This window comes from Pacificimonas aurantium (assembly GCF_020092905.1).
GTDB lineage: Bacteria > Pseudomonadota > Alphaproteobacteria > Sphingomonadales > Sphingomonadaceae > Pacificimonas > Pacificimonas aurantium.
The window spans coordinates 284,078-341,027 of sequence record NZ_JAGSGB010000002.1 but is presented as its reverse complement, the minus strand read 5'-3'; the positions used below and the strand labels follow the sequence as shown (position 1 = coordinate 341,027).

52 protein-coding genes and 1 tRNA gene (2 of these 53 cut by a window edge) are annotated in these 56,950 nt (G+C 63.1%); 31 read left to right on the top strand and 22 right to left on the bottom strand.

The window, feature by feature from the left end; all coding sequences use genetic code 11:
* Positions 1-1,599: the 3' portion of a trigger factor gene (gene tig / locus KCN53_RS08430; protein WP_088712770.1), read on the top strand. Its footprint begins 39 nt before the window's first position; 1,599 of the gene's 1,638 nt are visible here — the last part of the coding sequence; its start codon lies off the left edge, out of view; it ends in the stop codon at positions 1,597-1,599.
* 94 nt (positions 1,600-1,693) lie between these two features.
* Positions 1,694-2,335: an ATP-dependent Clp endopeptidase proteolytic subunit ClpP gene (clpP, locus tag KCN53_RS08425; protein ID WP_088712771.1), complete on the top strand. Its 642-nt coding sequence runs from the start codon at positions 1,694-1,696 to the stop codon at positions 2,333-2,335.
* Here clpP and KCN53_RS08420 read toward each other — a convergent pair.
* Complete coding sequence (locus KCN53_RS08420) at positions 2,332-3,129, bottom strand: DUF815 domain-containing protein (RefSeq protein WP_088712772.1); 798 nt, start codon at positions 3,127-3,129, stop codon at positions 2,332-2,334. The two genes, clpP and KCN53_RS08420, sit on opposite strands and share 4 nt — an antisense overlap.
* A 59-nt stretch (positions 3,130-3,188) precedes the next feature.
* Here KCN53_RS08420 and yajC point away from each other — a divergent pair, with 59 nt between their 5' ends.
* The 4 genes from yajC to KCN53_RS08400 are packed head-to-tail and all read left to right on the top strand — an operon-like array spanning position 3,189 to position 6,481.
* A complete protein-coding gene (yajC, locus tag KCN53_RS08415) occupies positions 3,189-3,521 on the top strand; it encodes a preprotein translocase subunit YajC (RefSeq protein WP_088712773.1) in 333 nt (110 codons plus the stop codon).
* A gap of 18 nt (positions 3,522-3,539) precedes the next feature.
* On the top strand, positions 3,540-5,132 hold the full coding sequence (gene secD, locus KCN53_RS08410; RefSeq protein WP_088712774.1) for a protein translocase subunit SecD: 1,593 nt from the start codon (positions 3,540-3,542) through the stop codon (positions 5,130-5,132).
* On the top strand, positions 5,129-6,085 hold the full coding sequence (gene secF / locus KCN53_RS08405) for a protein translocase subunit SecF (protein ID WP_088712775.1): 957 nt from the start codon (positions 5,129-5,131) through the stop codon (positions 6,083-6,085). The genes secD and secF overlap by 4 nt, the downstream gene beginning before the upstream one ends.
* A gap of 9 nt (positions 6,086-6,094) precedes the next feature.
* Positions 6,095-6,481, top strand: coding sequence for an Mth938-like domain-containing protein (locus tag KCN53_RS08400; RefSeq protein ID WP_088712776.1), 387 nt, complete (start codon positions 6,095-6,097; stop codon positions 6,479-6,481).
* Here the strand turns inward: KCN53_RS08400 and KCN53_RS08395 are convergent.
* Positions 6,468-7,619 (bottom strand): glycosyltransferase, encoded by a 1,152-nt coding sequence (locus KCN53_RS08395; RefSeq protein WP_088712777.1) that lies wholly within the window; start codon positions 7,617-7,619, stop codon positions 6,468-6,470. The two genes, KCN53_RS08400 and KCN53_RS08395, sit on opposite strands and share 14 nt — an antisense overlap.
* A 94-nt stretch (positions 7,620-7,713) precedes the next feature.
* Here KCN53_RS08395 and KCN53_RS08390 point away from each other — a divergent pair, with 94 nt between their 5' ends.
* The 4 genes from KCN53_RS08390 to KCN53_RS08375 are packed head-to-tail and all read left to right on the top strand — an operon-like array spanning position 7,714 to position 13,995.
* Positions 7,714-8,484 (top strand): outer membrane protein assembly factor BamD, encoded by a 771-nt coding sequence (locus tag KCN53_RS08390; RefSeq protein WP_088712778.1) that lies wholly within the window; start codon positions 7,714-7,716, stop codon positions 8,482-8,484.
* 50 nt (positions 8,485-8,534) lie between these two features.
* The gene (recN, locus tag KCN53_RS08385) at positions 8,535-10,190 is read left to right on the top strand and encodes a DNA repair protein RecN (protein WP_088712779.1); all 1,656 of its coding nucleotides are present in this window, start codon (positions 8,535-8,537) and stop codon (positions 10,188-10,190) included.
* Positions 10,191-10,198: 8 nt separating this feature from the next.
* Entirely contained in the window at positions 10,199-12,304 is a 2,106-nt protein-coding gene (gene ligA, locus KCN53_RS08380) for an NAD-dependent DNA ligase LigA (protein WP_172406240.1), read from the top strand.
* A 38-nt stretch (positions 12,305-12,342) separates the two neighbouring features.
* The gene (locus KCN53_RS08375) at positions 12,343-13,995 is read left to right on the top strand and encodes an FMN-binding glutamate synthase family protein (protein WP_397333627.1); all 1,653 of its coding nucleotides are present in this window, start codon (positions 12,343-12,345) and stop codon (positions 13,993-13,995) included.
* 3 nt (positions 13,996-13,998) lie between these two features.
* Here the strand turns inward: KCN53_RS08375 and KCN53_RS08370 are convergent, their stop codons facing one another.
* Positions 13,999-15,006: a zinc transporter ZntB gene (locus KCN53_RS08370; protein ID WP_172406241.1), complete on the bottom strand. Its 1,008-nt coding sequence runs from the start codon at positions 15,004-15,006 to the stop codon at positions 13,999-14,001.
* 89 nt (positions 15,007-15,095) lie between these two features.
* Here KCN53_RS08370 and KCN53_RS08365 point away from each other — a divergent pair, with 89 nt between their 5' ends.
* Both KCN53_RS08365 and KCN53_RS08360 read left to right on the top strand, forming a co-directional pair.
* Positions 15,096-16,343, top strand: coding sequence for a cytochrome P450 (locus KCN53_RS08365; protein WP_088712782.1), 1,248 nt, complete (start codon positions 15,096-15,098; stop codon positions 16,341-16,343).
* A 136-nt stretch (positions 16,344-16,479) separates the two neighbouring features.
* Entirely contained in the window at positions 16,480-16,620 is a 141-nt protein-coding gene (locus tag KCN53_RS08360) for a hypothetical protein (protein WP_172406242.1), read from the top strand.
* Here the strand turns inward: KCN53_RS08360 and KCN53_RS08355 are convergent.
* From KCN53_RS08355 to KCN53_RS08335, 5 genes are all read right to left on the bottom strand, one after another.
* Positions 16,617-17,522, bottom strand: coding sequence for a 50S ribosomal protein L11 methyltransferase (locus tag KCN53_RS08355; protein WP_088712783.1), 906 nt, complete (start codon positions 17,520-17,522; stop codon positions 16,617-16,619). The two genes, KCN53_RS08360 and KCN53_RS08355, sit on opposite strands and share 4 nt — an antisense overlap.
* A 50-nt stretch (positions 17,523-17,572) precedes the next feature.
* Positions 17,573-18,301, bottom strand: a complete 729-nt coding sequence (locus tag KCN53_RS08350) for a Crp/Fnr family transcriptional regulator (protein ID WP_172406243.1) — start codon at positions 18,299-18,301, stop codon at positions 17,573-17,575.
* A 205-nt stretch (positions 18,302-18,506) separates the two neighbouring features.
* Complete coding sequence (locus KCN53_RS08345) at positions 18,507-19,277, bottom strand: Crp/Fnr family transcriptional regulator (protein WP_088712785.1); 771 nt, start codon at positions 19,275-19,277, stop codon at positions 18,507-18,509.
* A gap of 86 nt (positions 19,278-19,363) precedes the next feature.
* Entirely contained in the window at positions 19,364-21,646 is a 2,283-nt protein-coding gene (locus KCN53_RS08340; protein WP_088712786.1) for an ATP-dependent helicase, read from the bottom strand.
* A 134-nt stretch (positions 21,647-21,780) separates the two neighbouring features.
* Entirely contained in the window at positions 21,781-22,056 is a 276-nt protein-coding gene (locus tag KCN53_RS08335; RefSeq protein WP_172406117.1) for a hypothetical protein, read from the bottom strand.
* A gap of 36 nt (positions 22,057-22,092) precedes the next feature.
* Here KCN53_RS08335 and KCN53_RS08330 point away from each other — a divergent pair, with 36 nt between their 5' ends.
* On the top strand, positions 22,093-23,412 hold the full coding sequence (locus KCN53_RS08330) for a putative bifunctional diguanylate cyclase/phosphodiesterase (RefSeq protein ID WP_243444633.1): 1,320 nt from the start codon (positions 22,093-22,095) through the stop codon (positions 23,410-23,412).
* Here KCN53_RS08330 and rsmD read toward each other — a convergent pair.
* Together rsmD and KCN53_RS08320 are read right to left on the bottom strand one after the other, a co-directional pair.
* Positions 23,390-23,896, bottom strand: coding sequence for a 16S rRNA (guanine(966)-N(2))-methyltransferase RsmD (gene rsmD / locus KCN53_RS08325; RefSeq protein ID WP_317988426.1), 507 nt, complete (start codon positions 23,894-23,896; stop codon positions 23,390-23,392). The two genes, KCN53_RS08330 and rsmD, sit on opposite strands and share 23 nt — an antisense overlap.
* A gap of 55 nt (positions 23,897-23,951) precedes the next feature.
* Positions 23,952-24,695: a pseudouridine synthase gene (locus KCN53_RS08320; protein ID WP_088712789.1), complete on the bottom strand. Its 744-nt coding sequence runs from the start codon at positions 24,693-24,695 to the stop codon at positions 23,952-23,954.
* 80 nt (positions 24,696-24,775) lie between these two features.
* Here KCN53_RS08320 and KCN53_RS08315 point away from each other — a divergent pair.
* Positions 24,776-24,860: transfer RNA gene (locus tag KCN53_RS08315), tRNA-Leu, on the top strand.
* 721 nt (positions 24,861-25,581) lie between these two features.
* Positions 25,582-26,061, top strand: a complete 480-nt coding sequence (locus KCN53_RS08310) for a hypothetical protein (RefSeq protein WP_143712239.1) — start codon at positions 25,582-25,584, stop codon at positions 26,059-26,061.
* 169 nt (positions 26,062-26,230) lie between these two features.
* Here KCN53_RS08310 and KCN53_RS08305 read toward each other — a convergent pair whose 3' ends face one another.
* Complete coding sequence (locus tag KCN53_RS08305; RefSeq protein WP_224199529.1) at positions 26,231-27,568, bottom strand: methyl-accepting chemotaxis protein; 1,338 nt, start codon at positions 27,566-27,568, stop codon at positions 26,231-26,233.
* 92 nt (positions 27,569-27,660) lie between these two features.
* Between KCN53_RS08305 and KCN53_RS08300 the strand changes: the two genes are divergently transcribed.
* The 6 genes from KCN53_RS08300 to sdhA all read left to right on the top strand — a co-directional run bounded on the left by KCN53_RS08300 (position 27,661) and on the right by sdhA (position 32,111).
* Positions 27,661-28,662: a phosphotransferase family protein gene (locus KCN53_RS08300; RefSeq protein WP_088712791.1), complete on the top strand. Its 1,002-nt coding sequence runs from the start codon at positions 27,661-27,663 to the stop codon at positions 28,660-28,662.
* Positions 28,662-29,027 carry a DUF6285 domain-containing protein gene (locus KCN53_RS08295; RefSeq protein ID WP_088712792.1) on the top strand — a complete coding sequence of 122 codons (366 nt, stop codon included), beginning with the start codon at positions 28,662-28,664 and terminating at the stop codon, positions 29,025-29,027. The genes KCN53_RS08300 and KCN53_RS08295 overlap by 1 nt, the downstream gene beginning before the upstream one ends.
* Entirely contained in the window at positions 29,024-29,434 is a 411-nt protein-coding gene (locus tag KCN53_RS08290) for a DUF1330 domain-containing protein (RefSeq protein ID WP_088712793.1), read from the top strand. The genes KCN53_RS08295 and KCN53_RS08290 overlap by 4 nt, the downstream gene beginning before the upstream one ends.
* 90 nt (positions 29,435-29,524) lie before the next feature.
* A complete protein-coding gene (gene sdhC / locus KCN53_RS08285; RefSeq protein WP_088712794.1) occupies positions 29,525-29,914 on the top strand; it encodes a succinate dehydrogenase, cytochrome b556 subunit in 390 nt (129 codons plus the stop codon).
* A gap of 19 nt (positions 29,915-29,933) precedes the next feature.
* The gene (gene sdhD, locus KCN53_RS08280; RefSeq protein WP_263435057.1) at positions 29,934-30,317 is read left to right on the top strand and encodes a succinate dehydrogenase, hydrophobic membrane anchor protein; all 384 of its coding nucleotides are present in this window, start codon (positions 29,934-29,936) and stop codon (positions 30,315-30,317) included.
* Positions 30,318-30,320: 3 nt separating this feature from the next.
* Complete coding sequence (sdhA, locus tag KCN53_RS08275) at positions 30,321-32,111, top strand: succinate dehydrogenase flavoprotein subunit (protein WP_088712795.1); 1,791 nt, start codon at positions 30,321-30,323, stop codon at positions 32,109-32,111.
* A 74-nt stretch (positions 32,112-32,185) separates the two neighbouring features.
* Here sdhA and KCN53_RS08270 read toward each other — a convergent pair whose 3' ends face one another.
* From KCN53_RS08270 to gltX, 3 genes are all read right to left on the bottom strand, one after another.
* Positions 32,186-32,764, bottom strand: a complete 579-nt coding sequence (locus KCN53_RS08270; protein WP_143712240.1) for a hypothetical protein — start codon at positions 32,762-32,764, stop codon at positions 32,186-32,188.
* 70 nt (positions 32,765-32,834) lie between these two features.
* Positions 32,835-34,121, bottom strand: a complete 1,287-nt coding sequence (locus KCN53_RS08265; RefSeq protein ID WP_224199528.1) for a citrate synthase — start codon at positions 34,119-34,121, stop codon at positions 32,835-32,837.
* A gap of 34 nt (positions 34,122-34,155) precedes the next feature.
* A complete protein-coding gene (gltX, locus tag KCN53_RS08260) occupies positions 34,156-35,577 on the bottom strand; it encodes a glutamate--tRNA ligase (RefSeq protein WP_088712798.1) in 1,422 nt (473 codons plus the stop codon).
* Positions 35,578-35,618: 41 nt separating this feature from the next.
* On the opposite strand from gltX, the gene KCN53_RS08255 reads away from it, so the two are divergent.
* Positions 35,619-37,787 (top strand): ComEC/Rec2 family competence protein, encoded by a 2,169-nt coding sequence (locus KCN53_RS08255; protein WP_172406245.1) that lies wholly within the window; start codon positions 35,619-35,621, stop codon positions 37,785-37,787.
* A gap of 42 nt (positions 37,788-37,829) precedes the next feature.
* On the opposite strand, the gene lexA is transcribed toward KCN53_RS08255, so the two are convergent.
* From lexA to KCN53_RS08215, 8 genes are read right to left on the bottom strand one after another with little or no spacing between them, the layout of a single operon-like run.
* A complete protein-coding gene (gene lexA / locus KCN53_RS08250; protein WP_088712800.1) occupies positions 37,830-38,486 on the bottom strand; it encodes a transcriptional repressor LexA in 657 nt (218 codons plus the stop codon).
* Between the two features lie 35 nt (positions 38,487-38,521).
* Positions 38,522-39,715 carry a molybdopterin molybdotransferase MoeA gene (locus tag KCN53_RS08245; RefSeq protein WP_088712801.1) on the bottom strand — a complete coding sequence of 398 codons (1,194 nt, stop codon included), beginning with the start codon at positions 39,713-39,715 and terminating at the stop codon, positions 38,522-38,524.
* Between the two features lie 7 nt (positions 39,716-39,722).
* Positions 39,723-40,202: a cyclic pyranopterin monophosphate synthase MoaC gene (moaC, locus tag KCN53_RS08240; RefSeq protein WP_088712802.1), complete on the bottom strand. Its 480-nt coding sequence runs from the start codon at positions 40,200-40,202 to the stop codon at positions 39,723-39,725.
* 7 nt (positions 40,203-40,209) lie between these two features.
* Entirely contained in the window at positions 40,210-40,992 is a 783-nt protein-coding gene (gene trpC, locus KCN53_RS08235; RefSeq protein ID WP_088713467.1) for an indole-3-glycerol phosphate synthase TrpC, read from the bottom strand.
* Positions 40,989-41,972: an anthranilate phosphoribosyltransferase gene (gene trpD / locus KCN53_RS08230; protein WP_088712803.1), complete on the bottom strand. Its 984-nt coding sequence runs from the start codon at positions 41,970-41,972 to the stop codon at positions 40,989-40,991. Before trpD ends, trpC begins: the two co-directional genes overlap by 4 nt.
* Positions 41,969-42,538, bottom strand: a complete 570-nt coding sequence (locus tag KCN53_RS08225) for an anthranilate synthase component II (protein ID WP_088712804.1) — start codon at positions 42,536-42,538, stop codon at positions 41,969-41,971. Before KCN53_RS08225 ends, trpD begins: the two co-directional genes overlap by 4 nt.
* A complete protein-coding gene (locus KCN53_RS08220) occupies positions 42,535-44,052 on the bottom strand; it encodes an anthranilate synthase component I family protein (protein ID WP_088712805.1) in 1,518 nt (505 codons plus the stop codon). The genes KCN53_RS08225 and KCN53_RS08220 overlap by 4 nt, the downstream gene beginning before the upstream one ends.
* An 8-nt stretch (positions 44,053-44,060) precedes the next feature.
* Positions 44,061-45,998 (bottom strand): peptidylprolyl isomerase, encoded by a 1,938-nt coding sequence (locus KCN53_RS08215; protein WP_172406246.1) that lies wholly within the window; start codon positions 45,996-45,998, stop codon positions 44,061-44,063.
* Positions 45,999-46,115: 117 nt separating this feature from the next.
* Between KCN53_RS08215 and tpiA the strand changes: the two genes are divergently transcribed.
* The 9 genes from tpiA to KCN53_RS08170 all read left to right on the top strand — a co-directional run.
* Entirely contained in the window at positions 46,116-46,865 is a 750-nt protein-coding gene (tpiA, locus tag KCN53_RS08210) for a triose-phosphate isomerase (RefSeq protein ID WP_088712807.1), read from the top strand.
* Positions 46,866-46,969: 104 nt separating this feature from the next.
* A complete protein-coding gene (secG, locus tag KCN53_RS08205; protein WP_088712808.1) occupies positions 46,970-47,407 on the top strand; it encodes a preprotein translocase subunit SecG in 438 nt (145 codons plus the stop codon).
* Between the two features lie 61 nt (positions 47,408-47,468).
* Positions 47,469-49,100 (top strand): CTP synthase, encoded by a 1,632-nt coding sequence (locus KCN53_RS08200; protein WP_088712809.1) that lies wholly within the window; start codon positions 47,469-47,471, stop codon positions 49,098-49,100.
* Between the two features lie 75 nt (positions 49,101-49,175).
* Positions 49,176-50,465, top strand: a complete 1,290-nt coding sequence (gene proS / locus KCN53_RS08195; protein WP_088712810.1) for a proline--tRNA ligase — start codon at positions 49,176-49,178, stop codon at positions 50,463-50,465.
* A gap of 45 nt (positions 50,466-50,510) precedes the next feature.
* Entirely contained in the window at positions 50,511-51,758 is a 1,248-nt protein-coding gene (locus tag KCN53_RS08190) for a lipoprotein-releasing ABC transporter permease subunit (protein WP_088712811.1), read from the top strand.
* Entirely contained in the window at positions 51,751-52,431 is a 681-nt protein-coding gene (locus tag KCN53_RS08185) for an ABC transporter ATP-binding protein (protein WP_088712812.1), read from the top strand. Before KCN53_RS08190 ends, KCN53_RS08185 begins: the two co-directional genes overlap by 8 nt.
* Before the next feature lie 101 nt (positions 52,432-52,532).
* Positions 52,533-56,015, top strand: coding sequence for a DNA polymerase III subunit alpha (gene dnaE / locus KCN53_RS08180; RefSeq protein ID WP_088712813.1), 3,483 nt, complete (start codon positions 52,533-52,535; stop codon positions 56,013-56,015).
* Between the two features lie 221 nt (positions 56,016-56,236).
* Complete coding sequence (locus KCN53_RS08175) at positions 56,237-56,527, top strand: hypothetical protein (protein ID WP_088712814.1); 291 nt, start codon at positions 56,237-56,239, stop codon at positions 56,525-56,527.
* 97 nt (positions 56,528-56,624) lie between these two features.
* Positions 56,625-56,950, top strand: the start of a protein-coding gene (locus KCN53_RS08170; RefSeq protein WP_088712815.1) for an N-formylglutamate amidohydrolase. The gene runs 385 nt beyond the window's last position; only the first 326 of its 711 coding nucleotides appear in the window; the start codon lies at positions 56,625-56,627; its stop codon lies beyond the right edge, outside the window.

Genomic DNA, 56,950 nt, shown 5'->3' with positions numbered 1-56,950 from the left:
GCCTATACCGTGACGATCCCGGCCGACGCCATCGAGGCGAAGGTCGACGCTCAGCTGACGAATGTATCGAAGAACATTCGCATGCCGGGTTTCCGCCCCGGCAAGGTGCCGAAGAACCTCGTTCGCAAGATGCATGGTGAGGCTTTGTACGGCGAAGCGTTGCAGACGTACGTCCAGGAAGGCGTTCAGCAGGTTCTGTCCGAAAAGCAGCTGCGCCCGGCGGGGCAGCCCTCCGTCGACCTGAAGGAAAGCGGTGAGGGCAAGGACGTCGTCTTTGCCATGGAGCTGGAAGTTCTTCCCCAGGTCGAGGTCGGCGAGATGGAGCCGATCAAGCTTGAAAAGCTGACTGTCGAAGCAGGCGATGAAGAGCTGAACGAGGCACTCGAGAAGTTTGCCGAGCAGCAGAAGTCGACCGAGGCAGCCGCTAAGACCTACAAGGCGAAAGAGGGCGATACGGTCGTCATGGATTTCGTCGGAAAGGTCGATGGCGAGGAATTCGAGGGCGGAACCGGCGAAGGTCTCCCGGTAGAGCTCGGCTCCGGCCGTCTCATTCCAGGCTTCGAGGACCAGCTGGAAGGCGCAAAGGCGAACGATCAGAAGACCGTGAAGGTTACGTTCCCCGAAGACTATCCCACCGCTTATCTGCGCGGCCGCGAGGCCGAGTTCGACGTCACCGTGACCGAGATTCGCAAGCCCGTCACGCCGAAGGTGGATGATGATCTCGCCAAGAATCTCGGGCTCGAAGGCCTGGATCAGCTGAAGGACATACTCGGCCAGAACCTGAACCAAGAGCTGGAGAACCTTTCGCGCACCTATATGAAGCGGAAACTGCTCGATACGCTGTCCGCGCGCTATGATTTCGACGTTCCGCCGAGCATGGTCGATCAGGAATTCGATACGATCTGGCAGCAGCTCGAACATGAAGCGGGCCACGCGGAAGACCCAGAGGCCGCGAAAGAGGAAATCGAAGCGGACCGCGACGATTATCGCCGCATTGCGGAGCGCCGCGTGCGTCTCGGCCTGTTGCTGTCGGAAATCGGCCGTGAAAAGGGTGTCGAAGTCACTCAGCAGGAAATGCAGCAGCTGGTCCTGCAGGAAGCTCAGAAATATCCGGGCCAGCAGCAGCAGGTCATGGAATATTTTCAGAAAAACCCGATGGCCGCCGCTCAGCTTCGTGCGCCACTGTTCGAGGACAAGGTCGTCGACGCGCTGCTCGCCGATGCCGAGACGACCGAGCGGAAGGTGACACGCGCCGACCTCGAAGCCGCCATCGAGGACGAGGACGAAAGCCCCGAAGCGAAACCGGCGCCCGCCAAAAAGCCGGCCGCGAAAAAGGCCCCGGCCAAGAAAACCACCGCCAAAAAGCCTGCGGCGAAGAAGCCCGCTGCCAAGACTGGTGACGAGGACACGGCAGCTGCCAAGAAGGCTCCAGCCAAGAAGGCGGCTGCGAAGAAGCCCGCTGCCAAGACTGGTGACGAGGACACGGCAGCTGCCAAGAAGTCTACCGCCAAGAAGCCGGCGGCCAAGAAGGCTGCGGCAAAAAAACCGGCTGCAAAGAAGGCTCTGGCCAAAAAATCCGCTGCAAAGAGCGAGGACTGATTTCAGAAGGACGCGGGTCGGCGCGGCGCTATTGACAGGCGCCGGTGCCGCCCCGACCTAATCCCGTTCCAGCGAATATAGAAAAAGGCCCGTCATGCAGGATCCGCTTTCCGCCCTCGTTCCTATCGTTATCGAGCAGTCGAACCGCGGGGAGCGGTCCTTCGACATTTATTCCCGCCTGCTCCGGGAGCGGATCGTTTTCGTTACCGGTCCGATCGAGGACCACATGGCGACGCTCGTGACAGCGCAGCTGCTCTATCTCGAGAGCGAAAATCCGAAAAAAGACATATACATGTACATCAACTCGCCGGGCGGAGTTGTCACGGCGGGCATGGCGATCCACGACACGATGCAGTATATTCGTCCGCGCGTCGGAACGGTCTGCATCGGCCAGGCCGCCTCCATGGGCAGCTTCCTTCTCTCGGCCGGCGAGCCCGGCATGCGGGTTGCCCTCACCAATTCTCGCATCATGATCCACCAGCCATCCGGCGGCGCACAGGGTCAGGCCACGGACATCGAGATCCAGGCCAAGGAAATCCTGCGGATCCGTCACCGGATGAATGAACTGATGGCGAAATATACCGGCCAGGACGTCGAGGTGATCGAGAATGCCGTCGAGCGCGACAAGTTCATGTCGTCCGACGAAGCGAAGGAGTTCGGCCTTGTGGACGAGGTGTTCGACAAGCGCCCCGTCCCGAAAGACGACGACGAGAGCAGCGAGGCGTCCTCCTCCTAGTCTCGTCCGGCAAGATCAGTGACATAATGCGCGGCGATGCGTCCCGAACGCGCGCCGCGCATATGCGCGAACGCCAGCGCGTCGGCCTTCTCGACCGGCCCCACCCCTCGCGCCGCGGCGAGGCTATGGCAGATGGCGAGATAGTCCGCTTCGCTGGCCTCGTGAAACCCGATGGAAAGGCCGAAGCGCTCTGCCAGCGCAAGTTCGTCATGCTGGGCATCGCGTTCATGAACGTCTGCTGCGCCTGAGCCCGCAGCTCTGGGAACAAGATGCCGGCGGTTGGACGTGACGTAGATCAGGGCATTAGCAGCGCGGGCCTCGATGCTTCCGTCCAGCAGCGAGCGAAGGCGGTGCACGCTAACGGTGGCATCGACTCCGAAATCGTCGATCAGAACGATGAATCTCCTGTCGCCAGCCTTCGCGAGCTGTGAAAGAAGCACTTCCAGATCGCCGATCCGTTCCGGCTCGACTTGCACGACGGCAAGACCTGCCTCGGCGGCTGCGGACCGGCACAGCGCGCTCTTACCCATACCGCGAGCTCCCCAGAGCAAGGCGTCGTGCGCAGGCCTTCCCTCGGCGAAGCGCTGCGAATTGCCGTGCAGGAGCTCTTTCTGCCGATCCATCGCGGCAAACGCCGACATCGGCAGTGCGCGTAGCCGCTCGACCGCTTCCAGCCCACGCAGCGACCAGCGATACGCCGGGAAACCGTACAGGTCGGCCTGGAGTTCAGGCGGGAAGCGGCGCTCCAGCGCGTCGGCGATACGGGCGATTTGGGATTCGAGCTGCTGTGACATTGCGCCTCCGCTACTACCGGCCTAAGTAGCGGTGCAACGAATTCAGCCAAGAGATATCCATGTTCTCCTTTCCAGCCTACGCCCAGGCGGGCGCGCCGGGAGGAGCAGGCGGCATCCTCAGCGCCATTATGCCGCTCCTCCTCATCATTCCGATCTTCTATTTCCTTCTCATCCGTCCGCAGCAAAAGCGCATGAAGGCGCATCGCGACATGATCGAGGCGGTTCAGAGGAATGATACCGTTGTCACGGCCGGAGGGCTCGTCGGTAAGGTCAAGAAAGTGACAGAGACCGAAGTCGAGGTCGAAATCGCCGCCGGTACGACCGTGCAGGTCGTGAAGGGAACGCTGTCAGAAGTTCGTCCGCGCGCCAAGGCAGCCGCGGCGAACGACTGACGCAGCGGACCCAAGTCAGTGCTCGACCTTTCTCGCACTCAGATCATCGGCATCTGGGCGGTTCTTCTTCTCGGGGTGCTCTTCGCGCTCCCCAACGCGCTGCCGCAACGTACCCTCCAGTCCTTTCCCGGTTTCCTTCCGACTGCGCAGGTCAATCTGGGGCTCGACCTTCAGGGGGGGAGCCGCATCCTCTTGGAAGCCAACCGAGAAAGCCTGTTCGAATCGCGTCTGGAAGGGCTGGAGAACAACCTTCGCTCTGAGCTGCGGCGCGCGGACGGGGGTGCTGTATCTATCGGCGATGTCAGCCTGCGTGGCGGAACGCTCAGCTACATGGTGCGGGACGCTGAACGAGTCGATCAGGCGGTCGACATTTCCCGGCAGCTGACGACGGCGGTCGGCGTTACCGGCGCCCGCGACTATGATGTCACCGTTCGTGACGGCAACCGAATCCTGTTCACACCGACCGATGCCGGCAACGAGCAGGCGGTCGACGCGGCCATGGTGCAGGCGGTCGAAGTCATTCGCCGGCGCATCGACGAACTCGGTACGCGTGAGCCGAACATCATTCGCCAAGGTGCAGATCGCATCATTGTCGAGGTTCCCGGCCTCGAGGACCCTCAGGCGCTGAAGGATCTGCTCGGTCAGACCGCCCAGCTCGAATTCAAGATGGTCGATGTCGATGCAGATCCCGAAGATGTCTCGCGCGGCCGGGCGCCGATCGGCAGCGAGATTCTTGCGGACATGGAAACCGGCGCACCCATCGTGGTCGAGCGTCGCACGCTCATCTCCGGCGACCAGCTTGTCGATGCGCAGCAGACCTTTCAGGACGGCCAGGCCGTCGTGCAGTTCCGCTTCGACAGCATTGCCAGCCGACGCTTCGCCCGCGCGACGCAGGAAAATGTGGGGCGGCCCTTCGCCATCATTCTCGACGATGCCGTCATCTCGGCGCCGCGAATCAACGAGCCCATTCTCGGTGGCTCAGGCGTGATTTCGGGCAATTTCACGGTCGAAAGCGCCAATGAACTGGCCATTCTGCTGAGGTCGGGCAAGCTGCCTGTCGAGCTGCAGGTGATCGAAGAGCGTACCGTTCAGGCGTCGCTGGGGCAGGATTCGATTGAGGCGGGAACGATAGCCTCGATCATCGCCGTTCTGGCCGTGATGGTATTCATGTTCATCACCTATGGCCGCTTCGGCTGGTATGCGAACGTCGCGCTCGCCTTCAACCTGATCCTCATTATCGGCATCATGTCGCTTCTGGGGGCGACCCTGACGCTTCCGGGCATCGCAGGCTTCGTGCTGACCGTCGGTGCCGCCGTGGACGCGAATGTCCTTATCAACGAGCGTATCCGCGAGGAACTGCGCAAGGGACGCCGGGTCATCGACGCGGTCGATAGCGGCTACAGGCTCGCCAGAGGCACGATTTTCGATGCGAACATCACCAATATCATTGCGGCGATCATCATGTTCTGGCTCGGCAGCGGCCCCATCAAGGGATTTGCCGTCGTGCTGTCCATCGGCATCCTGACGAGTGTCTTCACCGCCGTCACATTTACCCGGATGCTCGTCGCGCTGTGGTTCCGGCGCAGCCGGCCGAAGGCGATCACGATATGAAACTCCTGAAGCTAGTACCCGACGACACCCAGATCGGCTTCGTTCGCTGGCGCTTCGTGGGCGTTGGCGTCACCGCTCTCCTTGTCATCCTGTCCGTTGTTGGGGTGATGACGAAAGGCCTGAGCTACGGCGTCGATTTCGCCGGTGGCCTGGAAATGCAGGTCGAGTTTCAGAACGAGTTCGAGATCGACGAGGTGCGCGGCCTGATCGACGGCCTCGACCGCGGCGCCTCGAACATCAGTGAGTTCGGCGAGGGCAATGCGATTTCGATTCGCCTGCCGGTCCCGGAATCGGAGGATGATGAAGCGGTGCAGCGAACGGTCAGCGCCGTGCTTGCCGCGCTCGAGACGCGTTATCCGAATGCGGAGCTGCTGGCGCAGGACGTGGTGTCGGGAAAGGTGTCCGACGAGCTGATCCGGGACGGTATTCTGGCAGCAGTGATCGCGATGATCGGCGTTGCAGCTTATATCTGGCTGCGCTTCGAGTGGCAGTTCGGCGTGGGGGCTCTGATTGCGCTTGTGCACGATGTCCTCATCGCACTTGGTCTCTTTGCCTGGACCGGTCTCGAATTCGACCTGAACATCGTGGCGGCGCTGCTGACAATCATCGGCTATTCGCTGAACGACACCATCGTGAACTACGACCGCATCCGAGAGAATCTCCGCAAGTACCGGAAAATGAAGATGATCGATCTGCTCGACCTGTCGATCAACGAGATGCTGGCGCGCACAGTGATGACCAGCCTTACGATGGCGATCGCGCTCGGTGCCCTGCTGGCCTTCGGGGGGCCGGTGCTTTTCGGCTTTACGCTTGCCATGCTGCTGGGCGTCGTCGTCGGAACATATAGTTCGATCTATGTCGCCGGACCCGTCCTGCTCTGGCTGGGCGTCGGTCCGAACAGCTTCCTTCCGCCGGAAACGGGCAACGCCGAACGGGTCGAGGCAAGGAGCTAGCGGACCCAGATGGCTCTCGAACGCGATGAGCCTCCGCCCGGGGACTACAGGGTTGAGGGCTTTGCCGGGAAGGCGATCGTGGTTGGCGGCCAGCCTCGCATGTCCGCCTTTCTGATTTGCCGGGATATCTTCGTGGAAAGCAGCGCCGAGGTAGTCACGGACTTGGCGATGAGCGATTTCGATCCGGTACTGACCCGCGATGCTCCGCCCGAGGTCCTGCTGATCGGCAGCGGCGCAGCAATGGCTTGGCCGGACCGCGACTTGCTTGGGCAGCTGCGTGACCGGGGTGCGATGCCGGAAGTCATGGACAGCAGGGCGGCGGCGCGGACGTACAATTTGCTGCTGTCCGAAGCGCGCGACGTTGCCGCGCTTATCTTACCGCTCAGCGCGGATTGACGATCCGCGCGTAGATATCCTGTAGTTGGGCGAGGTTCCTTTCCCAGGAGAACGGGGCCGCCGCCTTCTGGAAGGGGGCCCCGCCGGGTACGAGTGCTGCGACCTCTTCGACCGCCTTCGCAACCCCGAAAGGGCTGGTGCTGACCGGCAGGAGCCGCCCCGTGCGGTCATCGACAAGCTCCGCCGCGCCACCGACCCGGGTCGTAACCACCGGCGTACCGCAGGCCAAAGCTTCGACCCAGACATTGGCGAGCCCTTCGCTGCTCGAAGTGTGCAAAAGTGCCCCGGCGGCCGCCAGCCGGGAGGGCAGTTCGGCATGCGCAATGCGGCCCAGAAATGACACGCGGTCGGCCACACCTTTTTTCTTCGCCAGCCGTTCCAGAGCGCTGCGTTCGGGACCGTCGCCCACAATCTCAAGCCGGTAAGCGGGCAGGTGGGCGAGGGCTTCGATCTGGAGGTGGTGCCGTTTCAGCGGCACCAGATTGCCGACGCTGATCAGAAGATGCGGATCGCGCCGCGCGCCAGCACGGGCGGTGAACGCCTCCAGGTCGATCCCGGTATAGTGGACGTCGATCCGCTCGCGCGCCAGTCCCATGGAGATGAGGTCTTCGCGCAGCGCCCTGCTGACGGCGAGGATCGCGGCCGCATGTCGCCCCGCTCCCACCATCTGGCGCCGCGGCGTCCGCTTCTTCGACCAGAATCGAATGTCCGATCCGCGCGCCTTCATGATGTGAGGGACATGAAGGGACTTTGCCGCCTGCAAAACCGCTTCGGCATCGGGAAAGAAGAATTCCCCGGCGATCAGATCGAATGGGTTCCCGCGGTGCAGGGACTTTGCCAGGGGCACGGCCGCTGCGGCTATGGCCGCTCCTGCGGTTCGCCAGCCGGTGGCGGGGACGGTGACGAACCGGGGGTGATATATCGACATGCCGCCCGCCTCCCGCTGGTCAGGGATCCGCCGCATGTCGGCATAGGGCATGCCCGGCCCCGGCAGAGGAAAACGCGGCACCGGCGCAATCACCGTCATCTCGATATCGGGAAGGGCGGAAACCCGTTCGAGCTGGCGCCAGACATTGTTGCCGAGCGCAGGCTGGACAGGGTTGGGAAATAACGTCGTAAGGGTTAAAATCCTGAGCACGCGCAGGCGTTAGCAAGGGACGCAACGGCCTGCCAGCGTAACGGTTGGCGATCCCGTCGAATCCCCCTAAACGAACGCCATGAAGGTTTCCCCCATGCGCCGTAGCGCTCTTATTCCCCTTGCCGCCGTCATGCTTCTTCCCGCCTGTGCCTCTTCGGGATCGGACAATGACGTTATCGACCGGTCCTATGTCGCGCAGGACGTCGCCACGCTGTACACCGTCGGGAAGGATTTCCTGGATCGTGGCAGTTACCGGCTGGCTGCTGGCGTCTTCGACGAAGTGGAACGTCAGCACCCCTATTCGGTTTGGGCCCGCCGCGCGCAGCTGATGAGCGCCTTCAGCTATTACGCAGCCGGCGAATATCCAGATGCGATCGGTGCGGCGCAGCGGTTCCTCTCGCTTCACCCGGGCAACCGCAATGCCGACTATGCCTATTATCTGATCGCGGTAAGCTATTACGAGCAGATCGAGGATGTCGAGCGCGACCAGCAGATTACACAGCAGGCCGTCGCCGCCCTGAACGAACTGGTCCGGCGCTATCCCGACAGCCGCTACGCAGCCGATGCGCGGCTGAAACTCGACCTCGCCCACGACCATCTGGCCGGCAAGGAGATGGCGATCGGGCGCTTTTACATGCAGCGGCGCGAATATATCGCCGCCATCAAGCGCTTTGAAAATGTCGTGAATACTTACGACACCACTAGTCACGCTCCTGAAGCGCTGCACCGCTTGGTGGAGTCCTATTTGCTTCTCGGTATTCCCGAGGAGGCCCGTCGTACCGCCGCGGTCCTTGGTCATAACTATCCCGGGTCGAAATGGTACAAGCGTACCTACGAGCTGATCCAGGAACACGCATCGGCCTGACCCGCTTTTCTCCCGTTCCGTTTCGCGGGAGAGCCAGATAGAGCAAGCCCATGCTGACCGCGCTTTCCGTCCGCGACGTCGTCCTGATCGAGCGCCTCGATATCGAGTTCGGTCGCGGTCTCGTGGTGCTGACGGGCGAAACGGGCGCTGGCAAATCCATCCTGCTCGATTCCCTCGGCCTTGCCCTTGGCATGCGCGCGCGAAGCGGCCTGGTCCGATCGGGTGCGGAAAAGGCGGAAGTGACGGCCGAGTTCAGCTTGCCCTCCGCGCACCCTATCCACAAATTGCTTGCCGAGCACGAAGTCGACGCCGACGGCGAATTCGTCGTGCGCCGTGTGCTGAAGGCGGATGGTGGCAGCCGTGCCTGGATCAATGGAAGCCCGGTCCCCGCGACCCTGCTTCGCGATACCGGCCTGATGCTGGTCGAAATTCACGGCCAGCATGATGAACGGGGACTGCTCGATGCACGCGGCCATCGCCGCCTGCTCGACCAGTTCGCAGGCAATGAGTCGCTTCTGGCGGCGGCCCGAAGCGCTTATGCCGGGCTGAAGCAAGCCAGCGCCGCGCTTGCCGAGGCGGAAGAGGCGGCGCGTGCCGCAGAGGCCGACCGGGAATTCGTGGAGCAGGCCGTGGACGAGCTTTCGGCCTTCGCCCCGCAAGAGGGCGAGGAAACCGAACTCGCCGAACGGCGCGCGGCGATGATGGCGGGTCAGCGCATTGCCGAGGATTTGACTGCGGTCGCCGAGGAATTCGGCGGCTCCGATGGGGCGCTTGCCCGGCTGCGCAGCGCCGCACGCATTCTCGGCAGGGTCGGCGAGCACCACGAAGCGCTGGAACGCTCGCTCGACGCTCTAGACCGCGCGCTCGTCGAACTGGACGATGCCGAAAATGCGGCGGCTGAAGCGATGGCGGCACTCTCCTTCGACCAGGAAGCGGTCGACGAGGTCGAGGCGAGGCTGTTTGCGCTGCGCGGCCTGGCAAGGAAGTACAGAGTGGCCGGAGAAGAACTTCCCGCCCTTCTTGCCGAGTTTGAAGCGAAGCGGGACGCTGCGGAAAGCGGCGCGTCACGCGTTGCCGAACTGCAGGACAGAAGAGATGAGGCGCGGCTGGCTTTCGGTGCGGCCTGCGACGAGTTGCGGAAGGCACGCGCAGACGCCGGAGAGCGGCTGGCGGTCGGCGTTGCTGCCGAGCTTGCCCCGTTGAAGCTCGAAGCCGCGCGCTTTCGCGTGGCTCTCGACCCGCTGCCGGAAGAGGCCTGGTCGGCCGAGGGGAGCGAGCGCGTCCGCTTCGAAATCTCCACCAATCCGGGAAGCGATTTCGGACCCCTGGCAGCGATCGCTTCAGGCGGCGAACTTTCGAGGTTCATGCTCGCTTTGAAAGCGGCGCTTGCGGCGCAAGGTGATGCCGGGACCATGATCTTCGACGAAATCGACCGCGGCGTGGGCGGCGCGACGGCCAGCGCAATTGGAGACCGTCTGTCTAAATTATCAAAGGAAACCCAAGTTCTTGTTGTCACGCATTCACCTCAGGTGGCAGCCGCGGGAGACCAGCACTTCCGGATCTCCAAGAGCGCGACTGGCGCGGTGGCCGTGACGAATGTGGAGCCCCTCAGTACGGCAGAGCGCACCGAGGAAATCGCACGCATGTTGTCAGGTGCGGACGTTACGGATGAGGCGCGCGCCCAGGCACAGCGCCTGCTGGCCTGATGGTTGAGATGCCGAAACAGCGCCGTGAGGCGAAGGAGCGACTGGCTGATCTCGACCGCCAGATCACCAGAGCGAACGAGGCCTATCACGGGCAGGATGCTCCGGAAATGTCGGATGCCGACTATGATGCGCTGGTCGCCGAAGCGCGGGCGATCGTGTCGGCCTATCCCGGTCTTGCCAGCGATGCCCCTTCGCTCGGCAAGGTGGGGGCCTCCCCGTCGGGCGGGTTCAGGAAGGTTTCGCACGAACAGCCGATGCTGTCGCTGGACAACGCTTTCAGCGCCGAGGACGTCGTGGATTTTGCCGATCGGGTGAGGCGGTTCCTGTCTCTTGGAGACGACGAGAATCTTGCGTTTGTGGCGGAACCGAAGATCGACGGTCTGGCGGTCGCGCTGCGCTACGAGGGCGGCCATCTGGTGCGCGGAGCGACGCGCGGCGATGGACAGACCGGAGAAGACGTCACCGCCAATCTTCGCTCGGTCGATTCGATACCGAAGAGTCTTAAGAATGCTCCCGATGTCCTTGAAGTTCGAGGAGAAGTGTACATGCGTAAGGAGGACTTCGCTGCGCTGAACGCCCGGCAGGAAGACGCTGGCGGCAAGGTCTTCGCAAATCCGCGCAACGCCGCTGCGGGGTCGCTTCGCCAGCTCGACGCGGCGGTGACCGCAGATCGTCCGCTTCGCTTCTTCGCCTATGGCTGGGGGGTGATCTCGGACCTGCCGCAAGACACCCAGTCGGGCATGATGAGCTGGATCGAGGGACTGGGATTCGAAACGACCGGCCCCGAACTGGGGTCGGTCACGGATGCCCTGACGGTTTACGAACGCACCGCCGAGCGGCGGGGCGAGCTTCCCTATGACATCGACGGCGTGGTCTACAAAGTCGACCGTCTGGACTGGCAGGCACGCCTCGGCATGGTGGGCCGGGCCCCCCGTTGGGCGATTGCGCATAAATTCCCCGCCGAGCGCGCCGTTACCCGGATCAATGCTATCGACGTGCAGGTGGGCCGGACCGGCAAACTGACCCCGGTCGCCCGGCTGGAACCCGTCACCGTCGGGGGCGTCGTCGTGACCAACGCCACGCTTCATAACGAGGACGAGATCGGACGCCTTGACGTCAGAGCGGGCGATCTCGTCGAGATCCAGCGCGCCGGCGATGTCATCCCGCAGGTCCTCTCGGTCAAGACGGCCCCCAAGGAGCATGCCGAGCTCCCCAAATTCGAACCCTGGACCGAATGCCCGGTCTGCGGCGCGCTTGCGGTGCGCGAGCCGGACGAAGTCGATCGCCGCTGTACGGGCGGGCTGACATGCCGCGCCCAACGCGTCGAACGACTGAAGCATTTTCAGCAGCGACGCGCGATCGACATCGATGGCCTCGGCGAGAAAACCATCGAGGCCTTTTTCGAGCGCGGCTGGCTGGAAAGCCCCGCGGACTTGTTCCGCCTTCCCGAAAGGGAAGAGGAGATCGCGTCACTGGAGGGGTTCGGCGCGACCTCGGCTGCCAATCTGGTGGCCTCGGTGGACGCCGCGCGCAGCCGCCCGCTCGGCCGGTTTCTGTTTGCGCTCGGCATTCGTCATATCGGCGAGATTACCGCGCGCGACCTCGCCCGCGCCTACGGAGACTGGCCGGCCTTCCGGGCGCTTTTGGACCGTCTCGCAGAGCTCAAGTCGGGACATGGGGCGGCCGTCGGCGAGACCGAGGACAAGACGGCGCAGCGCCTGAACGAGCGCCTGGCCGAGGAGATCGGGGTGTCGGGCATCGGCCCGGAGGTGGCCGCCGCGCTCGCGGACTTCTGGCTGGAAGAGCATAACCGGGAAACTGTATCTGACCTCGCATCCGAGATGAAGATAGAGGCGGAAGTCTTTGAAACGAAAGAGAGCGACGTCTCGGGCAAGAGCGTCGTCTTCACCGGCAAGCTGGAAGCGGTGTCGCGCGACGAGGCGAAGGCGCAGGCCGAGCGACTGGGGGCCCGTGTCTCGGGATCGGTCTCCTCGAAAACCGACCTTCTCGTCGCCGGTCCCGGTGCGGGCTCCAAACTGAAAAAGGCGGAGAGCCTGGGGATCGAGGTCATCGATGAAGCGGCCTGGTTGAGCATCGTCGAAGGCGCCGCGTAACTGGGGCCCGCGGACCCAAGCGCGGCCAGGCTCGTTGCATGGCCATGATCCGGAAGAATTTCCTGTCCGATACGGACGATGCCCTGTTTCGTGACGACCCGGTCAAGCGGAACGCCTTTCTCTGGGTACCGCTGGTTCTCCTGGCGCCGGCGATCTACGGCGCGTTGCACTGGTGGCCGCTGTGGATCCTGGTTGCCTTCCTGACGGTAAGTTTCGCTTTCGCGATCTTCGACTTCTTCCAGAAACGGCATTCGCTGCGCCGCAACTATCCGGTGGCCGCACGCATGCGCTGGTTCTTTGAAGACCTGCGACCGTTCCTGCGTGCCTATATCGTCGAGGGAGATCTGGAGGGGCGGCCCTTCAACCACGACCAGATGGCGCTCGTCTACGCGCGGGCGAAGGGGCAGGAGGATGCCCAGCCCTTCGGCACCGAACTGGACGTCTACGAGGAAGGCTATGAAATCCTATCCCATTCGATGGCGCCGGAGGTGGGCCCGCCGGCCGATCCGCGCGTCCGCGTGGGGAGCAGTCAGTGCAAACATCCCTATGAAGCGTCCTGTCTGAACATTTCGGCTATGAGCTATGGCTCGCTCGGCGCCCGTGCGATCGAAGCGCTGAACCGGGGAGCGCAGAAGGGCGGCTTTTACCACGATACCGGGGAAGGGGGACTGAGCCCCTATCATCGGCATGGCGGCGACCTGGTGTGGGAGCTGGGCACCGGCTATTTCGGCGCGCGGACGCCCGACGGAGACTTCGATCCCGCGGTTTTCGCGGAGAAAGCCGCGGACGATCAGGTCAAGATGGTCGAACTGAAGCTGAGCCAGGGTGCCAAGCCCGGAAAGGGCGGCATGCTTCCCGGGCCGAAGGTGACCAAGGAGATTGCGGAAATCCGCGGCGTTCCCGAAATGGAGGATGTCTATTCGCCCGCCGCGCACAAGGTGTTTCGCACCCCGATTGAACTGATGGAATTCATTGCCCGGATGCGCGATCTGTCGGGCGGAAAACCTGCCGGGTTCAAGCTATGCGTCGGCTATCCGCACGAACTGCTCGCGCTCGGCAAGGCGATGGTCGAGACCGGAATCCGCCCGGACTTCATAATCGTGGACGGCGGGGAAGGGGGCACGGGCGCCGCCCCTCAGGAGATGTCGGACCATGTCGGCCTGCCGCTGCGCGAGGGACTGATCATGACCAGGAACATGCTGGTCGGCTGCGGTCTGAAGGACGAAGTGAAGCTGGCGGCGGCGGGGAAGGTCCATTCGGGCGCCACACTGGCCATGAACTTCGCGCTGGGTGCCGACTGGTGTAACGCGGCGCGGGCCTTCATGTTCTCGCTCGGCTGCATCCAGTCGCAAAAGTGCCATACCGATGCCTGTCCAACGGGCGTTGCGACGACCTCCGAAGCGCGGCAGCGCGGGCTGGATATTCCCGACAAGGCGGCGCGCGTGGCGCGGTTTCACCAGCGAACCATCGGCTCCCTTCGCAACCTGATGACCGCTGCGGGCGTCGAACATCACACCGATTTCCGCCCCTTCCATCTTCGCCAGCGTGTCAGCGTTGCGAGGATGACCAACATCGAGCGGGTGTATGAATTCCTGGAGCCGGGGCAGCTGCTGCAGGAAGCGGAGGCGACCAGCTATGCACGCTGGTGGTCGATGGCGCAGGCGAAGAGTTTCCGGCCGGTGTGCGACTAAGCGCTAAAGCCAGCCCAGCCGGCGGAAGAGCGCGACCTCCGCAACGAGAACAATGGCAAGCACGCCGCAGGTGATCCAGAACGCCTCACCGCTCTCCACGCCGGGCATACCCCCTACATTGATACCCAGAAGCCCTGTGAGGAAACCGAGCGGGAGGAATACCGCCGCGACGATCGAGAGGATGTACATGTTCCTGTTCATCTTTTCGTCCATCAGGTTCTGGATGTCGTCTTTCACGACGAGCGCCCGCTCGCGATATTCGTCGAGTTCCTCGACGTAATGTTCGAACTGGTCGACGCTCTCGCGCAGGAGCAGCAACTGTTTTTCTTCCAGCCACACCGGGGGCGCGTCCAGCAGACGCTGCAGCGCGTGCCGCTGCGGAGACATATAGCGCCGAACCTGCGCGAGATCCTGTCTGATATCGGTCAGTTCCCTGCGCATGACGTCGACATCCGGGTCGTCGGCGACGTCGGTTTCCATGCGGTCGATACGTGCTTCATAATCCTCGATCGCCCCGCCGAAAAAGTCGATCAGGCGGTCGATCAGGCCCTCGTAAAGGGCCGGGGCGCTTGTCGGACCCTGTCCCGCGAGGATGCTGTCGAGAATGATACGGGGGGTGCGCAGATAGTCGTGCCGCAGGGTGATCACGCGGTCGCCATCGGACCAGATGCGCATCGCCACCATGTCTTCCCGTTCCGCGCCGGGGTTGAGGTTCACGCCGCGCAGGATGGTGGCGAACCCGTTGCGTCCCGCGAACACTCGCGGCCGGGCAGAAGGGTCAAGAAGGGCATCGATGGTAACGGGAGTGAGACCGCTTTCCTCGGTCAGCCACCGGCGGACTTCCGCCGACCCGGCGTCGACATGCGCCCATAGCGGCCCATGCGTGCGCTCCCACGACTGGATATCGTTCCACCCCACCAGTGAACCGCCCCCTTTGCCGTCCATCTGGACTGCGAAAAGCAGGCCGCGATCCTCGACGATCTCTTCGGCTCGGGAGCGGGTATGCGGCATATTCGGCGTCATTGCGCCATGTAAAAGCCGTTTGCATAGCTTGGCAATTTGAGTGATACTCTATTTCGTAGAATTTGGGAGGATTATCGATGGCAACCCAGTTGAAGTCCCAGTCGGCACAGTTCGACCCTTCGGCAACGGACCTGTGGCTAACGCGAAGCTGGCCGGAGCTGTTCGAGCAGATGCGGCGCGAGGACCCGCTGCACTTCACGTCCGACAGCAGGTACGGTCCCTTCTGGTCCGCCACCAAGTACAAGGACATCGTCGAGATCGAGGCCCTGCCGAAGATCTTCTCGTCCAGCTGGGAATATAGCGGCATCACGATTGCCGACCGCCCGGAGGATTCGGACGAGGAACCGATGCCGATGTTCATCGCCATGGACCCGCCCGAACATACGCCCCAGCGCCGGACCGTCTCTCCGAAGTTCACTCCGTCCGAAATCAACTTCATGGAGCCGGAAATTCGTGAGCGGACCGGCAAGGTGCTCGACAGCCTGCCGGTTGGCGAGGCGTTCGACTGGGTCGACCTCGTCTCGATCGAACTGACCACTGGTATGCTAGCGCTACTGTTCGATTTTCCCTGGGACGAACGCCGCAAACTGACGCGTTGGTCCGATTATGCCGGCGATCTCAACGCGGCGAACGATGAGGAATTCGCCAAGGAACGCATGAACGTCATGTACGAGATGGGCATGTATTTTGCCGGCCTGTGGGAAATGAAGAAGCAGCAGGAGCCCGGCCGCGACCTGATTTCCATGATGCAGGCCTCCGAGGCGATGAATCACATGCCGGAGCGCATGTTCATCGGCAATCTGATCCTCCTGATCGTCGGCGGCAACGACACGACCCGCAATTCGATGACTGCAGTGGCTCGTACGATGCATATGTGGCCCGAGGAGTGGGAGAAGGTCCGCGGCGCGAGCGAGGCCGAAGGTTCGAAGGAAGTGAAGAACGCCGTACAGGAGCTTATCCGCTGGCAGACGCCGCTTGCCCATATGCGCCGCACTGCACTGGAGGACTATGAACTTCGCGGGAAGACGATCCGCAAGGGCGACAAGGTCATCATGTGGTACGCCTCGGCAAACCGCGACGAAGAGATGTTCGAGGATGGCGACAGGTTCATCGCCGACCGGGACAACGCCCGCCGCCAGCTAGCCTTCGGCTATGGCATTCATCGCTGCGTCGGGGCTCGGCTCGCCGAACTTCAGCTCACGGTGCTTGTCGAGGAGATGATGAAGCGGAACATGCAGGTGACTTGTCAGGGCGAACCCGAGCGCGTGGATAGCTGCTTCGTCAATGGGTACCGGAAGCAGATGGTCACCGTGACCCGCGACTGACCCTCCGAAGAGATAACGCGCAGTCATGTTCTTTCTGCATGGCTGCGCGTAACTTTGTAACGCTACTCCGCAATATACCTTGGGCCCATATCGTTCATGCCCGCCAATGTTGGCGGGAACGTGAAGGAGATGGATCATGCTGAATGAGACCGATCTGAGCCAGTCGGCGGCGGCCACCACCGGCTCCCAGACGCTGAAGCGGCGCCCGAAGGGCATCCGCCGTCCCAGCGACACGCTGAAGTCCACCGGCGCGCTCTTCCACGCCTGGCGGGCCTAAGCCCCCCCTAAGCCGGCGCGGGTGAAGATCAGGATCGGCCAGCCCTCATTGGGGTCTGCTGCGACCGGGTCCAGTCCCGCGCCGCGGAAGGCGCCCGCGACAGCATCCGCCTGGTCGGTCAGGAGACCGGCAAGGATCAACGTCCCCCCGGGTGCCAGCGCCTCGGCGATATCCGAAGAAAGCTCTATGAGCGGCTGCGCCAGGATGTTGGCGACTATCAGGTCATAGGGCATGCGCAGCGCCAGTTCGGGTGCTTCGAACCCATCGGCGACGAGTAGGCGGATTTCGCCCGGAGCGTCGCCCTCGGTAACGCCATTCGCTTCGAGGGTTTCCCGTGCCACGTGGATCGAGGGGGCGTCGATATCGCTTGCCAGAATCTGGGCTGAAGGAAACGCCTTGGCGATGCCGATCGCCAGGAGCGCCGTGCCGGTGCCCAGATCAAGGACATTCTCCGGGGCCGCCGGTAACTGATCGATGGCTCTGAGACAGCCCGCCGTCGTGGGATGATGGCCGGTGCCGAAGGCGCGGCTGGCTTCGACCTGGATTCCGACCAGCTGCGAAGGCACGGTGCCTGCATCGCGAGCCGTATGAACGTAGAACCGTCCCGCCTCGATAGGGTCGAGGCCCTGCTGGCTCAGTGTGACCCAATCTTCTTCCGGCAGTTCCTCGACGACCGCCTCCGCTGACGGGCTGTTCGGTAGCAAGGTTTTCAGAAGCGTGATGAAATCCTCGTCCGGTCGGTCTTCGAGATAGACTGCAAGCTCCATTTCTTCGGGGCGCGAAGGGTCCGGCTCCGACGTCATGAGGGCGGGCGGCGGATCGAGTTCGGCGAGGGCGGGGATGTCTTCTGCCAACGCCTCCGCGTCAGCCTTCGAGCAGGGAAGGGTGAGTTTCCAAGTCATCGGCGTGCGCTACTCCGCGTTCGGGAAGCTGGCAAGCGGGCCGCGCAGGCCTAGGCGGGCGGACTGCCCGCTCCCGCGGCGGCCTCGCCCGCGGAGTTACCTTCGAGGCGGTCGAAATAGGTTTCCACCTCGACTGGCGGCGCACCGAAGTGAAGATAGTCCCGGTCGATGTCGGCAACTTCCTTGAGGGCTGAGATGTCGAGAAGAGTTACCGAATTTCGCCGTTTTTCGATCAGGCCTTCAGCCACCAGTTTTCGTAAGGTTCGATTCACGTGGACCGGCGTGAGGCCCAGCGCATCGGCAAGTTCGGACTGAGTGAGCGGCAGCGAAAAATGATGATCGGTGACGAGGTCGACGGCCTCGAAGCGCCAGTAGAGTTCGCAGAACAGGTAAGCGATCCGCTCTCGTGCCGAACGTCGGCCGAGAGCGACGATCCGCTCGCGCAGGATCGCTTCTTCCTGAAGCGTGCTCCACCAGAAGGCAGCCGCGATGCGGGGATGCTGGAAATTCATCGCCATCGCCCTGTCCCGCGTCAGCGCCCGGACCCGGGTATTGGTTACCGCGGCGATGCCATGGTCCATTTCCTTCAGAAGGAAGACGTGAAGATCGCAGAGGTCGCCGGGAATGAGGAAGGTCAGGATCTGGCGTCGCCCGTCTTTCAGGACCCGGTAGCGGGCGGCCATTCCGTCTTCGACAACGAACATGGAGCGCGGAACCTGGCCCTGCGAGACGATATCCGTTTCCGCCTGGAAGGTTTCCAGATGCGTCGTTGCGGACATGATCCGATCCCGGTCGTCCGCGCGAAGAGGCGAGAATAGGGCGAGCTTCCTGACAAGCGGACTTGGCATGGCATTGGACTTTCAGCAATGGTTCGCCGCTTCCACAGATCGGCCACCAACAACGGGCAAAGGATTCAGAAGAACGAGGTTTCTTCTCGATCGAAGCTATCAGATCGATCTGGCCTGATAAATGTTATTGCTCTTGTTAATTCGAGACGTCGGTCAGTCGTTCCAGATCGTGGAAGTAGCTTGCGATCTCGCGCGGAGGGGCGTCGAGATGCAGGTAATGGTCGTCGATGTCGGCGACTTTCTGCAGCGCTTCGGTATTCAGAAGCTGCACTTGGCCCCTCTGCTTGTCGATAAGGCCTTCCTCGACAAGTTCTTTCAGAACACGGTTGATGTGAACCGGAGTAAGACCGAGGGCATCGCCGATCTCCGCCTGAGTGAGCGGGAGATTGAGGACATTGTCCTCCGCAAGCCCCACGGCCTTCAGGCGCCAGTAGATGTCGAAGAACAGATAGGCGAGCCGGCTGCGGGCCCGTCGCCTGCCTAGCGCAACGATATGCTCGCGCGAGATTGCTTCGGCCTGGAGCGCGCTCCACCAGAGAGCCGCGGCGATACGCGGTCGCTTGAAATACGTTTTGAGGACATCGTCCCGCCGGATGCGGGACATCTCCAGCTCCTCCAGAGAGGCGACATTGTGGTCCATCTTCTTGAGAAGGAACACGTTCAGATCGCACAGGTCGCCCGGAAGCATGAATGACAGGATCTGGCGTTCGCCGCCGCGCAGCACACGGTAGCGGATTGCCATGCCCCGTTCGATGACGAACATCGTCGCCGGGACTTCTCCGAAACCCACGATATCGCGGTCGGCGGGGACCGTTTCACGAGCGAATGTGATCCTGTCGAGATAGGTTTTGTCCTGGTCCGTCAGTTCCAGGAAGTTCGACAGCTTACGCGCCAATGCCCTCGACATCGGTCCCCTTTTCGGCTCTTGGTGGCCCGGGGAATTAGAGAGTTTCTACAAGCTAATTCGCTTAACTAGATTAGTTTTTTCGCCGATCAGGTCCGTTCGACGAAGCTATCGAGAACTCGCTTCGAGCCGGCCTTGTCGAAGTCCACTTCCAACTTGTTTCCTTCGATGGCCGTGACCGTCCCGTTGCCGAATTTCTGATGAAAGACGCGCTGACCGACGGAGAGGTCGGTGCGCGCGCGCTTGCCCACGGTAACGCTGACCGGTTTCGCTTCGATCTGGTGGGTGCCACGCGGGGCGCGTCCCAAGGAGGCGGCCCGCTGCCAGCCGGGACCGCGACCCGAACCGCGGCCGACCTTCGCGAACGGATCGGCATCGTCGAGCGCCGCGCGCCAGAGGGAGGCACCCCCGGACATGGTGGTTTCCTGCTCGACATGGTCGTGAGGTAGTTCGCCGATGAAGCGGGACGGAATCGACGAGGTCCATTGGCCATAGATGCGCCGGTTCGCGGCATGGGTGATCTGCGCGCGCTTCTTGGCCCGAGTGATGCCGACATAGGCAAGGCGGCGCTCTTCCTCGAGGCTCTTCGTCCCGCCTTCGTCGAGGGAGCGCTGGGAGGGGAACACGCCTTCCTCCCAGCCAGCGAGGAAGACATGGTCGAATTCGAGGCCCTTTGCCGCGTGAAGCGTCATGATCGTGACCTTCGGCTCCTCGCGCGCGGCGTCGTTCTCCATCACCAGCGAGACATGTTCCAGAAAGCTTTCGAGGGAGCCGAACTCTTCCATCGCCCTCGTCAGCTCGTTCAGATTCTCGATACGGCCCTGTGCTTCGGCCGACTGGTCCTGCTGCCACATCGGAATATAGCCGGATTCCTCCAGAATGATGCGCGCGAGTTCGGGATGCGGCGTATCTTCGAGCTGCTCGCGCCACCGCCGGAAATTCTCGACGAGGTCGGCCAAACCCTTACGCGCGGCACCGGGGAGGTCCGCTGTCTGGACGATCTGTGCGGCTGCTGCGGACAGAGGGACCTGCTCCTGCCGGGCGAGGGCACGGACCTTCTGGACGCTCTTTTCTCCCATGCCGCGCTTCGGCACGTTGACGATGCGCTCGAAGGCGAGGTCGTCGGCTGGCTGGACCAGCACACGAAAGAAGGCCAGCGCGTCGCGAATTTCCGCCCGTTCGTAGAAGCGGAAGCCGCCGACGATCCGGTAGGGAAGGCCGATATAGATGAACCGGTCCTCGAATTCGCGCGTCTGGAACTGGGCGCGCACGAGGATCGCGACATCGTCGAGACTCGCGCCGCGGTGCCGCAAGCTTTCGATATCGTCGCCCACGCGCCGCGCCTCTTCGGGACCGTCCCATACGCCGACGACGTGAACGGGGTCCCCCGCGTCGCCCTCGGTCCAGAGCGTCTTTCCGAGGCGTCCGGAATTCTTCTCGATGAGGCCGCCGGCGGCGCCGAGAATGTTGCCGGTGGAGCGGTAATTCTGTTCCAGGCGGATCACCGCCGCCCCCGGAAAATCTTCTTCGAAGCGCAGGATGTTCGCGACCTCCGCGCCGCGCCAGGAATAGATTGACTGGTCGTCGTCGCCGACAACGCAGATGTTGCCGTGACCCTGCGCGATCAGGCGCAGCCACAGATACTGGACGGTGTTCGTGTCCTGGTATTCGTCGACCAGCACGTAGCGGAACCGCTGCTGATACTGCTTCAGAACGTCCATATTGGTACGGAAGATGTTCAGCGGTTCCAGAAGCAGGTCACCGAAGTCAGCTGCGTTCAGCTCTTTCAGCCGCGCCTGATAGGCGCGGTAAAGATCGGCACCCTTGCCGTCCGCAAAGGCATAGCTTTCGTCAGCAGGTACGTCCTTCGGCGTCCAGCCCCGGTTCTTCCAACGGTCGATGAGGCCGCCGAGCTGTTTGGCCGGCCAGCGTTTCTCGTCCAGATTGGCCCCGGTGATGATCTGTTTCATCAAACGCAACTGGTCGTCCGTATCGAGAATGGTGAAGTTGCTTTCGAGACCTGCAAGACCGGCATGACGGCGCAGCAGCCGCGCACCGATCGCGTGAAAGGTGCCCAGAAACGACAGCCCCTCCACCCGGTCGCCGATCATCGCGCGCATGCGTTCACGCATCTCGCGGGCGGCCTTGTTTGTGAAGGTGACCGCGAGGATTTCCGACGGCCAGGCTCGCTCGGTGTAGATCAGATGTGCGAGGCGCGATGTAAGCGCCCGCGTTTTCCCGGTACCGGCGCCGGCCAGCATCAGCACGGGACCTTCGGTCGTGAGCACGGCCTCGCGCTGAGGTGGATTCAGCCCCGTCATATAGGGCGGGTCGGTATCCTTCGGTTCGAGGAGTTCGGCGGGGACGGACATGCGGGGGAACAGTTAGGGAACGTCCGGAATGGTCGCAACCGACGAATTTGGCCGAGCCCCCCGTCTTGGAATCTTTCACCTATAATTAATGAATGGCCGAGATGTGTCGTTCACTTTACCGCAGGTTTAGAGGGTCATTCCGTCAGCGTTTGCTGAACGGGTGGGAGGCGCTGGTCGTCTTTCTGGCAGCGGTGGTGATCTTCCTCGTCGGCTCCGAATTCGACGCCTTCGACAGATTCTACCGCTACTCGCGCGAACATGAAGACTGGGAGCTCGACGAACTCGCCCTTCTGGTCATCTTGGTGGCCGTTTCTTCTCTGATATTGCTGTTCCGCCGCGCCCGCGAACTCAAACATGAAATGGAACTGCGAGAGGCGGCGGAACGTCGCGAACGCGAGCTGGCGAGGCACGATACCCTAACCGGCCTATCCAATCGCAGGGTTCTGATGGACGCACTCCAGTCGCTCGGTGGCAAGCCGTCGCGGGGTGCCCGGCAAATGGGTCTGTTCCTGATCGATCTGGACAGGTTCAAGCCTGTGAACGACCTTCATGGACATGGTGTCGGTGACCGTGTTCTGGTCGAAATTGCCGATCGGCTGCGCGCGACGGTTCCGGCCGGGAGTATCATCACGCGTCTTGGTGGGGATGAATTCGTTTGCGTGGTTTCAAGCGAGACGGAGGACGAGCTTTCCAGCCTGGGCCGTAAGATCGTTTCTGCCCTATCGCGCTCGATCCATCTCGGGGCGCATGAAGTGAAAGTGGGTGCAAGCATCGGCGTATCCAGGATCGGGGTCGACGCTTGCGAGCCTGAAGAGATCCTACGCACCGCGGACATCGCCATGTACGAGGCAAAGGCTGACGGTGGGGGAGCGTGTCGTTTCTTCTGCGCCGACATGGATGAAAATCTGCGGGCGCGTTCCGCCTTTGAGGATTCATTACGTCTCGCGCTTTCCGAAGGCCAGATCGTACCGTATTTTCAGCCGGTCATCGACTTGCGGTCGAACAGAGTTGCGAGCTTCGAGGCGCTGGCGAGGTGGGAGCATCCGGAACGAGGCACGCTCGCACCGGCATCGTTCCTGCCCCATATCGAGGAAATGGGCCTTCTCGGCCTGTTGACGGAGTCTATCCTCCGGAAGAGCTGTGAGGCGGCACAGGAATGGCCCGAGCATGTTGCGGTGTCAGTGAACGTGGCGCCGCAGCAGTTTCAGGATCCGTGGTTTTCGACAGGGCTGCTGGATATTCTTTCGCAGCAGAACTTTCCCCCGCAGCGTCTTATCATCGAACTCGTCGAGTCAGCGGTTCTCGAAAATTCGGAGGCGGCACGCGCAGCCTTCGACCAACTTCATGCGGCCGGGGTGCGGATCGCCCTCGATGATTTCGGCAAGGGATATTCCAGTCTTTCCAACCTCCGTTCCTTTGCATTCGACTACATGAAGCTAGATGCCTCGCTTGTGAACGGTGTCGGCAATGCGCAGGGCAATCGGCTTATCGATGCGATCACCTATCTGAGCCAAGCTCTCAACCTTCCGATTACCGCAGAGGGGGTGGAGACGCACTCCAATGCACTCGCATTGCGTCTGCTAGGCTGTGACCTGGCCCAGGGTTATCACTTCGGGAAGCCAATGGACGCGCTCGCGGCAGCGCAGTTCGCTGTTTCCAAACCGATCGTGCGCAGGACAACGGAATATCCGAAAGTCGTTGAGCGAAGCCTGAACGTCGAGCCCTTGCCCTGCGCCCGTCAGCCTAGTGGCATCGAAGGAAGCTAAGGCGGGCAGCGCCGTAGATTCGCTCGCCTTCGATGTTCCAACCGACCGGCTGCAGGGTCTGCTCCCGCGCGGTTTCTACAACCGCGAGAGTCGACGCCGACGTCCATCCTCTCTCAGCCAATCGTTCCAGAGCGGGCGCTGCCAAACCTTTTTCGTAGGGCGGGTCGAGAAAGAGGAGGTCGAATGGGACCGTGGCCTGCCGGACCTGCAGAACATCGCTCGTCTGAATTTCCGAAAGCGCCTGCGCTCGGAGATTTGCTACATTCCTTCTCAGGACGGCAAGAGCGCGGGGCTCATTCTCCACGAACCGGCAATGGGCGGCACCGCGACTGAGCGCCTCCAGACCCAGCGCTCCCGTACCGGCAAACAGGTCGGCTACGCGCAGTCCTTCGAAGGTTCCGAGCTTGCTGGTCAAAGAGGAGAAAAGGGCTTCGCGGGCGCGCGCCGACGTGGGGCGTGTCGTCGATGACGGCGGCGGCGTCATAGTTCGTCCGCGCCATTGACCCGCAATGATCTTCATTATTCCCCAGCCGCCTGCGTCAGGCCTTCGAGGCCTTGGAACTGCGAATGGCCAAATGTGCCTCCGCTACCGCAGCCGGCGGCAAAGCCTCGACCGCGCCTGTCTTCAAATCTTCGAGTTCGAAAGGCCCGAAGCCGGTTCGGATCAGGCGGGTCACCTGCAGCCCGAGATGGTCGAGAACGCGGCGAACCTCCCTATTCTTCCCCTCGGTCAGCGCAAGGCTGAGCCACGAATAGCGACCCGATTTGCGATCGATATTCGCCTCGATCGAGCGGTAGTGCACGCCATCGATGGTAACACCCTCGGCTAGCCGCTCGAGCTCCGCCTGATGCACATCCCCAAAAACGCGAACCCGGTAGCGACGCTGTACTGCGTTCTTCGGCAGTTCCAGCGCGCGTTTGAGCTCTCCGTCATTGGTAAGGAGAAGAAGACCCTCGGTATTGAAATCGAGGCGGCCAACCGTGCTAACGCGCGGCATATCCTTGGGGAGCTTGTCGAAGACAGTGGGCCGTCCCTTCGGGTCCCGCTCGGTCGTCAACGTGCCAGCGGGCTTGTGCAGCCGCCAGAGACGCGTCCGCTCCGCCTTTCCCAGCGGCTCTCCGTCGAGTGTGACGCCGCGCAGACTGGGAAGGTTTAGGGCAGGGGAGGTCAATGTCTTGCCATCCAGCGCGACGCGGCCCTCGCCGATCATGCGTTCGACTTCGCGGCGCGAGCCGGCGCCGGCCCGGGCCATCAGTTTCGCAATGCGCTCGCCATCTGCCATGCTGCGCAGGTGGAGCGGCGCGCAAAGATTGGCAAGAGCCCTGTTGCGGGTTATTCAGCGCCCCGCACCGTCGAAGGCGGGCCCCCGTGGCGGAATTGGTAGACGCGCTCGACTCAAAATCGAGTTCCTACGGGATTGCCGGTTCGATTCCGGCCGGGGGTACCACGCAGCTAAAAAGTCGATCATTTTCAGCCTCTCTTTCCGGTTGGATAGCGTTCGGCATGTCGGCTTGCGGCGCTCGGGCGATCATGAGCTGTCCGTTCGGTACCGGCCGCATCATGTTCGCCAGCCAGGGACCCGTCCTCCTCCTTTGACGTTTGTGCGAACGAAGCGCCCGCTCATGTCTCCTCAAGCACAGTAGACCGAGGGCGCGGGTGCGGTCGGGAGATCACCGGTTGCCACTGGCGTTGGGGTCGATCCTGCTCCTGCGTTCGCCCATGGCGGTATCGCGCTGGAAACGCTTTCGATAGGGTTGGTATGGTGTCGGTAGCGGAAACCGGAGCGGATATTGTTATCGCTTAGCCTGGCATTATTGGCGATCTTGCTGTTGTTCGGTTGCGGCGCCCCACAGGCTGGGGCGCCGCCAGATGTTGAGTGGTCGTGCCGCTACAACGGAACTACGATCGGAACGGGCGAGTACGATGGCGACGCCCTCTCCGAGCCTCCAAATCTATATATCGACGGTCCGATAAGGTACGGTCTTATCGAAGAATGTTCCGACGAATTATCTAAACCTTTCAATACGTTGTACATAAAAAGCGGCGGGGGACAAACGGAAACGTCTATACAGGTCGCAGCAATCATAAGAGACCGCGAGGCAGACGTGGTCGTCGTCGACAGTTGTTGGTCTGCGTGCGCGATGATCGTTCTCGCTGCGGGGAAGCGAGTGTTCGTAGATAAACGAGACGTCCTTCAGCTGCATCACTCGGCGAAAGCGCTAAGTCGCGCGGCGGAAGGATACGAAGCAAGCTGGACCGAATGGATTGCAAGACAAGCCCATTCTGTCGGAGAATTCTTAGATGAGCATGACATTTCGCCAGACGTGACGACCCGGCCGTTCGATGCGATGATTCCGGAATGCATCGGTAGTGAGATTATTAACTCGGGTTCCGAGGCGTTCGAGAGCCTTGGCTACAGATCCCAATTCGCCGGGACCGTCCTTTCTGCATCACAAATGCGCGAGTGGGGCTATCCGCTTGTGGGCGAGACGGCCCGGAGCCTGGGGGAGTTGACCGAAGTAAGAGCTGGGGACGTTACCCCTGATGAAAGGGCACAGCTGCAAAAGGCGAGATGGTTGAAGACCTTCGAAGGCATTCCGCAGGCCCCAAGCCCTTTGCCAGTTTGTCCGCCGCCTCACGGGTTGTAAGCGAAGCGGCCTTTCAAGCCGGCTACCGTGCGCTACGGCCGAGTGCACCGACAAGGCGAAACTGGGAAGGCGAACCGATCACCTCGAACGGTTAGGGAGGTAGGGGCGTGATTATAGCACGCGGTCCTGCATTCGAATGCGTTGAGCGAACGGACGTCTTCCCGCGCCGCTAGGCGGCGAAGCTTTGCATGAACCGGCGCGCGCCTTCCTGCAGCGCCGCGATGCGCTCATCGACCTCGCTGGATGACGACGCTGCGTTGTTGAGGTCGCGCGAGATCGCCTCCGCCGTGCTGCGGATAGTCGCGATCGCTTCCGACATGCTGTCCGCGCTGATCGCGGTTTCGTCGACCGAACCGGTAATCATCGTCACGGTCGCCGATTGGCGATCCATTGCCTCCCGCAGGCGCTGGGCCGAGCCGCGGACGCCGTCCACCGTTTCCAGGATGGCGCGGTTCACGTCCACGGTTCGGCTGGACGATGCCTGAATATCGCCGATCTTCTTGGCGATTTCGTCGGTGGCCCGCGCGGTCTGCCCCGCGAGGCTCTTCACTTCCGACGCCACCACCGCGAAACCGCGCCCGGCATCGCCGGCGCGCGCCGCCTCGATAGTGGCGTTGAGCGCGAGCAGGTTGGTCTGGCCGGCGATGTCCCGGATCAGGCTGACGATCGATTCGACCGCCTGCGTGTGGTTTGCGAGGATGGCCGCGACCTCTACTGCGTCATTTGCCTGCGCCGTCGCATGATCGACGACCTCCGTCGCGCCATCGACTTCGCGGCGCGCTTCTTCGATGGCCTTGATCAGGCCGGTGGAGGTCTCGGCCGCCTCGCGCATCGCTGTTGCCGACTGGTCGGCCGCAGCCGCGACTTCCGCCGCACGCGCCAACAGGTCCCGCGTGACCTCGTCGGCCCCCGCCGACTGGCTCTTGGCGGCGCGGCTCATTGCCGAGGCGCTCTCTACGGCGGTTGCGATGTCGCGCTCGAATTTTTCCGCCTGCCTGTTCAGGATCCGGCGGGAGCGGGCGAGCTGGCCCTGTTGAACCGCCGAGCTCATCAGTTCGATCTCAAGCAGCGCGATCTTATGATACTCACGCAGCATCTCCATGCCGTCGCCGGTTTCGGCGAAGCCGTCGAGGATTTTCTCCCCATGCGCCTCTTGCGACGCTGCCAGAGCGCCGATGACGGCATGCTGCGGGGCGCCGATCTCATAGAGCTTGGTTCCCCTTTTCAGTACCGCTTCTATCCAGGCCTCGTCGACGGGCGGGGTCAGCTTTCGCTGGTTGTAGGTCGTGGTCCGCTCGATCTGGCTATCGAGCGCGGCTGGGTCGATTTCGAGCCCCGTCAGGCTGACGAAGCGTTCCCAGAACAATCGGGAGAATGTCTGCGCCTGTCCGTGCAGGATCTCTCCGATCCGATCGAGCGCTGCATCTGTTTTTTCGTCGATCCGGAATGCCGCGCGGCGATCGTCTGCGGAAACCGATCGAACCTCCCCAAAAAGATTCTCTGCCAATGCGAGCCCCCTTCGCCCGTCTTGTTTCGACCCGGTCCTAGTCCTTTGGTCGGCTTGGGCTTTAAGCGGCACGGATTAAGAACCCGCTAACGATGAGCATACAGACCGACGAACAAGTCCAAGGCCGCCTTGCCGCCCGGCTGAGCCAGTCCGCGGGCGCCGATGTCACCATCGAGGGGGTGAAGGCCCTGTCGGGCGGCGCCAATTCCATGAGCTACCTGATCGACGCCGAAAAGGACGGACAGTCCTGGCAGCTGGTCCTGCAGCAGTCGCAGGCGCAGATGCCGGGACGGATGAGCCGTGCTGTCCAGGCCGAGGTCCAGACCCGCGCGGAGAAGGGCGGGGTTCCCGTACCTCACATCGTCTATGTGCTGACCGCGGAGGATGACCTGGGCGAGGGCTTCGTCATGGAATTCGTCGCCGGGGAAACACTGGCGCCCCGCTATCTGCGCAAGGAGGAATTTTCCGCTGCCCGGAAGGCAATGGTCGGCCAGACGGCAGAAGCGCTCGCACGAATACATTCCTTGCCGGTCGAGGATTTCCGCAAGCTCGGCCTGACGAGCATGAGCGCACGAGAGAGCCTGCTGCGGCTGCGCGACTCCTACGATGCCATGGGCGGCGGCGTTCCCGTGTTCGAACTGGCCTTCGCCAGGCTGGAGAAACGATTGCCCGACGATGGGCCCGAAGTGCTGGTTCACGGCGACTACAGGTCGGGAAACTTCATCGTCGGTGAGGAAGGGCTGAGGTCCGTACTCGACTGGGAAGGCGCAAGCCTGGGCCACCCGTTGAACGATATCGGGTGGCTCTGCACCAACACCTGGCGCTTCGGTAATTGGCAGAAGCCGGTGGGCGGCTTCGGCGAGCGCGAAGAGTTCTACCGCGCCTATGAGGCGGCCGGCGGGCCGGCGGTCGACCGCGATCTCGCTTTGGTCTTCGAAATGTACGGATCGCTTCGCTGGGGCATCGTGTGCTGGCAGATGGCCGAGCAGCACCTGGCCGGGGAGGCGGTCTCGGTGGAGCGGGCGGCGATCGGTCGGCGGGTGTCCGAAAACGAGGCCGATCTCATCTACATGCTTCAGAAAGGGGCGCTCTGATGAGCAGGGGTATTCAGATCGAAGATCTCGCCGAGGCGGTCGCGGGGTATATCGACGAAATCTCCGGAAAGCTGGAGGGACGGCAGGCATTCCATGCGAAGGTCGCGCAGAACGCGCTTGCGATCATCGCGCGGGAAGCACGCCAGAAGCCGCGGGAGGCGGAACTTGCCTATTACCGGGAGAGAATGGGGTGCTCGGCCGATGAAGATCCTGCGGTGGCCTTCGCCGCCGGCATCCGTAGCGGCGAGGTTGAACCCGACGACCCCGACATGCTGAAGAGGCTGGCGGGGTTCGTCGCCGCGCGGCTGGCGGTCGACAATCCGAAATTTTCTACTTTGCCGCGTTTGAGGGAGCTTGCCGAATGACCATCGATCCGACCGCCGACCAGGTTCGCGCCCTTCGCGACGGCCCGGCGAAGGGACCGATCGTCATGGTCAACATGCTCAAGTTTCGCGACCGTGCCGCCTATCCGGAGGATTTCGACGGCGACGCGGATATTCCCGGTTCGGAGGCGTATGCCCGCTACCAGCATGCGTTCACCGTGACGGTCGGCGACACGAGCAAGGCCGAGGTTCTTTATGACGGTCCCGTCCAGCAGGTTTTCATCGGCGAGCCTGGGACGTCCGCCACCGACTGGGACAAGATGCTGATCGTTCGCTATCCGTCGAAAGAGCATTTCCTCGGTATGATGGCGAACGAGGAGTATCGCGCGAACCTTGTGCACCGTTATGCGGGGCTGGAACGCACCGTCCTTCTGCAGTGCAAGGGCTAGGCTTTCGCGCGGTGTGGCGCTTTGCCGGTTGCGCGATGCACGTCATGCGCTCAATAAGCGCCGCAAAAGACAGGTAACAGGGACAGATATATGGCGACGCGTCCGCAGGTCCGGCCGCTCTCCCCGCATCTCGGCATCTGGCGCTGGCGGGTTCATGCGGTCACTTCCATCACACACCGTGTCACCGGCAACGGACTCGCTGTTGCGGGCGGGCTTGCGTTCGTCTGGTGGCTGGTGGCGGCGGCACTGGGACCGGAAGCCTATGCGGATTTCATCGCCGTCGCGCGGTCTCCTATCGGCGTGATCGTCGGCGTCGGCCTCAGCTGGGCGATTTTCCAGCATGCGGCCTCGGGCGTGCGCCACCTTGCCATGGACACCGGTGCGGGGCTGGAGCTCGGCACATCGAAGACGAGCGCGACCGTTACCTGGGTCTTCTCCATTCTGGCGACGGCCGCCCTCTGGCTGTTCATTCTTCTCTAGGCACGGAAAGCGGCGTTCTATGTCGATTCGCAGAGGCACTGCTCTTGGACAGGTTCGCGGGCTGGGCTCCGCCAAGGAAGGCGCGCACCACTGGTGGGTGCAGCGGCTGACGGCGGTTTCCAACCTGCTCCTCTTCGCCTGGTTCCTGACCTCTATCTTCACGCTTCCGACGCTTGATCATTTCACCATGATCGAGTGGCTGCGGAACCCCTTCGTGGCGGTGCCGATGGTGCTGCTGTCGCTAAGCGTCTTCTATCATCTGCGCCTCGGTATGCAGGTCATGATCGAGGACTATACGCAGGGCGGCACGCGCATCGCCCTGCTGCTCCTGACGACGGCATTCGCCTTTGGCGGGGCCGCGCTTTCCATCTTTTCAGTACTTACCATTGCCTTTGGGGCCTGACGCATGAGCGACGCCTATCCCATCATCGATCACACCTATGACGCCGTGGTTGTCGGCGCCGGCGGCTCGGGCCTGCGCGCGACCATGGGTATCGCCGAAACGGGCCTGAAGACGGCCTGCATCACGAAGGTCTTTCCGACCCGGTCGCATACCGTCGCGGCGCAGGGCGGCATCGCCGCAAGCCTCGGGAATATGGGCCCCGACCACTGGACCTGGCATATGTACGACACCGTAAAAGGGTCGGACTGGCTGGGCGACCAGGACGCCATCGAATATCTTTGCCGCGAGGCGCCGGCGGCTGTCTACGAACTCGAGCATTTCGGCGTGCCGTTCAGCCGGACGCCCGAAGGCAAAATCTATCAGCGCGCCTTTGGCGGCATGACGCAAAATATGGGCGAAGGCCCCGCGGCGCAGCGTACCTGCGCGGCGGCCGACCGGACCGGCCACGCCATGCTTCACGCGCTCTATCAGCAGTCGCTGCGGTTCGATGCGGACTTCTTCATCGAATTCTTCGCGCTCGACCTGATCATGGACGACGACGGCACGTGCCGCGGCGTCATTGCGCTGGAGATGGAGACCGGCCAGATCCACCGCTTCCGCTCGCACAACACAGTGCTGGCAACCGGCGGTTATGGCCGCGCCTATTTCTCGGCCACCTCGGCGCATACCTGTACGGGTGACGGTGGCGGCATGGTGCTGCGCGCCGGCCTTCCGATGCAGGACATGGAGTTCGTCCAGTTCCACCCGACGGGCATTTACGGCGCCGGCGTCCTAATTACCGAGGGGGCACGCGGCGAGGGCGGCTATCTGACCAATTCCGAAGGCGAGCGCTTCATGGAGCGTTATGCGCCGTCGGCGAAGGACCTTGCCAGCCGCGACGTCGTTTCGCGGTCGATGGCGATGGAGATTCGCGAGGGCCGCGGTGTTGGCAAGGAAGGAGATCACATCTTCCTCCATCTTGACCATATCGATCCGGATATCCTAGGCGAGCGGCTTCCGGGCATTTCTGAAACGGCGAAGATCTTCGCTGGTGTCGACGTCACCAAGGGGCCCATCCCGGTTACGCCGACCGTCCACTACAATATGGGCGGTATCCAGACCAACTATCAGGGCGAGGTGGTCACAAAGCAGGACGGCGATCCCGACCGCGTGGTTCCCGGTCTGTTTGCCGTCGGCGAAGCAGGCTGCGTCAGCGTCCACGGTGCGAACCGCCTCGGCTCCAACAGCCTGATCGACCTTGTCGTGTTCGGGCGCGGCACCGCGCACCGGATTCACGAGATCACCAAGCCTGGCACGAAGCATGGCGACATCATCAAGTCCGAGGACGAGCGGGCTCTCGCGCGTCTCGACAAATTCCGCACGGCGAAGGGCGGTTCTCCCACCGCTGAGGTGCGGACGGCCATGCAGAAGACCATGCAGTCCAATGCGGCCGTGTTCCGTACGTCGGAAATCCTCGATGAGGGTATGCAGAAGATCAACGCCGTCTATCAGCGCATGGCCGACCTCAGCGTGACCGACCGCGGCCTGATCTGGAACACCGATCTGATCGAAACGCTGGAGCTCGACAACATGATCGGTCAGGCGGTCCTGACCATGGCCATGGCGCGTAATCGCACAGAGAGTCGCGGCGCGCACATGCACGAGGACTATCCCGACCGAAATGACGACGAGTGGATGACTCACTCGCTCGGCTGGTTCCGGGACGGCCAGGTCGAACTCGATACCCGCCCTGTGCACAGCTACACGCTCACGGATGCGATCGAATATATCAAGCCGAAGAAGCGGGTCTACTAACCCCTATCCGATACCGTGACGGTCGGGGGCGGGCAGTGCTCTCGACCGCCGCAGGCTCCTAGGTCGTCTGCGGGTCAGTCGCGGGAGGCGTCGGCCTCATAGGCATCTTCGGCTTCCATCGATTGCACATAGGGGTCGAGGGGCAGCACGCAGCCCTTTTCAACGGCCATGCCCTTCAAGTAGCTGCGCCGCGCAATGCCAGCGACCAGTGCTGCCTTATACTCCCGTTCCGCCGAGGATGCGCCTGAGACTTCCCTGACGATGCTGCGGAAGGGAATCAGCAGACCAGCGGCCATCTTGCCGGCGATGGAAATGCCCCGCCGCGCGCGGTCTTCATTCTTGTCGTCTTCCAGGCTGACGTCGAAATCCGGACCCAGCGTGCGGTTAAGCTGCGTGATGTGGAAAGAAAGGTCCTCGCAGTTCCTTTCGGACACGGGCAGCCGATAGGGATCGTCGAGAATGCGTTCCAGTTCCGGCGCGATGTTCGGTCGTACCGCGCCGACGTCGCTGAGCGGCTGCATGGCCGCGTCTCTTGCCACCTGGCTGGTCGCAGGGGCCCTGGCATCGCGATTGACCGCGCAGCCCGTTAGGAGGCCGGCAGCGAGGACGCCGCCGGCAGCTACGCGAAAGAGGGATGGATAGGCGCCGTTCACGAAGTCCAGCTTATCCGAACTTCGTGAAACGGCGAATGAATTTTCCTTGGGCGGTTTTGCCCTGCGCCGTTTAGCGCTTATCGAGTGGAATATAGTCGCGCTGCGTTGGGCCGGTGTAGAGCTGGCGCGGACGACCGATACGCTGTGCAGGATCCTCGATCATCTCGTTCCACTGGGCGACCCAGCCGACGGTGCGGGCGAGGGCGAACAGCGCCGTGAACATGGAGGTCGGGAAGCCGATCGCCGACAGGATGATACCGGAATAGAAATCGACGTTCGGGAACAGCTTCTTCTCGATGAAATAGTCGTCGTTGAGCGCCATCTCCTCGAGCTGGAGCGCCACGTCGAAGACCGGGTTTGTCACACCGAGCGAACTGAGCACCTCGCGCACGGTCTTGCGCATGACCGTCGCACGCGGATCGTAGTTCTTGTAGACCCGGTGACCAAAGCCCATCAGGCGGAAGGGATCGTCCTTGTCCTTCGCGCGGGCGATATATTCCGGGATGCGGCTGGGATGGCCGATTTCGGTGAGCATGTTGAGCGCGGCCTCGTTGGCGCCGCCATGCGCAGGTCCCCAGAGACACGCAATGCCCGCGGCGATGCACGCGAACGGGTTGGCACCTGAAGAGCCGGCCAGGCGAACGGTCGAGGTCGACGCATTCTGCTCATGGTCGGCATGAAGGATGAAGATGCGGTCGAGTGCACGCTCGACAACCGGATTGACTTCATAGGGCTCGGCCGGGACGCCGAATGTCATGCGCAGGAAATTGCCCGTGTAGCTCAAGGAGTTATCGGGATAGAGGAACGGCTGGCCGATCGCGTACTTATAGGCCATGGCGGCGATGGTCGGCATTTTCGCAATCATGCGGTGCGACGCGATCTTGCGCTGTTCCGGATCGTTGATGTCGGTGGAATCGTGGTAGAACGCGCTGAGCGCCCCGACGACGCCGCACATGATGGCCATCGGATGCGCGTCGCGGCGGAAGCCGTTGTAAAGCGTCTTCAGCTGTTCATGCACCATCGTGTGGAGCGTGATGGTGCGGGTGAATTCCTCATACTCGTCCGGCGTCGGCAGTTCGCCGCGCAGCATCAGATAAGCCACCTCCATGAAGGACGAATCCTCGGAGAGCTGTTCGATCGAGTACCCACGGTGCAGGAGTATACCCTCTTCGCCGTCGATATAGGTCAGCTTGGATTCGCACGAGGCGGTGGATGTGAAGCCGGGATCGTATGTGAAGCGGCCGGAATCCGCATAGAATTTGCGAATGTCGACGACCTCGGGACCGACTGACCCTTCGAGCACGGGGTAAGAGAGGTCCTCACCGCCAACTGAGAGCTTCGCAGTGCCGTCGGTCATAGTCGTTTCCTTCTGTTCTGTTTCAGGCGCCGGCTTACGCCGGGAGCCGGTCTTCGATGCGGGCGAGCGATTCCGAACGTCCCAGCAGCTCGAGCATTTCGAAAACGCCCGGCGACACGGTACGTCCGGTCAGCGCTGCACGGAGGGGCTGCGCGATCTTGCCGAGTCCGACATCTTCCGACGCCGCCAGCGCGCGCAACTCTTCGCCCAGAGCCTTCGCCTCCCAGTTGGGAGCGTCCTGCAGGCTCTTATAGGCCTTGGCAAGAAGCTCCCCGCCATCCTTCTCTAACAGGGCCGAAGCCTTCTCGTCCATGGTTAGGGGGCGGGTGCGAAAGAGAAACAGGGCGCCGTCGGCCAATTCGTTGATAGTCTTGGCTCGCGGCTTCAGTTCCGGAATTGTGCGCAGCAACAATGCTGCTTCTTCCCCTGATAGGTCCCGGCCCAGGCTGATCTCCACTTCCGGCTGGACGACCGTGAGCAGGTGGTCGTCCCTGGCGGCGCGGATATAATGGCCGTTCAGATTTTCCAGCTTCTTGATGTCGAACCGCGCAGGGTTCCGGCCGATCCCGTCGAGCGTAAACAGCTCTTCGGCCCGGCTGCGCGAAACAATCTCCTCGTCGCCATGTCCCCAGCCAAGACGAAGGAGGTAGTTCTCAAGCGCCTCCGGAAGGAAGCCCATCTCCCGGTATGCCTCGACCCCGAGCGCACCGTGACGCTTTGACAATTTGGCGCCGTCCTGCCCGTGGATCAGCGGCACATGCGCCCATTGCGGCAGGTCCCAGTCCATTGCCTCTATGATGACGCGCTGGCGGAAGGCGTTGTTGAGATGGTCGTCACCGCGAATGAGGTGCGTCACCCCCATGTCGTGATCGTCCACGACCACAGCCAGCATATAGGTCGGGGTTCCATCCGACCTCAGGATGATGAAGTCGTCGAGTTCCGAATTGGGAACGGTGACATCCCCCTGAACGGCGTCGCTGATCGTCGTCGATCCCGATTGGGGTGCCTTGATACGCACCGTGAAGGGGGCATCAACCGGTGCATCGGCCGGGTCGCGGTCACGCCAAGTGCCGTCATAGCGGATCGGTCGCTTTTCCGCCCGCGCCCGTTCGCGCATTTCGGCCAGCTCCTCGGCCGTAGCGTAGCATTTGTAAGCGCGCCCGCTCTCCAGCAACTGGTGCGCGACCTCAGCGTGGCGCTCCGCGCGCTGTGATTGGTAGACTTCTTCGCCGTCCCATTTCAGACCGAGCCAGCGCATGCCCGACAGGATCGCCTCCGTGGCCTCGGGCGTCGAACGCTGTTGGTCGGTATCCTCGATTCTCAGGGTGAACTTGCCGCCATTCGCCTTCGCGAACAGGTAGTTGAACAGCGCCGTGCGTGCGCCGCCGATATGCAGAAAACCCGTCGGGGAAGGCGCGAACCGCGTAACGACGGGGGAGGCGGCACTTGCAACCATTTGAACTCCGGCAGTAGAAACTCGTTCGGGGGGACGTGAATTTGGGGCTCAGTAGCAGCAGCAGCGCCCTTCAAACACCCCTGAACGCGCTGGCGTCCCTTCCTGAGTGGATTGGCGAGCGATTTGGTTCCGAGCGCCACCAGCTTCCCCTGTTCATACCCGTCGCGTTCGGCGCCGGGATCGGGCTCTGGTATGCCCTGCCGTCCCGGCCCGAGTGGATTGCCGTCATCTGCCTGCTATTGGCATTGGCGCTTGGAGCGGTGCTTGTGGCCGACAATCTCGCCATGCGGGCCATGGCGGCGGGAAGCGCCCTTGCAGCGGCGGGGCTGGCACTGGCCTGGTGGGAAGCGAGCTCGCAGAATACCGTCACACTGGAACGGGAGGTGTTCGGCGCCGCGTTCGAGGCTGAGGTGCTGGCAGTGGAAACGCTGCCTGCCCGCGACCGGACGCGGATTCTTATAGCTCCCGTCTCGACCGGATCCCTCAAGCTGCCCGAGGGGCTCAAGACGCGGGTCAGCGTCCGCCGCGCGCCAGCAACGCTTTCTGTCGGCGACAGGGTGCAGGGGCGCTTTACCCTCTCGCCGCCGCCGGGGCCGATTCATCCGGGGGGCTATCATTTTGCGCGCCGGGCGTGGTTCGAGGGGATCGGCGCCACCGGCTATGCGCTGGGCGAAGTCGAAATCGTTTACGAGGCGCCGCCCTTGGACGGAGCGGCGGCACGGCTGAAGGCCTTTCGCGAGCGTTTGACTGCCCGGCTTCAGGATCAGATCGGCGGAGCGGCGGGCGGCATCGGCGCCGCGCTGGTGACGGGCGACCGGGGCGGGATTCCCGACGAGACCAGCGAAGCCATGCGTGACAGTGGCCTTGCCCATCTGATCGCCATTTCCGGGCTGCATATCGGCGTCGTGGTGGGCGGCACTTTGTGGCTGGTAAAGGCGCTGCTCGTCCGCTGGGAATGGTTCGCTCTGCGCGCCGATGCCCGGCTTGCGGCCTCGCTGGTCGCGGCGGTCGCGGGCATCGCCTATACGCTCGTCGCCGGTGCCGGCGTTCCGACGATCCGGGCGTGCATCGCCGTTCTGATCGTCCTTTTAGGGCTCGGTCTCGGCCGCGAGGCGCTATCGCTTCGGCTGGTCGCTGCCGGAGCTACGCTGATCCTTCTGTGGCAGCCTCACCTGCTTCTGTCGCCGAGCTTTCAGCTAAGTTTCGCCGCGGTGACCGGCATCGTGGCGCTCTACCAGTCGCCCGCTGGACGCAGGTGGCGCGAGCCGAGCGCAGATGGAAAGGACTGGCCCGCGCGCCTGACCGCCGGTGCGGCGGCGCTGCTCGCGACGGGACTTGCAGCGGAGGCCGCCATCGCGCCTGTCGCCCTCTTTCACTTCGGGAAAGTCGGCCTCTACGGGGCGCTTGCCAATTTGATTGCGATTCCGCTCACCAGCTTCGCTATCATTCCGCTCCTTATTCTTTCGTTATTCGCAGACCTTCTGGGCGTGGGAGTGCCGCTCTTCGCCGCGCTGAAGTTTGTTCTTGGGATGTTGATTGGCCTGGCCGAGTGGACGGCGTCGCTGCCCGGCTCGGTCGCCAGCGTCCCGGCCATTCCGCCTGCAGGCTTCGTCCTGATGGTGATGGGCGGCTTATGGCTTTGCCTGTGGCAGGACCGCTGGCGGCTGGGCGGGGTCATTCCGTTCGCGGCAGGAATTCTGGTCGCCGGCGCGGCGCCGCAGCCCGACCTGTTTGTCGGTCCGGAAGGAACCCACCTGGCGTACCGGTCGAAGGAGGGCCTCGCTTTCCTCAGGAACGGGGCGGGGTCCTATGTCCGCGACATGTGGGGAGGGGCCGCCGGAAGCTCTCGGGATCGCCGACTGGAGGACCTCGACAGCGCGAATTGCTCGCGCGATGCATGCGTGCTGCGCCTCAGCCATGGCGGCCGGCCCTGGCATGTGCTTGCAACACGCAGTCGGCATCTGATCGACAGATCCGACCTCGAACCGCTGTGCCGGACGAGCGACATCGTCGTCAGCGACCGGTGGCTGCCCAGCTGGTGCCGCGCGCGGTGGCTCGTTCTCGACCGGGAAAGTCTGCGCACCTATGGGGCGGTATCGATCGACCTCGACAGGGGCGCGGTCCGGTCCGCCGCCCTCGAGGACGGGATGCACCCCTGGGCTCGGGAACAACGAGCGGCGACCCCGGCGAATGGCCCGGAAAAGGACTGATCAAGGCCTGTCAGCTCACCCGAGAGCCGGCGCGTGCAGCACTCAGTAGCGGCGCAGAAGGCCGACGAGCTTCCCCTGAATGCGTACGCGGTGGGCCGCGTAATTCTGAGGCTCGTACGATGAATTGGCAGGATCCAGGCGGATCATGTCGCCATTCTTGCGCAGATATTTCAATGTGGCGTCCTCATCATCGACCAGCGCGACGACGATATCTCCGTCACTGGCGGTTTCCCGCCGCTCGATCAGCGCATAGTCGCCGTCGAAAATACCCGCCTCGACCATCGAATCGCCGGAGACTTCGAGAGCGTAATGGTCGCCCCGACCGAGCAGAGCGGTCGGTAGCGTCAGCGTTTCGCGCGTCTCCATGGCTTCGATCGGCTGGCCTGCAGCGATGCGGCCATGCAGGGGAATGTCGACCACATCCGCCTCGCTATCATTCGCGGCCGCCGGGATGCGGGGCTTCGGTTCCAGCTTCGCCACGTCGGCCTCGGGGAGTTTCAGAACCTCGAGAGCCCGTGCCCGGTTCGGAAGGCGGCGGATGAACCGGCGTTCCTCGAGGGCACTGACGATACGGTGAACACCGCTTTTCGACTTGAGGTCGAGCGCGTCCTTCATCTCCTCGAAGGAAGGAGAAACGCCGCGTTCCTGCAAGCGTTCGTGAATGAACATGAGCAGTTCATGTTGCTTTTCCGTCAGCATTCCCGATGCTCCCGAAGAGAACGAATGGGGAACAGCTATGAGGCGGCAGGGAAGCTGTCAAGCGGAATGACCTCGACCTCATCGCCGTCCGCCGCCTGCGGGGCGTGCGCCTCCCTGACGATGAGGGCATTCGCCGAGGCAAAAACGGCGAGTTGCGAGCTGTCCTGCGTCGCGAGAGGCCGGACCCATCCTCCCTCGACGACAGCGCGCAAATGGTCTCGCCGGGCTCCGTTTGCCGGTAGCTGTTCTCGCAGCCGTGCCGTTGTCGTGGCGGGGCCGGGAGGCTGGCCCTGAAAGGCGGCGATGAGGGGGGCCACGAACAACAGTGCGCACACATAGGCGGAGACCGGATTTCCGGGGAGGCCGACAAGTGTCGCCGCTCCGATCCGCCCATGGATCAACGGCTTGCCTGGCCGGATTGCTACACGCCAGAAGTCGCGCTCGGCGCCGGCGGCCTCCATCGCGCTATGCATATGATCATGATCGCCGACCGAGGCGCCGCCCATGGTAACGACGATGTCATAGGCACTGGCCTTCAGAAGAGCGGTTTTCAGCTCTGTGGCTTCGTCGGCGACGATACCGAAATCGTCGACATCCGCACCGGCATGCCGCAGCGAGGCGGCTATCATGGGAGAGCTGGAGGCAGTGATTTGACCGGGAGAAAGAGCGGTTCCTGGCAAAACGAGTTCGTCGCCATTCGCGATCAGCGCAACGCGTGGCGGGCGATTGACTGCGAGACGGCCATGCCCGCCGGCAGCGGCCAGGGCGAGGTGCCGCGGGGTAAGGCGCGTTCCGGCAGAGATGAGAAGATCAGCATTCGCAAAGTCCATGCCGCGCCGCCGGATATGACTGCCGGACGCCGCGGGGCCGCTGCCCGTCAGCCGAATGTCGGTGCCATCGGCGGTACAGTCCTCCTGCACCAAGACCGTATCCGCCCCGGCGGGAAGCGGGGCGCCTGTGAATATCCGAACAGCCTCAGCACGCCCCACCGTCTCTCCGAACGCCATTCCGGCCGCGCTTTCGCCGACAAGTTTGAAAGGGCCCGGAAGGTCTTCCCAGCGTACGGCATAACCGTCCATGGCCGAGGCATTGAAGGGGGGCTGGTCGTGACTGGCCACAAGGTCGCGGGCCAGCGTTCGCCCGGATGCGACCTCAAGGGCGACGTCTTCGGACTCGAGAACGTCGATATCCGCCAATATGCGGCTGCGCGCCTCTTCGTAGGAAAGCATCGCGCACTCAGTCCGGCGCGTCGTCGGCGGACCAGTCGCCCGACTTGCCGCCGGTTTTGCGCAGCAGGCGGATGCCCTCGATGCGCATTGCCTTGTCGATCGCCTTGGCCATGTCGTAGATGGTGAGGCAAGCCGCGGTGACTGCCGTCAGTGCCTCCATTTCGACACCGGTCCCGAAGGTCGTCGAGACTTCGGCGGTGACTTCGACGCCTGTTTCCGCAAGCCGGAAATCGACCGCCATTCCGGTCAGGGGGAGGGGGTGGCAGAGAGGAATGATGTCCGCCGTTTTCTTAGCGGCCTGGATCGCCGCGATGCGGGCCGCGGCAATGACGTCGCCCTTCGGAATGGTCCCGTCCGCGATAGCTTGGCGCGCCTCGGCACTCATGACCACCCGTCCGCCGGCTACGGCCGCTCGCTTCGTTGCGGGCTTTCCGGAGATGTCGACCATTCGCGCCGCGCCGGACTCGTCGAGATGGGTCAGCGGCACAGCCGGTTCAGCCGATCAGTTGCCGCGTCGCACCGCCGACATCCTCATGCCTCATCAACGCCTCGCCGACGAGAAAGGCCGATGCGCCCTTCCCGCGTAACTGGTCGAGCTGGGCACGGCTCGTCAGACCGCTTTCGGAGACGACCATGCGCTCCTTCGGGACGAGGCGGGCAAGGCGTTCGGTTGTCGATACGTCGACTTCCAATGTCTTCAGGTCGCGATTGTTGATGCCAATGAGGGGCGTTTTCAGCTTCATCGCCGCCTCGAGCTCTTCCTCGTTGTGAACTTCGACCAGCACGTCGAGGCCGAGATCTCGCGCCATCATTTCGAGGTCGCGAACCTCGTAAGAGTTCAGCGCGGCCATGATGAGAAGAATGGCGTCGGCACCCATCGCCCGCGATTCCACGATCTGGTACGGATCGACGAGGAAGTCCTTGCGCAGGACCGGCAAGTGCACGGCCTGGCGCGCGGTTTGCAGATCCGCGTCACTGCCCTGGAACCATTTGGACTCGGTAAGAACGGAAAGGCAGGCGGCGCCGCCATTCACATAGGCGCGGGCGAGCCTCGGCACGTCGAAGTCCTCGCGAATCAGCCCCTTGGACGGACTGGCGCGCTTCAGTTCGGCAATCAGCGGGTGGCGGCCATGAACGGCGCGCAAGGCCGCGACGAAGCCGCGGGTAGCCGGCTGCCCGGCGGCCTTCGCCTCTAGGATGGGAAGCGGTACGCGCTTCTTCCGTTCGCGAAGCTCCTCGCGCTTGTGCGCAATGATTTCTGACAAGGTATCGCTCACGCGAACCGCCTCCACTGATCCAGCTTGTCTCGGGCCTCTCCCGAATCGAGCGCGCTTTGCGCCAGTCGCACTCCGTCCGCAAGAGTTTCTCCCCGACCTGCGACGACCAGAGCAGCGCCGGCGTTCATGAGCACGATGTCCCGATAGCCTCCCGGTTCGCCGTCAAGTAGCCGTTCCAGCGCCGCAGCATTTTCTTCGGGCGTGCCGCCCCGAATGTCCACCGCCGCGAAGGTCGACAAGCCGGCATCGGCGGGATGCACGTCGTGAGTTCGCACTTTGCCTGCTTCCAGAGCGGAGACCTTGCTGCTGCCGAGCACGGACAGCTCGTCGAGGCTACCCTCGCCGTGCACGACCCAGGCCCGGTCGCCGCCCAGACGGCCGAGAGCTTGAGCCATGGGAGCAGTCAGGGCTTCGTCGAACACGCCGACAAGCTGACGGGACACGTTCGCCGGATTGGCGAGCGGACCAAGAAGGTTGAAGATGGTGCGTCGGCGCAGCGCGCGGCGGACAGGCGCAACGCGCGCCATCACAGGGTGGTGGCGGGCCGCGAACAGGAATCCAATTCCGATTTCACAGACGGACGCTTCGACCCGGGCCGGCGGAAGATCCAGATTCAGCCCCAAAGCGGACAGGACGTCGGCAGCCCCGGACTTGGACGAGGCCGCCCGGTTTCCATGCTTGGCGACGGGTACGCCCGCAGCGGCGACGAGAATGGCGACTGCGGTCGAAATGTTGCGGGTATGCGCGCCGTCGCCGCCGGTTCCGCATACGTCGACCGCGCCTTCGGGTGCGCTGACCGCGATCATGTGACAACGAAGGGCACTGGCCGCGCCGACGATCTCATCGACCGTTTCGCCGCGGTCGGACAACTCGATCAGGAACCGCGCGATCTCGGCATCATCCACCGATCCCGAAAGGATCGTCTCGAATACGCCTTCCGGATCGGAGAGCGGTTCACGTCCGGACGGCAGTGAGGTCATGCGCGCGCCAGTTTCAGGAAATTGGCAAGAAGCGCATGGCCATGTTCGGTGGCAATGCTTTCGGGATGGAACTGGACGCCGTGAAGCAGGCCCGATTCATGCCGAATTCCCTGCACGACGCCGTCCTCGCTCCAGGCATTTTCGATGAGCGGCGAGGCGAGGTTCACGGCGATCAGGCTGTGGTACCGAGTGGCGGTGAAGGGGGAGGGCAGGCCTGCGAAGACCCCCGTCCCGTCGTGGAGAACGGGGCATGTCTTTCCGTGCATGACCTGTTCGGCCCGAACGACCTTTCCGCCGAAATGCTGGGCGATGGCCTGATGTCCGAGACAGACACCCAGCAGGGGTACGCGGGCATCGTGCGCTGCGGCGACCAGAGGCAGCGTCACGCCCGCCTCGTTCGGCGAACAGGGCCCTGGCGAGATGACGATCGCTTCGGGCTTCAGTGCCAACGCTCCGGCGGGATCGATCCGGTCGTTCCGGATCGTCTCGACGGTCTCGCCAAGCTCCTGAAGATAATGGACGAGGTTGTAGGTGAAGCTGTCGTAGTTATCGATGACGAGAATCACTGGCCGTACTCGCTTTCGGCCGCCAGGCGCAGCGCTTCGCGCGCGGCAGCTACCAGGGCGCCAGCCTTCGCCTCGCACTCGCGCTGTTCATAGGACGGCTCGCTGTCCGCAACGATGCCTGCGCCCGCCTGGACGTGCATGACCCCATCCTTCAGCACGGCGGTCCTCAGGATGATGCAGCTGTCCATGTCGCCGCCGGGCGAGAAATAGCCCACTCCGCCCGCATAGGGACCCCTGCGCTCGTTCTCCAGCTCGCCGATGATTTGCATGGCGCGAACCTTCGGTGCGCCCGACACCGTGCCTGCCGGGAAACCCGCCATCAGCGCATCAAGCGCGTCATGTCCCGGTGCCAGTCTCGCCGTGACGTTGGAAACGATATGCATCACATGGCTGTAGAATTCGATCATTTCGCGTCCGGTCACCTCGACCGAGCCCGGCGAGGCGACGCGGCCGGCATCGTTGCGGCCCAGGTCGAGCAGCATCAGATGTTCGGCGCGTTCCTTCGGGTCGGCGAGAAGGCTGGTCCGGTTCTCTTCATCCTGCGCAGCGCTGGTGCCTCTGGGGCGCGTACCGGCAATCGGCCTGACGGTGACTTCGTCGCCGCGTACCCTGACGAGAATTTCCGGGCTCGATCCAATGAGCGAGAAGTCCGGCAGGTCGAGAAGGTAGAGGAAAGGCGAGGGATTGACCCGCCTGAGCGCGCGGTAGAGCGCAAGCGGGGGCAGCGGAAAGTCCATCGAGAAACGCTGGGCGAGGACGACCTGAAAAATATCCCCGGCCAGGATATATTCCTTCGCCCGGGCGACCTTGTCGGCATAAGCCTCGGGCGTGACTGCAGGAACCAGATCGCCTGAGGGGAGGTCATCGAGACCGGAGCTCCTTGCCGGTAGGCTGCCCGCGAGACGTGAGCGTGCGGTTTCGATCCGCTCTTCGGCGGCAGTCCATGCAGCGTCGGCTGTGACGCCCGGCTTTGGGTAGACCGGCGCGGCGATGAACAGCGTCGCTTCCAGCTGGTCGAACACGAGGATCAGCGAGGGCCTGACGAAGAACATGTCCGGCAGGTCGAGACCGTCTCCCTCGGCGGGGAGGACCGGTTCGGTCAGGCAGATACTTTCATAGCCGAGATAGCCGACGAGGGTGCTGAACACCGGGGGAAGTTCCTGCGGCACCTCCATGCGGCACTGGCCGACCAGCGCGCGAAGATTTTCGAGCGGCTGGCCTTCCCACTCTTCGAAGGCGCCCTGATCCTGCGCGAAGTCGCGGTTGATCTCGCAGCCGCTATCGCGGGCCCGAAAAGCGAGGTCGGGATCGAAGCCGAGCATCGTATAGCGCCCCCGAACCTCGCCCCCCTCAACGGACTCCAGAAGGAAGGCGCCCGACTTCGGACGCGCAAGCTTCAGCATGGCCGATACGGGCGTATCGGTATCGGCAATGGTCTTCACCCAGGCGAGCTGGGGGCGACCCGCCTCATAGACTTCGCGAAAGCGCTCCCGGGGTGGCTCGATCGTCGCCATGGGTCCGTCTATTGGTTGGACGGATCTGTCGCCGGGGTGCGGTACTGAGCCTCCAGCGACGCGACATTTCCCGGAAAGCGCTCGACGCCGACCGTGTCGCGGGCGGCCGCTGCGAACGCGAGGCCGAGCTCGCTTTCCTGCGCGCTGCGAAGCTGCGACCGGATCGTCTCGACAAGCTGCGGCTCGTCCTGGATCTGTCCCTCGACGATGTCCGTCGTTTCGACGATGACCTGCAGTCCCTGTTCAGGAAGCGGAACGGTTCCGGCTTCTCCTTCGTCCTGCACGAAGCCAAGGGCCACATAGGCCGGAACCTGGCCCTGCTGGGCGGCAAGCTCGATGCGGCGCGCGGTCAGTTCCTGCGGGGGCGGGACGTCTTCGGCGCGCAGCAGATCCGCAAGGTCCGCACCGTCATTCACCGCCTCGACGATTTCGCCGGCGCGTTCGGCCGCCGCCTGGATCTGGTAGCGGGCGATATAGGCGCGGCGGGCCTGGTCCTCGATCTCTTCGAGCGGTTCCGGAGCAGGCGGAACGACTTCCTCCAATGCGATGACGCCGTAGCGCCCTTCGCCGAGTTCCTCGACGACCGGGTCGTCGCCTTCCCTCAGTTCGAAGGCAGCCGTCAGAACCTGCCGGTCGGCGGCCGGGAGAACGAAATCGGTATTCGACGGGCTGCGGCCGTCCTGAGTGAGGGCAGGCGGGGTCGACAGCTCGAACTGCTCTGCTTCGGCGACTTCCGACAGGCTCGCGCCTTCATCGAGTTCGTCCTGTATGGCCGTAATTCGCTCGGAAAGGCGAGCTTCGGCCTTCTCGGCAGTCAGGCGGCCGCGAATGTCGTCGGCCACGTCTTCCAGCGGCTGCGCTGCCGTACTGTTCACCTCGTCGATGGCAACGACATGGTAGCCGAAGCTACTCTCCACCGGCCCGACGACATCGCCCCTTTCTGCAGCGAAGACGCGTTCGGCGACATCGGGGCCAACGGTTCCGGAGAGCTGGTCTTCATCGACACTTCCAAGCTCGACATCCTCAGCGCTGTAACCGAGCAGGTCGGCAGCGACCGCTTCCATGGTTTCTCCTGCGCGGATGCGGTCAGCGGCGGTTGCCGCAACCTCTTGATCCTGGGTCACGATCTGCCTCAGCTCCCGGGTTTCGGCGCGTCCGTACAGATCGTCCGAGCGCTCGTAGAAATCGGCGATTTCCTCATCGGTGACCGTAATGCCCGAAGCGATGCTGCTGCGGTCGAACACCGCGTAGCGGAAGCGGCGGCGCTCAGGGATGGTGAAGCGTGCGATGTTCGCTTCGTAGAACTCTGCCAGTTCTTCGTCGGTGGGGTCCTCCACTTCGAAAGCCGAATAGGGAAGCGCACCGACCCTGAGCGTTCGGCGCTCAAGCTGACGCAGTGCGAAAGGCTCCACGACGCCGTCGGGGACCGGCATTCCTTCCAGAACGACCGACATCAGGTGCCGGCGCAGGACGTCGCCTTCCAACTCGCCGCGCAGGACACGTTCGTCGATATTCTGACGCGCGAGTACCTGACGATAGGTTTCCTCGCTGAATTGTCCCGTCGGGCCGCGGAACGCCTCCATATTGGCGATGTCGGCATCGACCAGCCGCTTCGACGGCGACAGGCCGATTTCACGGGCGAATTCCTGCAGCCCGGCGGCAAAGATCAGCCGGTCGAGCACGGCGCGCAGCGCGCCGCTCTGGACCGCTTCTTCGGTCGAAAGGTCCGGCGTCTGCTGACGGACCTGCTGCAACTGCCGTTCGAAATTTTGCGCCAGGAAGCCCGAGGTAATGGTCCGGTCGCCAACCTTGGCGACAGGCGCCCCCTGGCCGCCTCCCCCCAGCGGGTTTCCGATTCCCGTGCCGGTAATGATGAACGCGACGGCGATCAGGACGAAGACCAGACCCAGGACCCAGCTTGGGACGCGGCGGAGCAGTGACAGCATGAACGGGGTTTCTTCTGAGAGGCGGTTGTCGGAGGAAGGGGCTGACATATAGACGAGAGGGCCGCGACGGCAAGGAAACCGACGCGGCGTGTTCGATAAGGCAAAAGGGGACGAGGAATGGCGCTGCGTCAGCTGATCGCGGGCAATTGGAAGATGCACGGTCTGACCGGCGATCTGGACAAGGTGGGGCACATCATGCGCGCTGCCGACGAGGCCAAGCCGGATATCGGCGTGGCGCTGGCGGTTCCCCATACGCTGATCTTCGCGGCGGCCGAGCTTGCCGACGGGTCTCGCCTCGACATCGGCGGCGAGGATTGTCACCAGGCCGAAAGCGGCGCGCATACGGGCTGCGTCTCCGCAGCCATGGTAAAGGACGCCGGTGCGACCTTCACGATCGTCGGCCACAGTGAACGCCGCACAGATCAGGGCGAGACCGATGTGCTCGTTGCAGAGAAGCTGTCGGCGGCGCTGAAGGCAGGCCTGTCGGTTATCCTGTGCGTCGGGGAGAGCGAAGCGGAGCGCGACGCGGGCAACGCCGAGGCCGTCGTTGCCGCACAGTTGAAGACCTCGATTCCGGAAGCTGTCGATCCCGACCGCCTGACGATCGCCTATGAACCCGTCTGGGCGATCGGTACCGGCCGCACGCCTACCGTCGGCGACGTAGCGGCGATGCACGATTCGATCCGAAGGAGCCTGAAGGACCGGTTTGGCGATGCCGGGATATCGATGCTGATTCTCTATGGCGGGTCTGTGAAACCTGAAAATGCGGCCGACCTGCTGACGGCGTCCAACGTCGGCGGAGCGCTCGTAGGCGGGGCGAGCCTCGACCCGGAGAGCTTTGCGGGCATCATCACCGCCGCTGGCTGATTTTTCAGGGGGCGTGTCGCTGCAACCGGGGCGGTAACGGGGATCCCACTTCGCCGCTTCCCGCTCTTGCCACGGGGCAGGCTGCTGCCTAAGTGCGCGCGGCTATGTCACCAGCCCTCTCTACCTTCATTCTGGTCCTCCACACCCTCCTTGCCGCCGGTCTTGTTGCCGTCATTCTCATGCAGCGGTCGGAGGGCGGCGCCCTCGGAATCGGAGGTGGGCCGGGTGGCTTGATGACAGCTCGGGGAGCGGGCAATCTCCTCACCAAGGCAACGGCCTGGCTGGCTGCAGCCTTTATCGGCACGTCACTGTTCCTGGCGATTCTCGCCTCCCAGGGGCGTGACGTTTCCGCGATCGATACCAGCCTTGCCGACGATCCAGCCGCCGCGGCGCCGGCGCTTGCCGACGATGTTTCAGGCGACGATCCCACCGATCCGGCGCTCGTCACGCCGACCGAGGATCTCGAGGACGTGCCGTTCGGCTTTCCCGGGGCCGGTTCGGACGATGCGGCCTCCGAAGACGACGTTCCGCTCGCCGAATAAGCTGATTTTCGCAATTTAGCGGTGGCGAATCCCGCTACCGCGAGGCTATAGCCATCCTCCCATGGCGCGGTTCATCTTCATTACCGGCGGCGTGGTTTCCTCGCTTGGCAAAGGGCTTATGGCGGCATCTCTCGCCGCCCTTCTGCAGGCGCGTGGTTACCGCGTGCGCATCCGGAAATTCGACCCCTATCTGAACGTCGATCCGGGGACGATGAGTCCCTATCAGCACGGCGAGGTCTATGTGACCGATGACGGTGCGGAAACGGACCTCGATCTCGGCCACTATGAGCGCTTTACCGGCGTTCCGGGGCGGCAGACGGACAATGTCACTTCCGGCCGCATATACTCCGATATCCTCGCGCGCGAACGGCGCGGCGACTATCTGGGGGCGACGGTGCAGGTCATTCCGCACGTCACCGATGCCATCAAGGCGTTTGCCCAGAACGACGTCGACGACCTGGATTTCGTCCTGTGCGAAATCGGCGGCACCGTTGGCGACATCGAGAGCCTGCCCTTCATCGAGGCCATTCGCCAGCTGCGAAACGAGGTCGGCGAAGAGAATGTGTCCTTCGTCCACGTCACGCTTGTCCCCTACATTGCGGCGGCCGGCGAGCTGAAGACGAAGCCCACCCAGCACAGTGTGCGCGAGCTAACCTCGCTCGGCATCCAGCCCGACATTCTCGTGTGCCGCTGCGAACAGCCCCTGCCGCAGGAAGAGCGCAACAAGATCGCCCTGTTCTGCAACGTCCGGAAAGAGGCGGTCATACCGGCTCTCGACGCCAGCTCGATCTACGAAGTTCCGCTAAACTATCATGACGAGGGCCTGGACCGGGAGGTTCTCCGCTCCTTCGGTATCGCGCCGCGTCACGCGCCCGACCTGTCGCGCTGGCTCGACATCGTCGACCGCATCGACAATCCCGAGGGCGAAGTGACGGTAGGGATCGTTGGCAAGTATACCGGTCTTCAGGATGCCTATAAGTCGCTTCAGGAAGCACTGGTCCATGGCGGGCTGGCGAACCGCGTGAAGGTCCATATCCGCTGGCTGGATAGCGAATTGTTCGAAGGGACCTCGCCCGATCTCGACAAGCTGGAGCCGATGCACGCCATTCTCGTCCCCGGCGGGTTCGGCAGTCGCGGTTCGGAAGGGAAGATCAACGCCATCCGGTTCGCGCGCGAGCGGAAAGTGCCGTTCTTCGGCATCTGCCTCGGTATGCAGATGGCCTGCATTGAGGGCCTGCGCCATCTTGGCGGGATCGAAGGCGCTTCGACTACCGAATTCGGCGAAACGAGCGAACCCGTCGTCGGCCTGATCACCGAATGGATGACCGAGGAGGGTATCGAGCGGCGCGAAGAGGGCGGCGATCTTGGCGGCACCATGCGGCTGGGCGCCTATCCGGCAGATTTGAAACCGGGCAGCCGGATCGCCCAGGTCTATGGCAGCGGCAAGATTTCCGAGCGGCACCGGCACCGCTATGAGGTCAACGCGAAATATGTCGAGCCGCTGGAGAAGGACGGCCTGATGTTCGCTGGCTGGAGCCCGGACGGTTTGCTTCCGGAGACGGTCGAGCGTCCGGACCACCCATGGTTCATCGGGGTGCAGTTCCATCCGGAACTAAAATCGAAGCCGTTCGACCCGCACCCTCTTTTCGCAAGCTTCATCGAGGCCGCGGTGAGGCAGTCGCGCCTGGTCTGACCGCGACTGGCCCGAACGAACCGAGGGGCTCCGCTTCATATTGCGCGCGGGCTGCGCTCTGCTAATGGCGCGGCCATGCGTATGACACAGACCTTCGTGCCGGTTCTGAAAGAATCGCCGGCCGACGCGGAGATCATTTCCCACAAGCTGGCCCTGCGCGCAGGGCTGATCCGCCAGACTGCAGCTGGTATCTATGCGTGGCTGCCGCTCGGCTTTCGCGTTCTTAAAAAGATTGAAGCCATCGTCCGGCGAGAGCAAGATCGCGCCGGTGGCGCGGAACTGCTGATGCCGACGGTCCAGTCGGCTGACCTGTGGCAGCGGAGCGGCCGTTATGACGCCTATGGTCCGGAGATGCTTCGCTTCGAAGACCGTCATGGGCGTAACATGCTCTACGGTCCGACCAACGAGGAAATGCTGACAGAACTGTTCATGTCGGCTGCGGCCTCGTACCGAGATCTTCCGAAGATGTTCTATCACATCCAGTGGAAGTTCCGTGACGAGCGCCGGCCGCGCTTCGGCGTGATGCGCGGCCGCGAATTTCTGATGAAGGACGCCTATAGCTTCGACGTCGACGAGGAGGGCTTGCGCCGGTCCTACGACAGCCAGTTCGAAGCCTATCTGCGCACCTTTGCTGCGTTGGGGCTGAAGGCCGTTCCGGTCCGCGCCCCGACCGGTCCCATCGGCGGCGACCTGAGCCACGAATTCCATGTCCTCGCCGACACCGGCGAAAGCGCGATCTACTACGACGCCGCGCTCGAGGATATTTCCATCGACGATCCCGAAGCCGTCGCGAAGCTCTCCGCCACCTACGCGATGGAAGAGGAAGAGCATGAGAAGGTCGCGGACTGCCCGGTTCCGGCAGATCGCCTGCTGAAGCGGCGCGGAATCGAGGTTGGCCACATCTTCGCTTTCGGATCCAAATATACCAATGGCATGGGCTATTCAGTGCAGGGCAGGGACGGCGAGCAGGTCCACCCGCTGATGGGCAGCTACGGTATCGGCGTTTCCAGGCTGTTCGGTGCGATCATCGAGGCATGTCACGACGAGGCCGGCATCGTCTGGCCGCGCCAGGTTGCGCCCTATCAGGTCGGCATCATCAATTTGCGTCAGGGCGACGAAGCCTGCGACGCCGCCTGCGAGCAGCTATACGGTCAGCTCACCGATGCGGGCGTAGAAGCGCTGTATGACGACCGGAATGACCGGGGCGGAGCGAAGTTCGCGACCATGGACCTTATCGGCCTGCCATGGCAGCTCATCGTCGGACCCAAGGGCGTTTCGGCCGGAACTATCGAAGTAAAGAACCGTGCCACCGGCGAACGTGCGGATCTGTCGCCCGAAGACGCGCTCGCCCGCGTTGCCGCTTGATCTGCGCGTGACCGGAACGCCCGACCTCGTACCTGGTCTGAACCGATGATTACCACCTATGAGCGCACCCTGGCCCGGCGCTACCTCTTGCCCGGCCGATCCGAGGGATTCATCTTCCTCGTGGCTACGATTTCGTTGGTCGCGGTTGCGCTCGGTGTGGCGGCGTTGATCGCGGTCATGTCGGTCATGAACGGCTTTCGAGCCGAGCTGTTCGACTCCATAAATTCCCTGAACGGCGATGCCGTCGTGCAGGGCTATGGCGGGGAACTGACGGACTGGCAGCCACTGGTCGAGGATATTGAGAATCTTCCCGGGGTGGTTTCGGCGGCGCCCATTATCGAGCAGCCGCTCCTCGGCAGCTATCGCAACCGCGCGCAGCCCGTTCTTCTGAGGGGGATGCGCTACGCCGACCTGACGAGCCAGAGCAATCTGTCGGGCAGCGTTGTGGCCGGCTCGTTTCAGGACGTATACCAAGGTGAAAACCGGGTCGCGATCGGTTCGCGGCTCGCCCAGTCCATGGGGGTCGCTCTCGGCGATACGATCAGCCTGATCTCCCCCGAAGGGCAGGTCACCCCGTTCGGAACCACCCCGCGCATCGTGCCCTACCAGGTGGCGGCGATCATCGAGGTCGGTATCTTCGAATATGACAAGACCTTCGTGCTGATGCCGCTGGAGAATGCCCAGCTTTATCTGCGAATGGGAAGCGATGTCGGCCTGATCACCATCACGACGGAAGATGCGGATCGGGTGGAGACCATTCTTGCGCCCGTCCAGCAGATGCTCGGTGGGCGCGGGATCCTCGTCGACTGGCGGCAGATGAACGGGGTCCTGTTCGAAGCGCTGAGCGTGGAGCGGACGGTAATGTTCGTCGTCGTCGGCTTCATCATACTGGTGGCCTGCTTCAACATCCTCACCAGCCTCATCATGCTCGTCCGCGCAAAGACGAAGGACATCGCGATCCTGCGCACCATGGGGGCAAGCCGGAACGCGATCATGCGCGTCTTCGTGACGGTCGGAACGCTAATCGGCGGGGCGGGCATACTTCTCGGCCTGCTACTGGGTTTCACCTTCCTCTTCTTCCGCCAGAATGTGGTTGAAGGGATCAGCGTGTTGACGGGCGTCGACCTGTGGGACCCCTCGATCCGCTATCTGACCGAGCTACCCGCAAAGACCGACCCGGTCGAAGTCACCGCGATCGTCGTCATCGCGCTGCTGCTCAGCTTCCTCGCCACGCTTTATCCAGCCTGGAAGGCGGCGAGTACCGACCCGGTCGAGGTGCTGCGCTATGAGTAACGTGCTCGACGTCACCGGCCTGTCGAGAAGCTTTACGCAGGGCGGCACGACCATCGAGGTTCTGCGCGGGGTCGACCTCAGCGTCGGGCCGGGCGAGATCGTGGCGCTTCTTGGTCCCTCCGGGTCGGGCAAGTCCACGATGCTTCAGGCGATCGGCCTTCTGGAAGGAGGGTTTCAGGGGACGATCCGTATCGCCGGAGAGGCCGTCGAGGCAGCAAATTCCTCACGCAGAACCGAAGTTCGCCGCGACCGTCTGGGCTTCGTCTACCAGTTCCATCACCTGCTTCCGGACTTTACTGCCGAAGAGAATGTCGTGATGCCGCAGCTGATCGCGGGGACGGCGCGGGCCGCCGCACTCGACAAGGCGCGGCGGCTGCTTACCGAACTCGGCCTTGGCGAGAGGCTGACACATCGGCCGAGCCAGCTCTCCGGCGGTGAGCAGCAGCGTGTGGCGGTCGCCCGCGCGCTGGCGAACGAGCCTGTCCTCGTGCTGGCGGACGAGCCCACTGGCAATCTGGACGAAGCCACCTCCGAACGGGTGCTGGCAGAGTTCCTGCGCGTGGTGCGGGGCCATGGGTCCGCGGCGCTGATCGCGACGCACAATCGCGAGTTGGCGCGGCAGATGGACCGCATCGTCGAGCTTCACGAGGGCCAGCTGGTGGAACAGGCCTGATTGCAGGCATTCCGGGGGTCCGCCCTTGAGCTACTGACTTATGCACAGCTTTTTTCGGCGGTGCCCTTGCCATCACGGGCAAGAACGGGACAATTTCGCCCATGCCTGATCCCGCCGAAGAGACCGCCGCGCCTGCTCCTTACATCCCGCTGCGCTGCTTCTCCTCCTATTCGATGCTGGAGGGCGCGATCCATCCCGGCGATCTGGCCGCGCGTTGCCGTGAACTTGGATTTCCCGCCGCCGCTCTGACCGACCGATCGAACATGTTCTCCGCGATGGAGGTGTCCACCGCACTGGCTGGAGCCGGCGTCCAGCCGATCATGGGCGCAATGCTGGCCGTCGAGCGCCCGGGAGCGCAACCGATCGGCGGCACCGCGGTGAAGGACTGGCTGGTTCTTCTGGCGCAGAACGAGCGCGGTTACGGCAATCTGATCGAGCTGCTGTCGCATGCGCATCTGGGGAGCGATCCCACGGAGACCGCGCATGTCGATCTCGACCGCCTGGAGCAATATGCGGACGGGCTGATCTGCCTGACCGCGGGAGCGGAGGGGGCGTTGGCGCGCCTGCTTGCCGAAGAGCAGGCAAAGGCCGCGCGCGTCTATCTGGAAGAACTTGCCGACATGTTCGGCGACCGCCTTTACATCGAGATTTGCAGGACCGGCGATCCCGTCGAAGCGGCGTCCGAGGTCGCCCTGATCGAACTGGCGCTCGAGCGCGGACTGCCGCTGGTCGCGACGAATCCGGCTGCGTTCCTGGACCGCGATTTTTCGCCCGCGCACGACGTCATGCTCTGCATTGCCAGCAGCACTTACACCCAGACGCAGGACCGTCCCCGTACGAACCCTGAGCTATGGCTGAAGTCCGGTGACGTCATGCGTGAGTTGTTCAAGGATCTGCCCGAGGCGATCGCGAATACCGCCATCGTCGCACAGCGCTGCGCCGTCATGGCACCGCAGCGTAAGCCGATTCTGCCAAGCCTGGCCGGCGATCCCGAAGCAGAGGTCTCCGCGCTGCGCGACTTGGCCCGCGCCGGGCTCGAGAAGCGTCTGAAGGTGAGGCCGTCGGTCGACCGGGACGCCTATTTCAAGCGCCTCGATTACGAACTCGGCATCATCGAAAAGATGGGCTTTCCCGGCTACTTCCTGATCGTTGCCGATTTCATCCAATGGGCGAAGGACAAGGGGATTCCCGTCGGACCCGGTCGCGGGTCGGGGGCCGGCTCGGTCGTTGCCTGGTCGCTGACGATCACGGACCTCGATCCCATAGAACTCGGCCTTCTGTTCGAACGCTTCCTCAATCCCGAGCGTGTCTCGATGCCCGACTTCGACATCGATTTCTGCGAAACCCGGCGCGGCGAGGTCATCCGTTATGTGCAGGAGCGCTACGGGCGCGACCAGGTTGCCCAGATCATCACCTTCGGAAAGCTGAAGGCGCGAGCAGTCATTAAGGACGTCGGCCGTGTTCTGCAGATGCCGTTCGGCATGCGCGAGACGCTGGCCGGGATGATCGACAACAATCCCGCCAAGCCGCAATCGCTAAAAGAGGCGCTGGACGCGAATGTCGACCTCAGCCGCCGCTACAAGCGTGAGGAGGACGTGCGGCGCCTGATCGACCTGGCACTTCAGCTCGAGGGGATGCCGCGCCATTCCTCGACCCACGCGGCAGGCGTCGTCATCGGCGACCGACCGCTGTCGCAGTTGGTGCCGCTCTACCGGGATCCGCGCTCCGACATGCCGGTCACCCAGTTCGACATGAAGTGGGTCGAGCAGGCCGGCCTTGTGAAGTTCGACTTTCTCGGCCTGAAAACCCTCTCAGTCATTCACTACGCCCTCGACCTGATCGAGCGGCGTACCGGGACGCGGCCCGACCTGGCGAAGATCGACTGGACGGACGAGGAGACCTACGCGCTGATGGCGCGGGGCGACACGCTTGGGGTGTTCCAGCTGGAATCCGACGGCATGCGTGACACGCTGGCGAAGGTGAAGCCCGACACGTTCGCGGACATCATCGCTCTAATCTCGCTGTATCGTCCGGGTCCGATGGACAGCATTCCGCAGTTCGCCAACCGCAAGCATGGGCGGGAGCAGCCGGACTACCTGCACCCGCGGTTGGAGCAATATCTGACCGAGACCTACGGCGTCATCATCTACCAGGAACAGGTGATGCAGATCGCGCAGGAGCTTGCCGGCTACTCGCTGGGCGAAGCAGACCTGCTGCGCCGCGCCATGGGCAAGAAGAAGCCCGAGGAGATGGCGAAGCAGAAAGAGCGATTTCTCTCCGGCGCCAAGGAGCAGGGCGTCGACCCGAAACAGGCCGACTACATCTTCGAGCTGGTGGCAAAGTTCGCAGGCTATGGCTTCAACAAAAGCCACGCAGCCGCCTATGCCCTGATCGCGTACCAAACAGCTTGGCTGAAGGCGCATTTCCCCGCCGAATTTTACGCCGCCTCGATGCAGTTCGACATGGGCCAGACCGAAAAGCTCGGTATTTTCCTCGACGATGCGCGGCGGTTAGGCGTCGAGTGCCTTCCGCCGGACATCAATGCGTCCGCAGAGCGTTTCGTCGTCGAAACCGGGGAGGATGGCCAGAACCGTCTTCGCTATGCGCTTGCCGCCCTCAAAGGGGTGGGGACGAAGGCCATGGAACAGGTGGTCCGCGAGCGCAGCGAGAATGGCGATTTCACGTCGCTCACCGACTTCGCAAACCGGGTGGATCCTAAGCTGCTCAACACCAGGCAGCTTGAGCGCCTGGCAGCGGCAGGTGCGTTTGACGAGCTCGATGCCAACCGTGCCGCCGTGTTCGGCATGGCCTCTTCGCTTTTGGCGGTGGCCAATTCGGCGGCGGAGCAACGCGCCACGCAGCAGGGCGCGTTGTTCGGAGGAGGAGGTGGGGGCGCGGGCGAAATTTCGCTCATCAGGCCCAAGTCCACCGAACGCTGGTCGCTATCCGAAACCATGGAGAAGGAGCTTGATTCCTTCGGTTTCTACTTCTCCGCCCATCCGCTGAGCGCTTATGCGCACATCCTGAAAGCGAAAGGCGCGAAGACCTATGCGCGCTATGTCGAGCTTGGCGGCCCTCCGGGAGGCGGGAAGGAACGCGCGGTTCTCGGCGCGAAAGTGGAAGCGTCGCGCAAACGTGTGTCGCAGAACGGCGGTAAGCCCTTCCTCGCGCTGACGCTTTCCGATCAGGACGGTCAATTTTCGGGAAACGTCTACGAAGAGGACGTCCAGAAGCTCGTCGAGGAAGCGCGCGCTGCCGACGAGCCCGTCCTGATCCAGGGTGAACTGAATTGGAGACCGGGATATGAAACCCCGTTTCTGAGGGTGTCGGGGGCCGTGTCGCTACCGTCGCTGGACGGAAAGGGCCGTACGGTGCTGAAGATCGATGCCGGGCCCGACGCGGTTGATCAGCTTTCTTCACTTCTTGTCCCGGGATCGGGACGCGGGGAGGCAGAAATCCGTATCCCTTTGAAGCAGGGCGGCACGGCGACGCTGAAGGTGGGTGGAAACCTCTCGTTGGATTCGGAGCTGGTTCATCACCTTAGCGGTCTGGATGGAATCAGCGACGCTCGGCTCGACGCCTGACCGCTCACCGATCAGGGTCCGAACGTTCCATCAAAATATAAGGCTTTCCACGTGCGGTCTGGGAGTGGCTCTGCGCGCAGCGACCAAACCGCCTCATGCCAATTTGATTAAGACTCAAAAATCCGCTTGCAGAAACTGAGCGCGACTCTAAATCGAGGGCAGTGATTGAGTCGTACTCAGTTCGGGGTTCGACAGACATTGGCAAACGAAAGGATTTCATCATGCGCCGTACTCTTATTGCCATCGCCGCGATCGCGGTCGCGACCCTCAATGTCGGGCTCGCCGTGGGACCAGCTCATGCCGAAGAGGCTGATGTCTGCGCTACGATGCCCGCAGACCTGCGCGCTGCTGCCGCAGCAGCCGACGAAACGGACGCGCGTCGCGCGCTTCGCAAGATCGATGTCGGCGTCGCGCTCTGTGAAGCCGGAAACGAGCGCGCTGCGAAGAAACAGTTCAGCCGCGCCATGCGCTATCTGGACGTGACCGAGACCGAACTCGCGCAGAAGAACTAACCTCTCTGCAGGCGGGCGTAGTCGCCCGTTCGCAAGGGGCCGCGACCTCCCCAGGGCGGCCCCTTTTCTTTTCGGCCTACGGCCCCTTTATGGACGTATGTCCGCTTTCAGTTTCCTTCCCGGCCACCGGTCTGACCTCTTCATCATGGTCGACCATGCCAGCGACCGGGTTCCGCCCGAGATCGACCTTGGTGTGCCGAAAGAGGTCATGAACACTCATATCGCCGTAGACATTGGGGCGCGTCTGGTCGCCGAACAGCTCGCCGTACGGACAGGGGCCGATCTCCTTACAGCAGAAGTGTCGCGCCTGGTCGTCGATCTGAACCGGCCCTTCGAGGCGGCCGTTCCCGTCGAAAGCGACGGCCGGGCAGTCCCCGGCAATCAGAACCTCTCAGCCGCGGAACGGGCGCGGCGCCAATCGTT

Excerpts from the sequence above, each read along its gene's own strand:
- clpP (WP_088712771.1), top strand. The coding sequence starts at position 1,694 with ATGCAGGATCCGCTTTCCGCCCTCGTTCCTATCGTTATCGAGCAGTCG.
- KCN53_RS08420 (WP_088712772.1), bottom strand. The coding sequence starts at position 3,129 with ATGTCACAGCAGCTCGAATCCCAAATCGCCCGTATCGCCGACGCGCTG.
- yajC (WP_088712773.1), top strand. The coding sequence starts at position 3,189 with ATGTTCTCCTTTCCAGCCTACGCCCAGGCGGGCGCGCCGGGAGGAGCA.
- secF (WP_088712775.1), top strand. The coding sequence starts at position 5,129 with ATGAAACTCCTGAAGCTAGTACCCGACGACACCCAGATCGGCTTCGTT.
- KCN53_RS08400 (WP_088712776.1), top strand. The coding sequence starts at position 6,095 with ATGGCTCTCGAACGCGATGAGCCTCCGCCCGGGGACTACAGGGTTGAG.
- KCN53_RS08390 (WP_088712778.1), top strand. The coding sequence starts at position 7,714 with ATGCGCCGTAGCGCTCTTATTCCCCTTGCCGCCGTCATGCTTCTTCCC.
- recN (WP_088712779.1), top strand. The coding sequence starts at position 8,535 with ATGCTGACCGCGCTTTCCGTCCGCGACGTCGTCCTGATCGAGCGCCTC.
- ligA (WP_172406240.1), top strand. The coding sequence starts at position 10,199 with ATGCCGAAACAGCGCCGTGAGGCGAAGGAGCGACTGGCTGATCTCGAC.
- KCN53_RS08375 (WP_397333627.1), top strand. The coding sequence starts at position 12,343 with ATGGCCATGATCCGGAAGAATTTCCTGTCCGATACGGACGATGCCCTG.
- KCN53_RS08370 (WP_172406241.1), bottom strand. The coding sequence starts at position 15,006 with ATGCCGCATACCCGCTCCCGAGCCGAAGAGATCGTCGAGGATCGCGGC.
- KCN53_RS08365 (WP_088712782.1), top strand. The coding sequence starts at position 15,096 with ATGGCAACCCAGTTGAAGTCCCAGTCGGCACAGTTCGACCCTTCGGCA.
- KCN53_RS08360 (WP_172406242.1), top strand. The coding sequence starts at position 16,480 with ATGCTGAATGAGACCGATCTGAGCCAGTCGGCGGCGGCCACCACCGGC.
- KCN53_RS08355 (WP_088712783.1), bottom strand. The coding sequence starts at position 17,522 with ATGACTTGGAAACTCACCCTTCCCTGCTCGAAGGCTGACGCGGAGGCG.
- KCN53_RS08350 (WP_172406243.1), bottom strand. The coding sequence starts at position 18,301 with ATGTCCGCAACGACGCATCTGGAAACCTTCCAGGCGGAAACGGATATC.
- KCN53_RS08345 (WP_088712785.1), bottom strand. The coding sequence starts at position 19,277 with ATGTCGAGGGCATTGGCGCGTAAGCTGTCGAACTTCCTGGAACTGACG.
- KCN53_RS08340 (WP_088712786.1), bottom strand. The coding sequence starts at position 21,646 with ATGTCCGTCCCCGCCGAACTCCTCGAACCGAAGGATACCGACCCGCCC.
- KCN53_RS08330 (WP_243444633.1), top strand. The coding sequence starts at position 22,093 with ATGGACGCACTCCAGTCGCTCGGTGGCAAGCCGTCGCGGGGTGCCCGG.
- rsmD (WP_317988426.1), bottom strand. The coding sequence starts at position 23,896 with ATGACGCCGCCGCCGTCATCGACGACACGCCCCACGTCGGCGCGCGCC.
- KCN53_RS08320 (WP_088712789.1), bottom strand. The coding sequence starts at position 24,695 with ATGGCAGATGGCGAGCGCATTGCGAAACTGATGGCCCGGGCCGGCGCC.
- KCN53_RS08300 (WP_088712791.1), top strand. The coding sequence starts at position 27,661 with ATGAGCATACAGACCGACGAACAAGTCCAAGGCCGCCTTGCCGCCCGG.
- KCN53_RS08295 (WP_088712792.1), top strand. The coding sequence starts at position 28,662 with ATGAGCAGGGGTATTCAGATCGAAGATCTCGCCGAGGCGGTCGCGGGG.
- KCN53_RS08290 (WP_088712793.1), top strand. The coding sequence starts at position 29,024 with ATGACCATCGATCCGACCGCCGACCAGGTTCGCGCCCTTCGCGACGGC.
- sdhC (WP_088712794.1), top strand. The coding sequence starts at position 29,525 with ATGGCGACGCGTCCGCAGGTCCGGCCGCTCTCCCCGCATCTCGGCATC.
- sdhD (WP_263435057.1), top strand. The coding sequence starts at position 29,934 with ATGTCGATTCGCAGAGGCACTGCTCTTGGACAGGTTCGCGGGCTGGGC.
- sdhA (WP_088712795.1), top strand. The coding sequence starts at position 30,321 with ATGAGCGACGCCTATCCCATCATCGATCACACCTATGACGCCGTGGTT.
- KCN53_RS08265 (WP_224199528.1), bottom strand. The coding sequence starts at position 34,121 with ATGACCGACGGCACTGCGAAGCTCTCAGTTGGCGGTGAGGACCTCTCT.
- gltX (WP_088712798.1), bottom strand. The coding sequence starts at position 35,577 with ATGGTTGCAAGTGCCGCCTCCCCCGTCGTTACGCGGTTCGCGCCTTCC.
- lexA (WP_088712800.1), bottom strand. The coding sequence starts at position 38,486 with ATGCTGACGGAAAAGCAACATGAACTGCTCATGTTCATTCACGAACGC.
- KCN53_RS08245 (WP_088712801.1), bottom strand. The coding sequence starts at position 39,715 with ATGCTTTCCTACGAAGAGGCGCGCAGCCGCATATTGGCGGATATCGAC.
- trpD (WP_088712803.1), bottom strand. The coding sequence starts at position 41,972 with ATGACCTCACTGCCGTCCGGACGTGAACCGCTCTCCGATCCGGAAGGC.
- KCN53_RS08220 (WP_088712805.1), bottom strand. The coding sequence starts at position 44,052 with ATGGCGACGATCGAGCCACCCCGGGAGCGCTTTCGCGAAGTCTATGAG.
- KCN53_RS08215 (WP_172406246.1), bottom strand. The coding sequence starts at position 45,998 with ATGCTGTCACTGCTCCGCCGCGTCCCAAGCTGGGTCCTGGGTCTGGTC.
- tpiA (WP_088712807.1), top strand. The coding sequence starts at position 46,116 with ATGGCGCTGCGTCAGCTGATCGCGGGCAATTGGAAGATGCACGGTCTG.
- secG (WP_088712808.1), top strand. The coding sequence starts at position 46,970 with ATGTCACCAGCCCTCTCTACCTTCATTCTGGTCCTCCACACCCTCCTT.
- KCN53_RS08200 (WP_088712809.1), top strand. The coding sequence starts at position 47,469 with ATGGCGCGGTTCATCTTCATTACCGGCGGCGTGGTTTCCTCGCTTGGC.
- proS (WP_088712810.1), top strand. The coding sequence starts at position 49,176 with ATGCGTATGACACAGACCTTCGTGCCGGTTCTGAAAGAATCGCCGGCC.
- KCN53_RS08190 (WP_088712811.1), top strand. The coding sequence starts at position 50,511 with ATGATTACCACCTATGAGCGCACCCTGGCCCGGCGCTACCTCTTGCCC.
- KCN53_RS08185 (WP_088712812.1), top strand. The coding sequence starts at position 51,751 with ATGAGTAACGTGCTCGACGTCACCGGCCTGTCGAGAAGCTTTACGCAG.
- dnaE (WP_088712813.1), top strand. The coding sequence starts at position 52,533 with ATGCCTGATCCCGCCGAAGAGACCGCCGCGCCTGCTCCTTACATCCCG.
- KCN53_RS08175 (WP_088712814.1), top strand. The coding sequence starts at position 56,237 with ATGCGCCGTACTCTTATTGCCATCGCCGCGATCGCGGTCGCGACCCTC.